Source organism: Pseudomaricurvus sp. ABR4_320 (assembly GCF_056159445.1).
In genome coordinates this window covers 1-57,671 of record NZ_JBSWVF010000019.1, presented here as the reverse complement: position 1 = coordinate 57,671, position 57,671 = coordinate 1, and the positions used below count along the sequence as shown (strand labels likewise).

Here is a 57,671-nt window from a genome sequence, read left to right as displayed (position 1 = left end):
CGTTTGCAGGCTGCTCTTGAAAGCATTGATGCCAATGAACGAGCGGCCTTAACGGCCGCAGCAGATCGTATTCGCCGTTACCACGAACGTCAGAAACAGGAATCCTGGCAATACCAGGAAGACGATGGAACCATTCTGGGGCAAAAAGTCACTCCGATGGATCGTGTCGGTATTTATGTCCCTGGCGGCAAGGCGTCCTACCCGTCGTCCGTTCTAATGAATGCAATTCCCGCTAAGGTCGCTGGGGTGGACGAAGTGATCATGGTGGTTCCTACGCCCGGTGGTGATGTCAACGAACTGGTTTTTGCTGCAGCAGCCATTGCCGGAGTTGATCGAGTATATACCGTCGGAGGGGCTCAGGCAGTTGCCGCTTTGGCCTTCGGTACCGAGCGGATACCCAGAGTCGATAAAATCGTAGGGCCGGGTAATATCTATGTGGCCACTGCCAAACGCATGGTGTTTGGTGCTGTCGCCATCGACATGATTGCCGGACCGTCTGAAATTTTGGTGATCTGTGATGGCAAGACAGATCCAGACTGGATCGCTATGGATCTTTTCTCTCAGGCCGAACACGATGAATTAGCTCAGTCGATTTTAATCTCCTGGGATGCGGAGTTTCTGGATGCGGTTAGCGCCAGCATCGCTCGCTTATTGCCCTCAATGAGTCGAGAGGCGATCATTCGCCAATCGCTGGGTAATCGCGGTTTGATGATCAAGGTGAATACCGAAGCAGAGGCCATCGCTGTGGCCAATCAAATTGCGCCTGAGCACCTTGAGTTATCGGTGGAAGATCCCGAGTCCTTGCTGCCAGCTATTCGTCATGCAGGGGCGATTTTTATGGGCCGCCACACACCTGAAGCGCTGGGAGATTACTGCGCCGGTCCCAATCATGTGTTGCCCACCTCCGGAACTGCGCGCTTTTCCTCGCCATTAGGCGTTTATGATTTTCAAAAGCGCAGTTCTTTAATAAATTGCTCTGCGCAATCTGCGTCTGAGTTAGGGAAAATTGCGTCAATACTGGCGCGTGGTGAATCTCTAGAAGCTCACGCACTGTCCGCAGAATTTCGAATTCTTAAATAACCCCCCAAGACGCGGCGTTGCCCATCGACGCCGTCTTTTTCTCTTTTTGTGATCAGATTTATTTTCATTAATCGCATCTGGTTATAACGCATTCTTCGTCTATTCTTAGGGATAAGGCTTGTTTCGAGCCGAGCACTTGCCCAAGGAAGGTTGTTATGTGCTTGTCACTCCCCACAGACGACTTCGACTCATTTGATGTATTTGATTTGGGCAGAGGGGCAGCGGGATTCGCCCGTACCAATAAGGATCACAACTTCAGTTAATGTCTGACAAACATGTAGATGCCAGCCAGTTACTTTCGACATAATAGCGACAGCCACGTGTTTAAAGATATTGTGGTTCCTGGCGCTCTTTACTTGCTGGTTGCTCAGCTCACTCTTCTGCTCGCCATCTATGACGGACAAATTCTTCCCGTATGGCCCGCCGCTGGCGTCGCGGTGGCTATGGTATTGCTGCGGGGGTATGTTGCCTCTGTTGGCGTATTTTTTGGGGCTTTCCTCAATGCATTAATAAATTGGCTGTCAGTTAATCAAGACGGTGATATCGCCGTTGGGGCGCTGGTCAGTATTGGACTTGCTGTTGGACCAGCGCTAGAAGCCTTGCTGGTTTCAGCGCTTTGCTGGCGATACCTGAACAGCCAGCTGCGCTTTGCGAATGAACTGTACATGTTGCGTCTGGCGTTCCTGGGCGTGCCATTGGTCTGTCTTGTGGCGGATTCCTTCAGTGCATTCGTGCAGTGGCTGTCGCAGTCAGAAATGGCAAACTTCGGGTTCACGGACTGGATCACCCTGTGGGTGGCCGATGTCGTCGGTATCATTACCGTGGCGCCGGTTATTCTGATGTTTTTACAGCGAGCAATAGACGGTGAGGCCCGACGACGTTTTTCCGTAGCCCTGCCCATGTCGCTGTTATTGCTATTGGTGTTTGTGCTGTTTCACTTTAGCCAATTGCGCGATCTTCGTGAAATGCATAAATCGTTTGATAGTAGCTCACGTATGTTTCATCAGCAATTATTGTCTTCCATTGATCAAGGCGTGCAACGGCTACAAGGTTTAAAGATCTATTTCGAAAACAGCGACAAGGTAACCGCGGAAGAATTCGAGAGCTTTAGCCACAGCATTCTTGAAAATAATGGGTATATACATCGCTTGGGGTGGATCCCAAAAATCACTTCGGACCAGCGGGAAGCCTATGAGGCAGATCCTGATACGCCAACGATTATTCGCGAGCATCGAATGGCAGAATTAGGTGTCGCAGCAAAAGATCGGCCCGTATATTTTCCATTAACTTATCTTGCACCAAACCCCTACGGAGAGGACTTATTAGGATTCGATACTGCGATGGAGAGGCCAGCAAGTTTGGCGCAGTCGATCGCAGAAAAATCGGGGACTGCCGCCACGACGACCCAGATTCCTGTATTAAATGATGAGTCATTGGTCACTTTTCTATCTGTGGTGAAAGATCAACAACTGATTGGGTTTGTCTCTGGGGTGACTCGTACCCACGATTTCATTGAGGGGATTTTTGCCAGCGAAGAAGGTCGAAACACCGACCTCTACTTGCGAGTTTGGGACATCACAGAGACGCCTGAGATTGTCTTTAGCACCGAAGATTTCACAGAAGACAGCCATATTTTACTTCAGCGACAATTTTACCGGGGCGGCCGCCACTGGCGAGTCGAATACGTCCCTACGCAGGTGTTTTTGGCTGAATTTTCTAACTGGAATACCCTGTTTATTCTGTTTGGGGGCATGTTATTCACCCTGCTGGCGGGTGGTTGGTTAATTTCTCTGTCAGAAAGGAATCAGCACATCAGTCGCGAAGTTCGCAACCGTACGTTGGAGCTCGAAAGGGAGGTTCTCGCACGCGAAGAAGTTCAAGAAGAGCTGGAAAAGCTGTCTCTCGCCGTGGAACATAGTCCAACCATGGTTTTGATCACCGATACCCAAGGAGTTATCGAATACGTAAACCCAAAATTTTCCGACGTGTCAGGCTACACACCGGAAGAGCTTAGGGGCGAAAACGCCAACCTGCTGTTTGCATCGACGAATCGTCCAACATTTTTCTCGTCATTGATCGCCCAGTTGGCCAGACATGGCGAGTGGCAGGGAGAAGTGGAAACTGCCAAAAAGAATGGTGAAAAATACTGGGCGCAGATTATGCTGGCGGGCATCTACAAAGAGGGTAGTCTCAAACACGTCGTTTCAGTCCATCAGGACATTACCGAGTATATTCTCGCCCACGAAAAAATCAGCTACCAAGCCCGTCACGATCTTTTGACAGGCCTATTAAATCGCTACGAATTCGAGCGACAGTTAAAGGCGGTTGTTGCAGAAGCGAAAAAATCTGATGACATCCACACTGTGTGTTTTTGCGATTTAGATCAGTTTAAAGTGATCAATGATACCAGTGGTCACATCGCCGGAGACGAGCTGCTTAAGCAGGTTGCAGAGATACTTCAGTCTTGCTTGCGCAAGTCCGATATTCTGGGACGATTGGGGGGCGATGAATTTGGCATTATTTTGCGCAACAGTTCACTCGAGGAGTCGGAGAAGGTCACGGCTAAAATACTTAGCGAACTGGAGGAGTTTCGATTTGCTTGGGAGGGGTTGGTTTACAGCATCGGCGCAAGTCTCGGTGTTGTTGCGGTCGATAGCCACTGCGCGGATCATACCGAAATTTTAAAAAATGCGGACTCCGCCTGCTACGCCGCTAAAGATGCTGGACGCAATCGGGCTCATGTTTACCAGCTGGATGATGAGCTGCTGGCAAAGCGCGAGGGTGAAATATCTTGGGTCAGTGAGATTAATGCAGCCCTGGCAGAAAACCGATTTGAGTTGCATGGACAGATTATTGTTCCCGTGCTTGATCCGACGTTGAAACCATCAATTGAAATTTTAGTGCGTCTGCGCCGTGATGGAAAAATGGTCATGCCCGGCGCGTTTCTTCCTGCGGCAGAACGTTATGGCGTCGCGTGTAAAATTGATATATGGGTCGTCAAATCTCTATTTGATTGGGTTGAGAAAAACCCGGAACTTGCCGCCCAGTTTGACTCTATGGCAATAAATTTAGCGGGGGCTTCGCTGGGGGATCAGCGCTTGCTGAATTTCATTTATGATGCATTGGAAACGCGTTCCATCGATTTTAGTTTAATTAAATTCGAAATTACGGAAACATCTGCGATCGCCAACTTATCGGATACACGTAATTTCATCAACACGGTTCGTGAATATGGCTGCGGCTTTTCGCTGGACGATTTCGGCAGTGGCCTGTCTTCGTTTGCCTATCTTAAAAACTTGCCTGTGGATACATTGAAAATTGACGGCATGTTTGTCAAAGACATTGTGGATGATCCCATCGACCGAGCTATGGTGAAATCCATTAACGAGATTGGTCGGGTTATGAAAAAACGAACCATCGCGGAGTTTGTTGAAAATGAGCAGGTGTTGGCAATCCTTCGCGAAATTGGTGTTGATTATGCTCAGGGATATGGACTGGGAAGGCCGACGCCACTGCATGAATTGGCGCTGGATTACGCCCCAGCACCAATACGTGAAGCTTATCTGCGTTCACTCGGCTAAACCCTTTTCTAATAGCCGTTTATACCATTCGTTCAGTTAAGATCGCTTGGTGATCCTGGCTGTTTGGTGGGATTGTTCTCGTCAAAATAATTTAAGCGCAGCACAAAATCCTGAGAATTTGGAAGATAAATCACGAGGCCACTTTTGTCTGGATCGTTAAAGCGTTCAATCTTACTGGGTTGTTCGATAGGGGAGGCGTCACTCGCAGATCCCAATACGGTAATCTCTTCAATATCTTCGTGACCTGGTAAGCTGACGCCAACGCGTAATTGCTGGGTCTCTGGGTCGGTTTCGACCGTTTCAATGCGAGCTCCTACTCTGGGATCCTCGAAACCAGGCTCCGGTTGTAAGCGACCGGATTCAACAATGCGCGACTGAATGGTTGGCGCCGGTGTCAACGGCTGTGGTTCTGGTTGCGTTAATAATTCACAGCCGGCGCCAAATACAACCAAACCGATGATGCTAAAAAGTCCTGATTTTTTCATAGTGCGTTCCCAGCGTTACTAACGCCGCCAGTATAACCTGCTTAAGAAGGGCTTTGGCAATTTATCGACAGCTTGCTATGTCCTCTTTCAACTCTCGGTTACAGTAACGAACAAAGTGGATGATGATCGCGCACGGGAAGGGCGACGATGGCTAGAATGGGTGTAATCTTTCTGCAGTTTTTGGCGTTAGGCTGTACGAGTTTTGGTGGGCCTGTCGCACATATTGGCTATTTTGAACGCCAATTTGTTTCTCGTCGTCGCTGGATAAGTGAGGAGGATTTCACGCAGTTGGTTTCTCTGTGTCAGCTACTCCCCGGTCCGGCATCAAGCCAGTTAGGCTTTGCGATAGGTTTGCGTCATGGTGGCCTGGGAGGTGCCGTAGCCGCTTTTCTTGGTTTTACTCTACCTTCGTTTCTCTTGATGTATTTACTGGCGGTTGGCGGGCTTTTGTCGTCTGAATCTACGTTGCTGACGGCGGTCATTCATCACTTGAAATTGTTAGCCGTCGCTGTGGCGATGGCAGCCTGTATCGATATGGCAAGACGTTTTTGTCGATCCCGTGGAAGCCAGATGATTGCCGTTGTAGTTGCTTCAACGCTGTTGATGACGTCGGGGCTATCGCCTTTGCTGCCCGTGGCGGTGCTCTTTATGGTTGGGTGTTTGGGATATATTCTGCGGTCCAATGAGAGCAACCGGCGGCGTATTCCGGAGCCATTTCGTATCCGTGTTTTTCCTCTCGCAGTGTTTGTCAGCTGTCTGGCGTTGGCGATTGTGTTTTCCGAAAGCAGTCACTGGGTCGGGATCGCTGCGGATTATTACGCGACAGGAAGTTTGATTTTCGGAGGTGGGCATGTTGTCGTCCCTCTGTTGCAGCCTATGGTTCAAAAAGCGGTAACGACAGACGCCTTTTTGTTCGGATATGCCGCTGCGCAAGCGGTGCCTGGTCCGATGTTTACCTTGGCTACTTTTACCGGTGCCTTGGCGCTTCCGAATGTTCCACTCTTGGGAGCTCTATTCGCGACGGTTGCGATTTTTTTGCCCGGATTTTTACTGGTCCTCGCCTTCGAAAGGGGCTGGCAACGCCTGTTGGCATCCCCTGGGTTTGAGGCGGTAACTATGGCGTTGAATGCCGGGGTTGTTGGTTTACTCGCTGCGGCGATCTATGAGCCTTTGTTTACCCACAGTGTTTTGTCTTCGGTAGATATGGGGTTGGTGGTGATAAGTCTTTTTTTGCTTCTTGCGTTTAGGCTTTCGGTTATTTGGTTGATTTTGGGATGTCTGGTGGTAAGCCTTAGAAGTCTGTGGGGATAAGAAAGAGGCGTATCGAAAGGGGGATTAATTTCTGGCTCGAACCAGAAAATAAATTCAGGTGGCAGTTTGCTGCCACCTGACATAGGGCGCCCTAATAATCGTGTTTCCATTTCAATTTGGCACCCTCAGTGCCTGTCTGGCCTCCCGTTGAACTTTCGAGGTTGAGATTCGGTGTCAACTCAATTTGTAAGACGCCTCGCCAGGGTTGAGTTGGATCAGGTGTTCTTTCAACCTCCAAATACACTCGGTCATTGATGTATTTACCGATACCGACGTTGACACCGGTTTGGCCGTCTTCAGTCTCTGCGGATTCAATGGATAGCGTATCGACGCCGAGAGCATCTCTGGCTGTGCCCATCAGATCGAGGCCGCCTCCGCCCCCTCGAAGTTGCTGTACCGCAGATGCAAGCTGGTATGCCTCTAGAGGCCCGATATCCTGCACTGACTTACCGAAGATGATATAGGAGAGTATTTCATCTTCCGGCATAGACGGATCCGAGCTGAAATTAATTTTCAGGTCACTGGTGGTCCCGGTTATTTCTGCGCGGATTTCAGCGTCTTCGTTGGTATAAATGCCAAGGATATTAAGACCAACTGCGTTGTTGGTAAAAACCACCTGGCCTTGGTCCAGTTCGAACTCTTTGTTAAAAACTTCAAAGGTTCCGCGTACGGTATTGAATTCACCATCGTAAACGGGGGCTTGGGCGGTGCCCTTAAGAAAGACCTCTCCAGCCAGTTCCGCTTCAAGGCCGCGCCCGCGGAGGAACGCCTGATTATTGGCGAAGATCTTCATATCGAGATTAATGTTCGGCCCCGACGCTTTACCTCCATCTTCGGATTCTTCGTCACCTCCGGATTTGGTTTCGGTGATTTTGATCTCCGGCACCGACGAGACCATGTTCGATTCAATGCTGGCAGTCAACGGTGCGATATCAATATCTCCCGCAACGGTCATATCATTGAAGTCGCCTTTGACGGTTACCGAGGCGGTCACTTCGCTATCGATTTCCTGGCGACGGATAAGGCTGGCGCTGTCGGTGGTCAGCTTTATGTCGATTGCCCCCGGACTGCCCACAGGGAGAGGGAGGTCTACCTTACCGCCGAGGTTAATTTTGCCGCCAGTGTCATCTTCGGCAGCACACTGGTCAATACTCAGCGACTGTTGGCGAGCATTAATTTCACAATTGATCTCAGGCAAAACTGTCCCCAACGAATAGTTTTCGTAGGTGACATTTTGCGCTTTGATCTGGCCATTTATCTGAGGATTATTGACATCCCCCGTCAGTGTCATATCAGTCACCAAGCTGCCGGTTATAATGTTCGAGCCTAAGTCTGTGAGAAGTGCCAGGGATTCCAGTCCAAATTCACCATTGAGGTTTGCCTGTAAAGGTATTGCGCTATCCGCTGGCTGGGGTTCGCCACTGAGAAAATGATCCAAGTAGGGTTTCGTGGGGACTTTGATATTGATTTTCTCTGGCGCTTCACTGGCAAGTTTGAGGGTTGATGCCAGGGTTAAGTCGCTGTCGCTGGTAGCGATATCCAAATGCCAGTTGGCAGGAACTTCCCGGTTTTCATTTTCCGGGTCATAGCCTTTCACGCGAGTTTTGTAGTCTATCTGTCCATTTAACCGCGGATCCTGCGGGGTACCGGTGGTATTGATATCTGCGTTAAATTGTCCTTCAGGCATGTGGTACCCGAGTGCAGATAAGAGCTTGGTGGGCAGGGCGTCCACCAGTAAGCGCAGGTCGAAGGCGTCGGGGGTGTATTTGCCATTTGCCGTGACAACTCGTTCGTCACCACTGTCCAGCGTTAGCTGGCTTAACTGCAGGTTCCAGTCTGCAAACGTGGCATCGAGATTGACATCGAAGGGAATCGCTTGGAACTCCCCAACGACATTGGCATCGCCATCTACATTCGGCAATGTCAGGTCGCCATCCACCGCGAGATTTGAGTTCAGCTTGCCGCTGAGCCCGTCTGGAAGTTGTACATCGGCCAATTGTGCGAGGGTAAAAGGCAGTTCTGCAACTGTGACGTCGAACTGTCCGTTTAGTGTGTTGGGATTGAGCTTGCCTTTAACCGCTGCATAGCCATCACTGATATCCAGTCGCACATTGCCGACGTCAATGGTGTCTCCTTTACGGTTAGCTTGCGCTTGCAGCGTAAAGGGTTCATCCCGGTAGCTACCATTGCCATTAATGCTTAGCTCACCATCTGGGTCGGTCAAGGTGCCAGAGAGCTTGCCAACGATGGATTCCACTTTGGCGGAGAGTTCTTCTGGGATGGGAATTCCCATTTGGCGAAGTGGATCCGTGCTGAGGTTGGTCAGTGAAATATCGATGCCTTTGGTCGTACCTTGAGTGCTGAGAGAGCCTTGTGCTTTGAGGTGGGCATCGGCCAAATGGGCATCCAGCTGCGAAATGTTGACCTGTTCCAAGGTGCCATCGCCCTGAAAGTTAAGGTTGATGGGGATCTCCTGATAGGCGGTTTCGGCAGAGATTTGGCCTTTAAACTGAGGCGCGGAGAGGGTGCCGTCGAGATGCAGATCAGCATCCACATCGCCGGATTGGATCGCATCCGTCCACATTTTAACGATATCAAGTGGGAATTGGTTGATATCGACATCGACGTTCAACGTTTCGCCTTCCAAATAGCCTTGAATCGTATGTGTGCTGTCGTCGATATCCAGTGTGAGCGGCTGCAGTACCACTTTCTGACTGGCGGGTTGCCATAAAAGGTCGCCAGCACCATGAATATTGCGATCGAGCACCGGGAGATTCAGGTCATTAATCGTCGCGTTCAATTGATCGGGCGTCGTGGCAAGATCCAAATCAAAGTTTGCATCGATTTGCCGGGTCGAAGGCAGTTGCAGTAATTGCCCAATCATACCGCCGGCGGCTTCGGTGAGCTTGCCGTTTAGGTTGAACTGCTTGAAGTCTTCTGAACGCAAATGTACCGCTAGATTCAGGGGTTCGGCGTTGGTGCGTTCTGTCGTGAGCGCCATATAGAGCGGGTAGCCATCCAGCCAGGTGAGTTCGCCGTCGATCTGAAGTTCTTGTGTTTCACTGAGTGGACCTTCTGGAGCGAGCTGGTAGAGCTCCAGCTGCGAGACGTGCAGGCGTTCGAGTTTCACATTGACTGGTGACAATTCTTGCAAATGAGCGAGATCCGGCAATTGCATCGGCTCTTTGGGTTCCGGTTGCTCAGGTTCTTCACCCGGTGGTGGGGTGGTCGCCCGAATGCTCTCAGCTTCCAGATTATTGATGATGACGTTACGCTTTAATAGCGCTTGAGGTTGCCAGTCCAGCTGAAAGTCTCGGACTTCCAGCCAAGTCTTGCCTTTGGTTGTAATGGCAAGGTAGTTGGCTTGCCAGTGTCCAAGCTTGGGAAGAGTCAGTCCCTGAGCTTCAATATTGAGCTCCGGTGAGCGATTGGCAAGCGTTACTGCATGGTTGACCAACCAGTTTCTACCGGGGGCGCTACCAACGATGGCACAGGCGCTAACCGCCAGTAGCAGCACCAGAATAAATATGACCAACAGTACCCATAAAAAGATTTTCAACGGGCGCGGCAGTCGTTTCTTTGGGGTTTTCTTATCTTCGCTCATGATTAATACGCCTGCCCTATACTGATATACACTTCAAAGTCGTTGTCGACATCCTCTCGTTTATCCAGAGGGAATCCCACGTCGAAACGAATCGGGGCAAAACCGGTATAAAACCGAATTCCGAAGCCCGTGCTCCAGAGCAGATCTTCATCAAATCCTGGCAATTCACTCTCGTAGGCATAGCCACCATCAATGAACCAGACGCCTCCCCAGCTTTCTCCCCAATGAAGTCGCGTCTCAAAGGAAACTTCGGTTAATGACAATCCGCCATCAGGGTCATCCCCGGTCAGCGGACCAAGGGTCTGATAGGGGTAACCACGCACAGAGCCGCCACCGCCGCTATAGAATCGAATGTTGGCGGGTACGTCCTCAACCGTGGCCCCAGTGATGCTGCCGAGAGCGGCTCGAACGGCAAAAGTCGGGCTCCACAGCATGTTCTTGGCGGTCAAATAAGAGGTCGCAGAAAATGCGGATTTGAGAAAATGGCGGCTGGTGTCTTTTGCATCCCAGTAAGGGCGAACGCTGACGCTGGTGGAGAAGCCGCGACGCGGGTCCAGTGGATCGTTGCGGCGGTCATAATCCAGCGTGACCGGCAGTGAGAGCAGCAGATATTGATCTTCGTCCAAGCTCGGTTTTTCGACAACATCGGAGAAGGTGATTTCAGTGCCCACGGCGCCGCGCAGATAACGGCCCATCTTGCGGGCGAGCATCACACCTGCGGTTGCTGAGTCTGAATCATAGGCGTCGGTGTCTTCACTGATGCCTTCTGCATACAAGTTTAGAGCCTGGTCTTCCCGGTGAAAATGAGGGAAGGTGAGACTGGTCGAGAGGGATTGAATCCGATCGGCCAACATGGCATCGACAGACAAAGTTTCCCCTTCTCCCCACAAATTGCGGTTTTCCCAGCCGGCTGAGACACCGAATCCTTCATCGCTTTGAAAGCCCGTACCGGCGGTGATGGTGCGATGTTTGCGCTCAATGATGCGCAGTCGAATTGGCACGACGCCATTGTCTGGCTGCCCGACATCGGCGCCAACACTGGCTACAAGGTTGGTTTGAACCAACGCCAGTCGCGAGGCATCAATGGCGGCACGCCGGAAGCACTCTCCCTCTTTAAAGGTCAGCCGCTCGCGCAGATAGTCCTCGTTGATGGTGGTATAGCCTGTCATCTCAATCGGCCCAAAAACAACCGAGGGGCTGGGTTTGACGGTATAGCTGATGTTCGCGGTCTGTGTTTCGTGATTCAGTGTGACTTGATAGTCGGTCTGAACGTTGTAGAGGCAGAAATTGTTCTCTACGGCAGAATTGATCGCCTTGCGATTGTCGAGAACATCGGCGGCCACCAAATTCGCGCCTGACTTTAACGTCAGGGTTCCCTCTGGCAGTTTTATCGGGTCAGGTAGGTTGGTGCTGATCTTGCTGATGTGATACATCGCCCCAGGGACAATGCGATATATGATTTTTTCTTCGCGGACATCGGTCTTTACCGAGTTGGTGTAGTAACCGAGCGATTTGAGAATGGTTTTCAGCGTCTGACGCTCATTAAAGGCCAGTTTGGACACACTTTTGAAGTCTTCGTCGGTATAGCCGCTGCGCTGTTCGTCCAGCTTGGCCCTCAGAGTTTTTTTCAAGGTATCGTCACCCTCGAGGTCAATGTCGTAAGGCACTGACTTGTCGAATGGGTTGAGCGATAAGGCGTGAACCGTGAGAGGCGTTAAGAGAACGCATATAAGAGGAAGGCAGTAGCGGCAAAATTTCATGGATGCAGGTGATTTCTCGTTGGTGTTCTTCGAGTTTGGTCGCTTATCGGCAGGATGCGTATGCCGTAGACCCAAGTGATGGAAATGTTTTGTCGGTATTTGGTAAATGGACCTTCTGGGTTAACGGAGGTTTCCTTTATTGCGGGGCGAAAGCCTTGTTTGGAGGTCACTAGAACCCACATAGGCGTAGGAGGTGTGGCTTTATTCCGTCTGTCATCAACCGCAGTGTCTATCATAGGGTTTGTCAGCTACTCTTTACGTAGTGAGTCAGCGATGTGTTTGAAAAAAATTGTATCGTGCGGATACGTGGGCGACGGCGTTCTATCGACGGCTAGTGTAACTCCGAATGAATAACCGGTTTTTTTAGATGCCACGCTTGACTGTATTGGCAAGTTGCGTGCCACAGATAATTGTCTGATTTAATGTGCCAAGAGGCCTCTGGCGAGGTTATTTTTACTCCAGTCTGTTAGGGGGTCTGTAAGCCTTACAGTGGTTGTTACGCATTTGCATTATAACGCTGAACCGAGTGTTGCCTCTAAGGAGCTTTTCCATGAGTGATCGGGAAGTTGTCGTGCTGAGCGGAGTCAGAACCGCAATCGGCAGTTTTGGCGGTAGTTTGAAAGACGTGCCTCCAAGCGAATTGGCAGCCTTGGTGGTTGCAGAGTCGGTGAGAAAAGCCGGGATTGCTCCCGACGTTATCGATCACGTTATCATAGGTAATGTGGCTCACTCGGACCGCCGCGATTTGTACATCAGTCGCTACGCTGCAATGCATGCCGGTATCCCAGAAACAACGCCAGCCTTCACGGTAAATCGACTTTGCGGATCTGGCCTGCAGGCGCTGATAAACGGTGCTCAGATGTTGCTGCTGGGCGATGCGAAAGCGGTTGTGGCCGGGGGAGCTGAGAGCATGAGCCGCGTTCCCTACTGGTTACCGAAAGCGCGATGGGGCGCACGCATGGGAAATGCGGAGATGGTCGACGCGATGACAAGCACGTTGACCTGCCCAATTAATGATGTCCATATGGGCGTGACGGCAGAAAACATTGCCGCCAAGTGGCAGATCTCTCGAGAGGAGCAAGATGCGTTTGCGGCCCGATCCCATAATTGCGCTGAGCGGGCGATTACCAACGGTTATTTCTCTGGCCAAATTCTCCCTGTTGAAGTGAAAACCCGCAAAGGCAGTTTCATCTTTGACCGGGACGAACACGTCAGGCTGGGGGCTACTCCTGAAGATATGGCCAGTTTGCGTCCGGCCTTTAAGCAAGACGGGACTGTGACGGCGGCCAATGCATCGGGCATTAACGATGCGGCGGCTGCTATGGTGCTGATGTGTCGTGATGAAGCGCAACGGCTTGGTCTTACGCCAACAATAAAGGTGCGAGGCTATGCATTTTCTGGTGTTGATCCCGCATACATGGGGATCGGGCCAGTTCCTGCAGTAAGGTCATTGTTAGATAAAGCGGGCGTCGCTGTTTCTGATATCGATATCTGGGAAGTCAACGAAGCCTTTGCCGCACAGGCCATGGCGGTGATCAGAGAGTTGAATCTGCCTTTAGAAAAAGTGAATCCAAACGGCAGTGGTATTTCTTTGGGGCACCCTGTCGGCGCGACCGGTGCGGTGATCTCGGTAAAAGCCATTCACGAATTAGAGAGGATAAAAGGGAAATACGCTGTCGCAACTCTTTGTATCGGTGGTGGTCAAGGTTTGGCAATACTGTTCGAGCGGGTATAGCAAAAATACGTATTGAAAAGGCGGGAAAAAGATCGGTTTCAGGGAAGTAAACGTTTACATAACTCTGTCGACAACATTCGATCAATCATTGCCGCTGACTAAAAACGCCGGGAAGCCCAGGTCACTTTTTTAAGGCAAAAGCAACTTCTCTCGGGAAAATTGAAGACAAAACTTAGACCCGAGGGGATACACCCAACGTCACAGTGCTGTCAAAACGTTTGGCAAAACAGAGTGAGTGACGCCGTGAAATTCGCGGAGTCATGAGTCACATGTCGCCAACGCCGAAGCTCCTGCAGAGAAATTCCGCAGACAAACTGACGCTGTAAACTTTTATTAGAATTGTTACTGGACAGCCCTCAGACATCGATGGCTGTCACAGCGAGAGGTCGACGCCTCTCTTTGGGCCGATCAGACGGGAACGACGTTCTCTGCCTGGGGACCTTTTTTACCATCTACCACATTGAAAGACACTTTTTGCCCTTCAGCGAGGGTTCTAAAACCGGAACCTTGAATCGCGCTGAAGTGAACAAAAACGTCTGGACCAGACTCTTGCTCGATAAAACCAAATCCTTTGGACTCATTGAACCACTTCACTTGTCCGGTGTGTGTTGTTGCCATAACTAATTACTCGATTGGTAAAACTTGGAACCCGTGGGGCGGGGTAGAAAAAGAAAATGCGGCGTGGGGCATGAAAAACAGGTAAGGTAATGCCGATTGGCAATCTGACGGGTCAATCATAGATGCGTGTTGCGATGTCTTCTTCGGAATCGAAGCTAGGTGAGCAGTGACCATAACCATAGATGGAAAAGATGCGCAGCGCGCCCGTACCGATATTTCTTAACATCGATCCTAACAGCAGTTTTCGAGGTTGCAAAGGGATTATTTTGCCGTGGGAGACACTTCTGTCGCGTGAATTCACGTCCGCAAAAAAAACAGAATTTTCCCTGCATACAAATCTTTGTCGATAATCGTAGGAGTCTTTAAATGAATGAGCCGGAAGCTGACATGGACCGGTCTTCAGTGATCATGATCGGAATGCCTGGGTCAGGTAAAAGCACCATTGGTGTCCTACTGGCGAAAGCCCTGGCAAAGAACTTTGTCGATGTGGATCTGATCATTCAGCAGCAACAACACAAAACTCTGCAGGAGATTATCGATTCTGTTGGCCACGTCGGTTTTTTGGCCTGTGAAGAGCAGGCGCTGTTAAGTCAGCCTTATGTCGATATGGTCGTGGCGACAGGCGGCAGCGCTGTTTACAGTGCCGCAGGCATGGAACACCTGAAGCGTTATGGACGAGCGGTGTTCTTGGATGTTTCGCTTGATGTGCTTCGTCAACGCTTGGCGAATTTTGATACACGGGGAATATACCGCCGCGCTGGCCAATCGATCGAATCCGTTTTTCAGGAACGGCAAGATTTGTATCGGCGCTATGCGGATTTGACGATCGCGTGTGATACGTTGAATCAGGAGGATACGCTCAGCCGCATTCTGGAGGTGATATAGAAGGCGGCCGACTGGAGCAGTTGACGTTTACAGCGGCAGGCTGGTCGTATATTTGACCTGCTTGAGAGCGAAGGTGGAAACGACTGATGCGACATTGGGTAAGTGCACTAATGTTTCTTTCAGCAACTTCTCATAGTGGTCAACGCTGTTGACAATGACCCGCAGTAAATAGTCTTTTTCTCCCGTAGTAGAGTAGCACTCAACGACCTCACGTATGTCTTGTATTGCAGATTCAAAAGCGCTCAATGAGCTTTCATCATGACTCTTAATGGTCAGGTAGGCGTGCACCGAAACCCGCATTTCCAATAATTGGGGGTTGAGAAGTGTGACTTTACCCAGTATAAAGCCGTCGGCTTCCAAGCGCTTGATACGCCGCCAGCAGGGAGTATGTGAAAGCCCGACGAGTTCGCCCAGTTCATTCATGGAATAGTCTGCGTTCTCCTGCAGAGCTTTTAGTATTTTAATGTCGAATTCATCCAATTGATTGATTCCTGACATGCTTAAGTCTCACTGGCCCGAAAGCGTTATGATCAATAGGTTATAAAATCAGTATAGATTTCAATTCCAGACCCGCAATATTGTGATTAATTTTCTTTATCAACCCCTCCAACGACAGATTCCGCCCACTGGGCTCGGGAGAACAACATCATGTTAGAACGCTTAAATACGATTCCTGTGGATCCGATACTGGGTCTGAGCCAGGCGTACCGGGCGGATACGAATCCTCAAAAAGTCGATTTGGGCGTCGGGGTGTATAAAAATGAAGCGGGTGAAACACCGATTCTCGACAGTGTGGCGAAGGCTTCCAGGCGGGTTCTGGCGCAGGAGACCACCAAGGCCTATCAGAGTCCAGCTGGCAATCCCTTGTTTAATGAGGGTATACAGAAGCTGATTTTGGGAAATTTGGCGGCCTCTGATTCCATTTGCACTTTGCAAACGCCAGGTGGCTGTGGCGCTCTGCGGGTTGCTGCGGATCTGATCATCCGTTGTAACCCAAGTGCTCGAATCTGGGTGAGCAATCCCACATGGGCGAATCATATCCCGTTGCTGGGAAATGCCGGTCTGACCATTGCGGAGTACCCCTATTACAGTGCGGCTCATCGCGGATTGGATTTTGACGGGATGATGTCGACGTTGGAGCAGGTACCTGCCGGGGATCTTGTGTTACTGCACGGCTGCTGTCATAACCCCAGTGGTACGGACTTGTCGTTGGAGAATTGGCAGGCGATTGCGCAATTGGCCGAGAAGAACGGGTTCATCCCCTTTGTTGATATTGCCTATCAGGGCTTGGGCGATGGGCTTGAAGACGATGCGATTGGCGTTCGATATCTGGCCGAGAATCTGCCGGAGGTGATCATTGCCAGTTCCTGCTCAAAGAATTTCGGACTGTATCGTGAGCGCACTGGAGCGGTAACCTTAGTGAGCAGCAGTGCCCAAATCGCTCAAACAGCGTTTGGCCAATTGCAGAATGTTGCTCGGGGAACGTATTCCATGCCGCCTGCGCACGGCGGTTCTCTGGTGGCTGAAATCCTGGGTGACGCTGAGCTGCGAGCATCTTGGGAGGGTGAAGTCGGTGAAATGCGTGAACGTATCTGGGCTTTACGAGCTGCTTTGGCTGAGAAGCTGGCGCCAACAGCAGACTTTAGTTTTGTCACTCGGCAGAAAGGCATGTTTTCGTTTCTGGGGTTGACCCCAGAACAGGTTCAACGGCTGCGCGATGAGTTCAGTGTTTATATGGTGTCATCAAGCCGAGTCAACATTGCGGGGTTAAATGCAGGCAATATTGATTATGCGGCGTCAGCAATCGCCGCGGTTTTGTAGATCTCTATTTTTAGTGAGTATACGGGTGCGGACAGAGATGAACTTCATGTCCGCACCAATCTTGCCAGCCAAATAAGGCTTAGTCGAGATTCATGCAGTTCGCATAATAGGTGGTCGTCGCGGGCCAGTCTGAAAATACCGCCATAACCCCGACATCTTTCGCCAAGACGTCCAAGACTTTCATCATATCGCCGTCATTGTTGATCGCGTCAGCGACTGACGAGTAGTAGTAGCCGCCGCCAGTTGTCAGCGGGCCAGAACGTTCCAAAGACCAAGCGATGATTTTCAATCCGGCAGCTTTTGCAGCGAGAGCATAGGCAGAGGGCACGATTTCACCGTAGCTGTCCAAATCCAGCAGCATAAAAATGGGTGGAGCAAGAATCTGTACGCCACTGGCCGCCAGCTCATCCATGGTGGGAGTCAAGGCTTCGGGATTGCGAATATCGAAATCTGGCTCGGAATCGCGGCCATCAAGGTAAACGCCCTGGTAACCGAACATAGGTTCATTGTTGATCCAGTAGAGGACGTCTGGCAGGTAGAAGGATTGAGGGAAAACACGCTTGGGCGAAACGCCCAGCTCCTTATATTCGTTAATCAGCTGTTGCGCGTAGGCTTCCTGGGTGTAGTCGCCATCAAAAGGCATCTCAACGCTGGGGTATTTGAGTTCTGGAGTCATTTTGACGCCAAGCTCTCTGAACAGTCTGATACTGTCTTTATGGGACATCAGGGTTCCGCGTGTCGCATAGAGATCTGTGCGGTAGGCCGGGGTGGCGTCCATATACTCTTCGACGGTCGTCGCGGCAGTATTGCCTGCGTCCATTTTGCCTTCCAGAGATTTAAACTCTGCCAGTGTGATGTCACTGGTACAGCAGCTGGCACTGGCTGGAGTAATCAGGTTGCCTGCGCTGTCGTATTGAGCGGGTTGAAAGGTTTCTGAACACTTGCTGGCCAGCGGGGTGGCCAGCATATTCGTTGTCGTGTGAAGATCACACTGAGAGTGACGGCAGACTAGCTCGCGATCTTTGGTAAACGCGACGTCACATTCCAGAACGCCAGCGCCCATTTTGGCTGCCGCAACATAAGATTCTTTGGTGTGTTCTGGGAATTGCAAGGGAGCGCCGCGGTGACCAATAGACCACTCCTTCTTGTAAAACGGTCCCTTAGAACAGCTTTGCAACTTTTCTTTTAATTCTCCTTCGTCCATATCATTGACGAGAAAAAAGGGGCGAGGTCCAAGTTGTACCTTCGCTGCGTTGATCAGCTTTTGTTTAACGGGCTTTTTATTGTAGTGCTTCGAGGTATGTTCCTGGTTGCCAGCATAGGCTCCGGCGCTGGCCAGTAGCCCGGCTGTCAGCAGGATGCTGGCAAATTTGCGAAATTCCATGACTTTGTCTTGCTCCAAAAGGGTATTTGCAGAGAGGACAAATAATGAGTGGGAAACGGTGACAGGATTGCGTCACTTAGGTAACAGATATTTAAAGCTTTTGTGACAGAGGGCTGGTCTATTCGCCAATGCGATATTCGACCGCGACAATATCAAAACGTTGCTGTCCCTCGGGTGATTTCAAAAAAACTTCATCATCCAATCTTTTGCCAAGCAGCTGGCGGGCCAGTGGCGAATCCATACTGAGTTTTCCGGCTTTAACATCGAATTCATCCGGGCCGACGATCTGATAGGTCTTTTCCGGACCCGTGTCTCCCAGCAAGGTTACATAAGCGCCAAAAAAAACCTTTTCCTGGTCTTCGGGAAGACGATCGACAATGGTCAGTTCGTCCAGACGCTTCGTGAGATAGCGCACGCGTCGATCGATTTCACGGAGCCGCCGCTTACCGTAGATATAGTCGCCGTTTTCTGAACGATCACCGTTTTTTGCAGCTTCATGCACGGCGTCGGTAACGGCGGGGCGCTCAACCGTCCAGAGTTGATGCAACTCTGCTCGCAGCTTGCTGGCACCACCGGCGGTAATGTATGCCGACCCGCGTCGCTGTGGCGGTCGCCAGCGGCCCATCAGCCGCTCTCCGGCAAGTTGCGAATGGCGACAGGTTCAATCTCTTCGGGGATAGCGAATCCAAAGACCTGGCCGTAGAAGCTCCATTCGCCATCGAGACTGCGTTCAATATTCTCTGCAAATCGAAATCCGTGGCCTTCCCCTGCGAAGGGCACATAGGCAACGGGTAGGCCTTTGGCGTCTAAGGCTGAAACCATGGCCTCTGCCTGGGAGGGTGGAACGACTTTGTCTTCCTCTCCCTGGAAGAAAATAATGGGGCAACTGAGCTGGTCGGTAAAATGAATCGGAGAACGCTCCCGGTAGATCGCCTGTTTTTCAGGGTAAGGCCCAACGAGTCGATCCAGATAGCGTGATTCGAATTTGTGAGTATCCCGCGCAAGTGTTTCCAAATCACCGATACCATAGTGACTGGCACCGGCTGTGAATCGGTCGGTAAACGTGAGAGCGGCTAGCACCGTATAGCCACCTGCGCTGCCACCTTTAATTGCGATACGAGCGGGATCTGCCCAGCCTTTTGCGACGATCGCATCGACGGCGGCTTTGACGTCTTCAACATCCTTGATGCCCCAGCTGTCTTTTAGGCCGTCGCGATAGGTTCTGCCAAAGCCCGTGCTGCCACGATAATTAACATCGACGACGGCAAAGCCCCGGGATGTCCAATACTGTATCTTTAAATTAAGTGCGGAAGAGGTCGCTCCGGTGGGACCGCCGTGGCACATGACGATCAGTGGCGGTGTTTCATTTGCTTCGCCGCAAAAGTCGCTGTTGCGGGGAGGATAAAAGAAGCTGTGAACCTGTTCGTTCGCGCCGCTGGTAAAGGTAAATGGCTGGGCTTCGCTGATCACGTCTGTGGGAAGCTCTTGTGTCGAAGCACTGGCAACCGTGGTGATTTTTGGTTGATCGATGGTGGCAAGGTCAACGCCAATCAGCTGTCCTTCTTGCGTTTTCCCTGCGGCAATACAGAGTAAGTGTTGGTCTTGGGCGCGGACCTGGCCAAACTCCGAGGAAGGCAAATCGAGTTTACTGCATTGGCCGTTTACCAAATCGATGGTCAGCAGTTGCCATTCACCATTCTGGCTGGCGCTCGAGACCAACGTCGTTTCGTTGAGAAAGCCATAGGTCGACATGTTAAAGACCCACTGTGGCGTCGCGAATTCTGCGTTCATCGGGCAGATGGCTCTAACTTCGCCCTGTTGAGCGAGATAGAGATTCCACCAGCCACTGCGATCCGAGACTAGAACCAAGTCGCCGTTGGGACTCCATTGCGGTTGAAACACGCTTTCATTGTCGCCGCCGCAGACTTTCTTCGAATCGACAAGGTGGCCGTTGCTGTTGACCGAGGCTCGCCAGCAGCTGGTCGCGTCCCAGGGCATGTCCGGGTGATCCCAGGTCAGCCAACACAACTCTTGCCCGTTAGGACTAAGGCGAGGGTTGGAGAAGAAGTCGTGTCCGGAAGCGAGGATTTGAATTGCGGGTTGAGATTGATCGTTACAGGCGATGGCAACGAGGGTGTTCTTTGGCTCGCGGCCATCGGTAAAATGTTCTTCCTGTACAGCGATAAGACGCTGATGGTTTTTGTCGTAGCAAAAATCGGCGTAACGAAAAGGGCCTGGGGGTGTTATTGGTTGAGGGGCCTCTGGTTGATCGAAAGAATACTGATAAACGCGCTGATCGGCGGCTTGGACGAAGTAGACCTGCTTGTCGACGACCAGGTAACTGCCTCCTCCGTATTCGTGAGCACAGCTGCGGACGCTGCAATCTTTTGGTAACACCTCGTTGCTGTTGCCTTGATGATCACAGTACATGAGAACAGAGCGCCCCTGCTCACTCGGCCGTCCTTCAAGCCAATAGTAGCCTGCATCTGTCAGTTGAGTTTCGGCGAGGCGAACACTCTTTTGGGTCAGCAGTTGGCTTTTAATGGGGGATGGCCAGGTGCCAAAGGGGCGGGGTTGGGGCATAGGGTAGGCTCCGATGTCTCATTCTTGATTGCGGTGCATGATGTCACGATGGTAAGCAGGACGCTACCGATCAATACGAACTCCCGGCACTAAAGGTTTCGGCGTTTAGACAGGCCGTTTAGGTGAGATACCGTACCACCATGGTTTTCAATTCTTTGATCACGGCTAGGCGTCGTTGAGGGGTGGCATCGGTGTTGATCAATTCGTGTATTGTGTTTTCAACTACGAGACAGCAGAGTCGGCAGGCGGCTGAAATGTCCAGGTCGTCGCGCATCGTTGTTCGATATTGTTCCAGCACTTGCTCAACCAGACGCTTGATGTCTTTTTCAGCGGGGTTTTCCTTTTTAACATCAATGTGTCCGAGCTCGTTCATCATAATTTTATGAAGCTCGGGATTCACAAGATGGGCCAGTAAAGTTGCGTCTATGAAATTGTCGACGGCGGTTTGTAACGTCGGAGATGGCCGCCGCTGAGAAAGTCGCTCAAATTGATTGCGGATCTCTAGGATATGGTCACGTTTAATTTCCGCAATTAAAACGTCCTTCGATGGAAAATACTGATAGAGAGATCCTATGCTGACACCCGCGCGTTCTGCAATCCGATTGGTATTGAAGGCATCGACGCCATCCTTGAGTAAAACGCGAGTTGCCGCCTCCTTAATGGTCTTAACCAGAAACCGAGATCGCTGCTGAACGGGGACTTTTTTCAGCATATACCGCTGGTTTTGTCGCATTTTTCCTTCCCTCGTATGCGAGTAGTTAAATCCTCTGATGCCTTTACACTATTTTCCAGTTCTCAAGGAGGGTATCAGATGTTGACCAAATTGAAATGTGCTGAGCGGATTCCTGTCGCGCTTTGTGGCTCGTTATTCCTGTCTGTCTGCAGCTGGGCAGAGACTGAGCAAGAGTCCCATGACAAGGTGGAATTTATCATTGTGGGTCCGGGTCGTTTGCCGGAGTACCCAGGCAGTGAAGATTACGACATTGTCCCTCTCGCCGTAGCGGGATTTGATGTTGGTGGTTTGGATGTTGAGATTGAAGGGCTGACAACTCGCCTGTCCCTGTGGGGGGATGATCGCTTTCAATGGGGGGTGACCGCTGAGGTAGATCTGGGGCGCGATGACGATGTAGACAATCTGCAGGTTGCACAGATGTCGTCGATTGATACTAGCGTTAACGCGGGTGTCTTCGGTGCCGTCTCATTTTCTGACGCCCTCTGGCCAGAAGATGAACTGATGCTGCGGCTCGCAGGCTTTCAAGACACGTCTTCTGTTCACGATGGCGCTTTGGGAAGGTTGAGCGCAATCTACACCGCACCGTTAATCTTGCCATGGCGATTTGTTTTCGAATTGGAAGCGACCTATGGCAGTGAAGACTACATAGATACCTACTTTGGCGTGTCGAGTCTTGATGCCCAACGAAGTGGCTACCCGGCGTTCGAAGGTGGCGCATCTTGGCGAGATGTTTCTTTCAACATCAATACCATTCTATTTCTTAATCCTCGGTGGGGAGGGTATTTGCGACTGGGCGTCACGGAATTACTGGAAGACGCCCGGCAGAGTCCTATCGTAAAAGATGGTGAAACCACTCAGACGTTTTTAGGCGTGGGTATTTTTCATCGCTTTGGGGGTGGGCAGTGAACTGGCATATTGTCTGTTGCGGATTCTTTTTGGGGTCAACGGTGCAAGCACAGCAGGTCTTACCGTTGGAGCAGGGCGCGACATTAGGGGCGGTTAACGTTGGCGGAAGCATCCACACGATAGCCGTAGTGGCTGATAATCGTGATCACGTGAGAGGTGTAGACCTCAGTCAGTACAGTGATTTTATGGCAGGCCCCGTAGATTTTTATCAGCGATTTGGGGTGCAAAAAATCGTTGAGATGACTCGGGCGGCAGTCCAAGAACAGACATCTCGGAAAATTGAGTATCAGCAGCTTCTCAGTCCTGCGGGAGATACGACTCACCATATCGCATTGGGTTTCAACTATTCTGCCCATGCTGATGAAATTGGCGAAGAGGAACAGCCATTTCCTTTCATTAAATATGTTCAAGGAACCCGAAATACACAGCTAGAATTTGATGAGTCGGCGTTGCTAGATTATGAAGTCGAAATGTGTGCTCGGCCATTGCACGTGATCGATTCTGACAACGTTGAGAATTCAGCGTTTGGCTATTTTCTGTGCGGCGATTTTACGGACAGGGCGCTGTTGATGCGTAACTTAAATCTCGATGATATGGCCAGTGGTCAGGGGTTTTCTTTGGCCAAGAGTCATCAGGGCTATTTTCCGGTTGGCCCCTACATGATCATTCCGCTAGCCGGGGAGTCTTTTGTTGACGACATTGGCATTTCATTAACACTGAATGGTCGTCAAAGGCAGAGTGCCAAAGTAGAGCAGCGAATATGGAACACTCACACCAGTGTTGAGCAGATTCTCCAGGCTGATCAAACGGAGAGGCCTACCTATAGCCCTTATTCCCAACGTTGGTTGCCAGAGGAAGTTTTGACGCCTAGCCATACCCTATTAACCGGCACACCCGACGGAGTCTTAATGCAGCCACCTGGACTTTGGCACAAGGTGCGATTTGGAATGTCTTATTTTTTGAGTGGCGGAATATTTCGCTCTGACAGCGATATACGAAGTTATGTTATCGAGCGGTATATTGAATCCTGTAAGCGCCACCAGGTCTTCCTGCAGCCAGGAGATCAAGTGACCCTATCCGGTGACTGGTTGGGGGAAATTCAGCTGGTGGTCCGTTAGCAACTCATACCATTGGTAGGGGGCGCCGCTTGGGATTCCTCTGCCCGTCAAGTACTATGGCGGCTATGAAAACCTTGTCTCCAGATGATTTTCTGCACAATTTGCAGGCCTGTCTCAATCGCTATCCCCAGATTTCCCGCTGGATTGTCGCGTTGAGCGGTGGCATGGATTCTCTGTTACTGTTGGAAGGGATGGCGCGTCTGGAGCAGTCCAAGCCGATTATCGCGCTTCACGTCAATCATCAACTGTCGGTGAATGCCCCGCATTGGGAAAAGCACTGTCAGCGCGTATGTTCCTCCCTTAAAATTCCTATTGCGGTAGAAACGGTGGATGTGGCCGCGCAGGGAAGAGGACTGGAAGAAGCCGCTCGCGCCGCGAGACATCGCGTGTTTCACGCGCACGTTCAGGCCGGTGACGGGCTGCTGTTGGCTCACCATCGTGATGATCAGGCGGAAACCATGCTGCTCCGATTAATGCGAGGGACTGGCCCTCGTGGCTTGGCGGCAATGACCGAGTCTCGTCCTCTCGGCGCAGGTGTTTTGGTGCGTCCGCTGTTGCCGTATCGGCGCGACATTTTGAAAGCCGTCGCAGACGCCTGGCAGCTGCATTGGGTTGAGGATGAAAGCAATGCCGATACCCAGTTTGATCGCAATTATTTACGTCATCACATTATGCCTTTGCTGGAAGCTCGCTGGCCGAATTTTACGGCGCAATGGCAGCAGACAGCCGATCATTGCTACGACAGCGCTTCGTTGGAACAAGATGTTGCGAACTCAGACCTGTGTGCTGCGGACGAGCGACAGGAGAAGATTGGCTTTAGCGTAGATCTCGATCATCTCGCTGAATTGACGTCCTTTCGCCGGGGAAACTTGCTGAGGCGCTGGGCTTTGGAAAGGTATTCTTGTGAATTACCAATGAGGATATTGGCGCAAATAGAACGTCAGTGCATCCTTGGCAAGAATTACGGTGAGACAGCGGTAGATTGGAACAGCGTATCGATTCGCCCTTACCAAAAACGCTTGTATTTGTTACCACAGCTCTGTGAAAACGCCCTTGGTTCTGTTCATTGGGATGGCAATTCGCCGTTAGAGTGGGGCGATTGGATCCTGAGCCTAGAGAATAGTTCTGTGACAGGATTTACCTGGCCTGCTGACGGTGTGCTCGTACGCCCGCGGTACCCGGGTGAACGCAGTCACCCGGAGGGGCGACAGCACTCTCAAACCCTGAAAAAATTATTACAGGATGCTGGTGTCGAGCCTTGGCTGCGAACACGATTACCGATGTTGGAATCTGACGACCGACTCATTGCGGTTGCCGATCTCTGGGTGGAGGCTGGCGTTGTAAACCCAGCGGCTGACCTCTACCGTTTGCAGGTAGATTGGAAACATCGTCATTGAGCGGTGTTGTGGTCTTATCTTTTAGAAACAACTGAACTCTTGGCGCCGAAACTCGGTCAAGAAAGACACTCTCTTTATTAAAGGAAATGTATTGTGACCATTCAGACGCAAACCGTTGATTACGATTGCAACGGATTAACCTGCAAAGGCTACATGGCGTGGGATGATGCCATTTCAGGCTCTCGACCGGCGGTGGCGATCTGCCACACATGGACTGGCCTGAGCGACTTTGAGAAAAATAAAGCGCAACAGTTCGCAGAGTTGGGATATGTGGGCTTTGCACTGGATATCTTTGGTGAAGGTAAACTCGGTTCTACCAAAGAGGAGAAGCAGGGATTGATCGGTCCTCTGGTTGCGGATCGGGCGGCGCTGCTCGAACGCTTGTTGGCCGGCTTGAAAGCAATGGCTGCGCAGGCTCAAATAGACGTAGAGAAAATGGCCGTTGCCGGTTACTGTTTTGGTGGGCTGTGTGCGCTCGATGTCGCTCGGGCGGCAGCGCCTGTCGCCGGTGCAATTTCCTATCACGGATTGCTTCACGCTCCGGGAGATTTGCCCAGTAAACCCATTACTTCATCCGTTCTGGTATTACACGGTTACGATGATCCCATGGCGACGCCCGATAGCTTGCAGGCTTTTCAGCAGGAAATGACCGAAGCTGGAGCGGATTGGCAGGTTCATGCGTACGGTAAAACCGTGCATTCCTTTACGAATCCACAAGCCAATGATCCGGACTTTGGTACGGTGTACAGTGCGAAGGCCGACAGGCGCTCTTGGGCTGTAACAGTGGATTTTTTACAGGAAATTTTTGAGTAGATGCGGGTGCTGAGAATGACGATTTGTGACGCCTAGAGAACGATAGGCTCAAACATATCTACCTTCTCGGTATTCTCTTGCTGTGTTCGAAGCCTCGTGATCTGTTGACGCTGTCTCAATCAATTGGGATGGCGTAATAGATGACCGAGTTGTCACTGTTTGGTTGATAGTCCTTTCCGTAGGTGACCAAATCTGCAGCGTAGGTATGCCGATAGTCAGAATTCATCAGCCAGCTTGAATAGATAAAATTAATGGTATTTTTCAATTCTGTTGGTGGCCCGTAGTGGGTGAAGCGTGCGTATTGAGTCGTCGGTAATTTAAGGCTTTCCATCCCGTCAGGTATTACTTCATTTTCTGGAGTTTCGCACCCCGCGGTGTATTGTAAAAGTTCACTGTCGGCGGATGTTTGTTCTATCACGCCATAGGCAGCGCCAGGACAGCGATTTCTTATGTCCCCCATGCGGGGCGTAAATCTCGCCCAGAGTTCGGGCAGTTTACTGCCCATGTTATTTTTCTCGGACTCCTCCCCGTAGTAAGTCGTGCGCATACCTATGATGGTCATGGCCTGCTGTACGTAGATCAATGGCTCCGCGGAAACCTTTTCAACCAAGTGGCGAATATAGTGTTGGTCGATGATCAGTCGCTTGAAAAAAGGATTGGCTAAACGAATTTTTCGAGCAGCATTGGGTGGTAGCCCAAAAACACGTTTGAACGCTCGGCTGAAGCTTTCTTGGGAGTCGAACCCCGCGTCCAACGCGATATCAATGATCCTGGCGTCTGTCGCTGTCAACTGTTCTAAGGCAATAGATAGCCGCCTTGAGCGGATATAGGTTTTTACGGTTTCATTGGTTAACCCTTTAAATATGCGTTGGAAGTGCCATAGGCTTAACCCGGATTCATGGGCGATTCTGGGTAGATCCAAATCGGTATTGAGGTTGGCTTCTATATAGTTGATACCTTGTTGCACGGCATCCAGGTAATCTAATTTTGCTTTCGAACTTGCCATTCTGCGAACTCGCTTAGTTTGTACGCCAGAGCGTATCAGTCGATAAAAATTGGGTAATTTGGTGCTGTGCTGTTGAGAGAATCTCCTCGGCGTTGGCCGTTGACTGATTCAATCCGTAGGCGGCAATGGAATGACTGGGAATGCCCATAAACGAAAAACACTGTTCGAGAAGCGGGGTGGCGTAATTCAAGGGACTAAACTGTGGTTGGTTGAAGTCACTGCCAGAAGAAGTTGCAATCAATACGGCTTTATTCTGACAGAGGCCAACATAGTGGCCTGCTTGATTGATCGTAAACGTTCGATCTTTTTGGATAATCACATCTAGCCAGGCTTTCACCGTCGCAGGAAGGCTGAAATTATACATCGGGAAGGCCATCACAATGCGATCTGCGGCCAGAAATTGGTCAAGAAATTGATCGGCCTGGGAAACGGCAAGGTTTTCGATGTCGTTGAGAGGAACGCCTTGAAAATTTCGTTTCAGCAGAGCATTGAGAATCACCGGTGAAAGGTAGGGTGGGGGTGTTTGGCAAAGATCGACATGCGTAATCGGCTGCGCATTTTTTGAAAAATGCTCGAGCGCAGTCAGAAGTAAACGAGAGGTGTTGGAATTCAGTCTAGGGGTGTAACTGACGACAAGGACATTGTTCATAATTTAAGCTCCATTTGATCGTTGGAGCTATGCTAATGAGGTCCTGCTGTCTGGTTTTGATATTTTGTGCAAAGTGAGCTGGAAATCGGAGACTGACCGGCTTAACAAGCCCTAGGGGTCGAGATTCAGCGTCTGCAAATAATGCTGCCGATAGGCGGCCGCAGCTTTAGAAACACTGCCTTCTGTGCCATTTTCTAACCAGCGCCGAATACGACCGGCATCACCAAGGGGTGAGCGTTTGCCCAGCGAATTTAGCAGTACTACGCCGAGCTTGTGGTCCGCGACGTCTGCCACCATAAGCAGGCATCGACCACTCTCAGTGAGATATCCGGTTTTTGAAAGCGAAACGTCCCAGCGGGAGCTGTGGATTAGCGGATTTGTGTTGCCATATCCAAGCCGATAGCGAGGTTTGCGAAATTCAACGGTAAATTGCGGGGTTGTTGAATACTCTCGTATCAATTCGTAGTCGTTGGCGGCGATCAGCATCCGTGCGAGGTCGCCCGCCGTGGACGTATTGAGAACGGACAGGCCAGTAGGGTCGGTGAAGTAGCTGGTGTTCATGCCCAGAGAGATGGCTTTGACACTCATCGCGGCAATAAAGGCCTCGTAGCCGTCTGGGTGGTGTAGGGCTAAATTATAGGCTGCGAGATTTTCCGAAGACATCAAGGCAATTCGCAGCAGGTCCCGTCGTTTTGCTGTAGAGCCCAGGCGGATGCGCGAATAGGCGTTTTTATCGTTTTCATTCTGCCAGTCTTTTACCTCCAGCCGCTCGTCAAGATCTGCCCCGGAATCCAGCACCACCATGGCCGTCATTAGCTTGGTAATTGAGGCAACGGGCATCTCCACATCGTCGTATTTTGAGATCAGCGTTTCTTTCTGTTCAAGATCGACCACGACAGCACTGACAGAAGCGAGATTGACGTCGCCAGCCGCTGTGGCAAGTTGATGGAATGGCGAAAGACCGAATAACAAGAACAACAATATACGGATACGGAAAAAACGAGAAACCATAGTAAAAAGGATGTCTACATGCATAAAACGGGTGTGTGACGGACAACATTCGTCTCGCTGCGGCCAAAACTGGCCACCCGTTTTCTTTGGATTGTCTGAGGTTATTGTAGCAGCCCGGCATTATAAGATTTAGGCATCAAACAACAAGGTATCAACTGAGATCGAAAGTCACAATATCCCTAGCCAATTTTAAGAAAACGGATTGAATTGACGCCTGGAGTTGCACTCTGGGAGTGGATTACGGCTAAGATAAAAGGAAGAAAAATAATAAGGAGAAACTGTTATGCAATCCATAACTGTTGATGAATTCATGAATCCGTCCCCTTTCGCGATTAATCACGCGATGAATATCCAGGATGTTATTTCCGCGCTTCTTAAAGAGGGGACATCTGGAGCGCCGGTTATTGACGACAAAAAACAAGTCATTGGTTTTGTTTCAGAGCAGGACTGTCTCAAAGAAATGCTCAATGAGGCCTTTTTTTGTCAAGACCCGATCTCGGTAACCGATGTCATGCACAAAGAGGTTTTATCTGTAACACCGGAGACCGGCATTATCGAATTAGCTCAAACCTTGCTCAGTGCTCGCCCTAAAATCTACCCAGTTATTGATCATGGCAAATTGGTTGGGTCTATTACTCGCTCTCTGATTCTTAAAGCGTTGGTCGCTAACACTCGGGAAAGGCATACTCGCTGGTAGGAACTCGCAGAGTCGGGAGGGGGAAAGCCAAGCGCGCCGGTGTTACGGGATGCCGTGGCAAAAACTCAGGCTGGCGGGCGTGGGCTCAAATGGGCGTTGGGGATGCAGTATCTACGATCCAGCATCCCCATTCCAGCGAGGGTTACTCGACCATGCAGAATGCATTCAATTTGTTGCCATCCAGATCCCGGAAGTAGGCGGCGTAGAATCCCTTGGTGCTGTCTCCCGGCCGAAAGCCGGGCTCACCTTCGTCGGTTCCCCCCAATTCCAGGGCTTTCGCATACAGCGTATCCACTTGCTCAGGTGACTCCAAATAGAGCGCGACCATGACGCCATTACCGACGGTGGCAGGCTCTTTGTTAAAGGGTACTGAGACCGCGACCGATGGAGCATCCGGGCTAGGTGCCCAAGCAACGTAGTAGTTTTCCTCCTCCATAAAGCGTCCAATCCCCAGAGTACCGAATAAGGCATCGTAGTAGGCGGTGGCACGCGGTAAGTCATTCGTGCCAAGGGTGACATATCCGATCATTGTATTCTCCTTTTGCAACTGTCTTAAGTCGGGTGAAGTAACTCTAACAGAGGTCTGCTGACAGCGTGGTGTCAGCAGGTTTTTATAGGGTACACTTTTTTTGAGTTATTAGACGCAGGGAGAGCCAGGTGCGCAGAGCTGATCGCTTAATGAACATTGTCCAATTTCTTCGACGGCGACATAGGGCCGTTACCGCCAGCTGTATCGCGGAAGCGTTTGGGATTTGTACGCGTACTGTATATCGGGATCTGCGCGATCTGATGGACTCAGGTGTGCCCATTTCCGGTGAAGCCGGAGTCGGCTATGTGCTCGACAAAAATTATTTTATGCCACCGGTGACCTTTGACTACGACGAATTGGAAGCCATCGTTCTAGGCATCAATATGGTAAGCCAATGGACGGACGATTGCTTTGCTGCCAAAGCGAAAAACGCCCTCGAAAAGATACAGGCCGTACTGCCAAGTGGGACTCTTGGTCATCTGGATCAGCTGGCGACCTATTCGGTTCCCAATTGTGCGAGAGTGCCTTGGGACGTTAGTTTTTCTGATTTGCGGGCAGCGATTCGCGCACGATACAGAATACACATTCACTATACCGACAATTCAGGACAGACCTCCTTCAGGTCCGTCAGGCCCTTAGCGTTGTTTTTATTTAGCCCGGTCTGGTTATTGACGGGCTGGTGTGAATTGCGTGAGGGATTTCGGAATTTCCGATTGGATCGGATACAAGCGCTGGAAATCAGTAAAACGGTTTTTGAACCTGAGTCCGGTAAAGACCTACAGGCGTACTTGTTAAACGAGGGCATCTGCTGAACCTATCCAGGTTGAGGGGGCGTGCTTTAATAAAGATTTCCTATTATTCGTGTGAAGGAAAGTGCAGCGTTTTTTGAAAAATTTTCAAAAAAGTAGCTTTACTCTTATTCGTGGTATTGATAGGGAACGCTAAGAGAACTTGACTCTCTAACCCGTTATTGATGCTGAATAGGTAGAGGTAATCCATGCTCATCAAGAAGAAGAAAGTTCGATCCCATCGCGAAGATCGTTGGCTGGCCTTAGTGTTGGCAACAGCCGCAGGTGTGCTGAATGCGATGGCTCTTGGAGCATTCGGTTTTTTGCCGTCGCACATGAGTGGTAACACCTCTCAGATATCATCGGAGGTCGCTACCACCGATGCCTATGGTTTAGCCTTTCTGGCCTCGCTGATCGGCGCCTTTGTGATCGGTGGGATGTTAGCCCGTTGCGCTGTCATCGTCGGTCTTAAGCACAACGTCAGAACAATATTCTGTCAGATACTTTTGTTGGAAGGGGTAGCATTAACGGCTGTCTCTGCATTTGAACTATTGTTTTACTCGAAAAGTTACAATGCGGAAATTTTAGTGATGCTCGGTTTTTTGATGGGGGTTCATAATTCCACGTCGACGCAGATATCAAATGGCCGTGTGAGATCGACTCATGTGACGGGAACGCTGACCGATGCTGGCATCGCTCTCGGCTCACTACTGTTTACACTGTTCGCGCGCGACGGTAGGGACGAAAGGTGTTTGGTTCGAGATACTCTGAACACACATCTGACGACGTTGTTCTCTTTTGTAACTGGGTGTATTGCGGGGTTACTGCTGTTTAAATGGTATGGTTTCCACGCCATGTTGGCATTAGGAGTATTTTTGATGCTTGTTGCAGTCGCTGAAATTTTTGGAACAGTCCGTACTGCCAGCAAGCTAATGGTTGCTCGCAAGACGTAGACGTTGGCAAATGGATGCGTGGAGTTTATCTTTTTTTAAGCTTAGGATATCAACCTTCATTTGGTCGCAGACTGGCCAAGAGATCCGGATTAACGTCTGTCGGCATGGCGTTTAGGATGGCGTTAAACCTCTGCTCTATGGGCGCGCGCCATTCTCCGTGGGTAATGATGTAGAGTTCGTTATTAAGGATGGCGTCTTTAACCATTTCTCCGACAGTTTCCGGCTCCATCCATAGATCCGACACGGGTCTGTTTTCCAACTGTGCTTCCGACTGGGTAAAACCTTGAGTGGACTTGTATTTGTTCGGACGGTTGCGCCCGGATTGGTGGATGTTTGATTTTATCGGGCCGGGACAAAGTACACTGACACCAATATTGTCGGCGTCTAGCCCTATGCGAATGCTCTCTGACAAGGCAATTACCGCAGACTTGGTCGTGGCGTAGACAACGTATTCTGATGGCATGGGGGTCAGGCCGGCCAATGAAGCCGTGTTGACGATATGTCCGCCATTGCCGTGTTTTAACAGTTTGGGTAGAAAGATTTGCACGCCGTTGATAACGCCGTTCAGGTTTACGCCCAGGCCAAAATCCCAATCCGAAAATGAGGCCTCTTTTAACGGGCCGCTGACATCGACTCCGGCATTGTTGATAAGAATGTCGATATGACCGAAGTGTTCTTCTGCGGAGTCTGCTGCTTTCTGAAAAGAGTCTCTATCGCTGACATCCAGAGGCAGCGTGTAGACTTGGTCGGCCAGATCATTTTCTACAAACCAACGTGCGGCATTTTGACGATGATCGTCGCGTAGATCGGCTAGGATTACCCGTGATCCATTCTGAACCAGTATTTTGGCGATCCCGAGTCCAATACCGCTGGCACCACCGGTGATAAAAGCCACCTTGTTGTCCAGAGATTCCATAGTATTGTCCTTATTATGTCATCAGCCAGTTCCGTCAAAAGATCCTGGCTGTTATTTTTTACCATTGCTCGAATCCGTTTCTATCATGTCATACCGATAGTTTTCGGCAAGGGTCTTCAGTGCAGTCATACGTGGCTGTCCCTGACGTCGAATGACAATGTAGTGTTGGCAGAGTTCTGCAAAGGGAATGGTGCGACTGTCCGCGCTCACTGTTTCGAGAAGATCTGCCAGCACATTGACGGGGTGTTCTTCCGCGTTCAGATCCTGCAGCATTTCTGCGACCTGTACCGAGCGATTGGCAATCATGCGGGGATCTTCATCAAAATGTTGTCGTGCCTGGCGCAACAGATCTTTGCTCTGTGTTAACTGCTCGACGGCTGGGGTTTCGGTTCCAGGCCAGGATGCTAACCAGTGCGCTGGGTCTTCTCTCATCAATGGAGATAGCCAGGTTGGCCTAGCGCCGAAACCAGTCTCGCTAATGTATTGGGTATCGGTTAATTCTGACTCGAGTGAAGGTGGGGTGGGAGGCTCATAGAACAGTGCCAGCGCCAGAATACTGGCAATGAAGATCAGCGCAAAGGCTGGCAGCCAGCGATGCCAGCCGCGATATTTTGGGGTTGCCTTATTGAGATCGATCATGTCGGATCGCAAACCCGTTAGTGTTGGCTGACGGTCATCTCCTGAAGACTTTCCAAGCCGGTGCGAAAGAAGTGGCTTAATGCCTCGCGGCCAGCATCGTCATTCATTTCATCTGAGGGATAATTACTAGTATCTGCTCGGTAAAACATACCTTTCCAGATAACTTCACTCCCGCCATTGGCAGGGCGTACAGTAAGTGTTGCGCTGTAGAAGCTTGCCGGCAACGCAGAGGTGTTTTCGTGTAATACCCGATAGCTATACAGCTTAGGCTCATCTTTGTGGCGATCCAGCCTTTCGACAATGTTGCCGCCGGCCAAAGCAACTTCACGAGTCGCGCCCGTCGTATTACCCCCATCGCCATCGCTGGCGCTTACCAGGGGATGCCATTCGGCGAGCTTATGAAAATCTCCAATCATCGACCACACGGTTTCGGGATCAGCCGACAGCATAATGTGTTCTTCGAGTCTTTGCGGCGAGGGGCCGTGGGCTGATGCTGGTGTGACGATAAACAGAGTAAGCACCAATGTAATCAGACCGGACAGTGCGGAGGTAGGCAGAATGGTCTTGAAATGACAGGTGGTTTGCATGGTTTTCTCCTGACTAGGTATAACGACGTTGTTTGTGGTTGTCCCAAAATGAAACGAGGTAAGCGCCGCAGAGACAGAGCAGCGCCAGCAAAGCCAGTAGCCAGCGGGCGTCGATCAGAACCGTCAATGGCCGGGGGGTTAGCGCCGGCGTTAGCAGGTCGGTGAATTCAAATAGCTCACGGAAGTGGGCGTATTGCAGTCCCATCAATTCTGCACGCTCAGTCAAATAACGGGTGCGAACCGATGAAAGATGTTCGTTACCCTGACTCATGCCACCTCCCCAGGGGGCGTTGCGTGGATGCCAGCCAGGACGATTGCTGGCATCTGTTGGCGGTACGCCCAAGCGAGATTCGTGGGGGACATCCGAGGCATCCAGAAAACCGATTTCCCGACCGTCTCGATCGTATTCGGGTATCGGCGCAGGGGTGATGCCGCCGACTCCGACTAAAAGCCCATGAACGTCTCCGGCCTTACCTTTAAATCGAGGTGGACCGCTACGTGGAGGCGGGGGAGCTTCCTGTCCATCTGTCAAAAAGACGAGGTCTGCATCGACCGCCTGCGCCAATTCAAAAGCGCTGTTGAGGCCGTAGGCTATGCCACTATCTCCCTGCCAGGCCATTCGCCAGTTCACCGCGTCGACTGCTGCCATAATCGGTGCGTGGTTGCTACAGATTTCCAAGGGTTCGAACAATAGAAATGCCTGGCGGCTGGTAAAAATAGCCAAGCCCAATTGTGATTCACAAGGACTGGCAATTAGCCATTGGCGAATTCCACGCTTTATGGCATCAAGACGAGAGATTGCCTGGTTGCTGTCGGTGTAGTCGCGCACGTTCATACTGCGTGTTACGTCGATCACTAACAGCGCGCGATAGCGGCTACTTTGACGTTCCAGTTGAGGTTTAGTAAACGTTGCCAAAAGGCAAATGAGAGCTACCGCCAGCAGCCAGGTGCCAGGAGCTTTGGTCGTGTCTGACAAAGGGACGAAGCTCACGGAAGGCCTCCGGGGCGGCCGGGAAGGTCGGTCCAAAGCTCTTCGGGGGATTCCGGCTTCTCATCTGTGGCAGCCTGTGGGCGATTGGGAAAATCCCGAACCAGCTGCAGGGCGACATCCAGGTTGTGCTTATAATTCCAGTCATCGGGATTGATGCGTAGAGCTCTCCGGAGCTCATCTTTTGCAAGATCAACCAGGGGGACAGCATCGGTAAAGCGGTTCTGATCGGCAAGCAAATAAGCCGAGCGAAGACGGGCATTGGCCAAATCATAAAGTAAATCGCTGCGCTCCCGCGACTCGGGAGCCCTGCGACTGAGCGCATCCAAAATAGGGTAGGACGCGTCAAAATCTTCGCGTTGGACCAAAGCGTAACCTCGGGCGAAAAGCAGTTCAGGTTCGGCTGAGAGATCGACAGCGACGTCGTAACCAGCTTTAAGGTCGTCAATTATCCGGTTGGTTTTTGTAACCTGCCAAAGCAAAAGCATCTGGTAGACAAGGGCGGCGATACAGATAATAAACAGGCCTGGCAGCAGCCTGTCATAAACGCTGCCGAGATACCCAGAGAACGATGGGCGACGTTTTGCTGATCCGCTCACGGGGCGACTCCAGTGAGGTTGGTTTCCATCAGTTTGGCCAATAGCAGCAGACTAACGGCAATGCTTGCCAGAGAATAAAACTGGGTACTTAAATCCTGCCGGGGTGTTGTCTCCAGATAGGGGAAAGGATCCGATTCCAAGCGTGCAATTTCAGAAATGGCTTGCTCGATAGCGTCCGGACTTTCCGCTTCGAAAGCGCGATAGGGAACGCCGAGACTTTTGAAGAACAGGTCCAGATGACGTTCGGGCATGGCCTGCGGTGTATCACGTTGATTGGATGAAGGTTCGTCATAAATGCTGCGACTGTTGGCCGCTCTTAAAAAGAGCCAATAAAGATGTGTGCCATCGCGGGTAAATGCCTGTCGCAACCGATCTTGAACTTTAGGGTCGACCACGGCAGCCCCGTCAGAAACTAACAAAATGGCTCGCGATCCCGGCGCTGCGCCATCCGGAAACATGGTTTGAGCGAGAGCCAGACCGAGACCGACGTTGGTTCTTGTCAAGCCCGGACGGTCCATGGCATCGATGGCGGCCATGACGGCATCGCGGTGCGATGTCAGGGGGCAGATCAGCATTGGTGCGGTGGAAAATCCAGCGACGCCAAAGCGGTCATGTTCTCGGTAAGTGACAAATTCACGTAATAGTCGCGACGCTGCCGCTGCCATTGATGGTTCACCGACACTGGGTCGACGTCCGGCGAAATCGGTATTCATGCTGTCGCTGCGATCGATCAGCAGCACGATATTGCTACCCGTGCCGAGGCGTTCAACGGTTTGACCGATGCGATAGGGGCTGGCCAGTGCCAGCACAAGGGCGGTGTAGGCGAGGATCGCGGTGATGATCAATCCCAGGTTTAACGTTTTAGACAAGGTGTCGTCCGGAACAGCTTGCAACGAAGGATAAGCGTTAATGCGCAGTGTGCTGCCGATCAGGGGGATCAGCATAAGTATCAATGCAGGAAGTACCCAGGGATGGTCAAAGGCGATACTCTTCAGCATTCTCGCCTCTCCAATTCGGCTAGTTTTTTTGCCAATGTGGTTAGGGCTTTTGTATCAAGAGTCGCACATGTGCGGGATTCAGAAGAAAAATAGAACTCCCGAGAAGTTTTGTAGAAGGTATGTATCTCTTCTTGAAGACGGCAGTAAATGGGGTGGTGTTCAAAAAAATCGGGCAAGTCATCAGCAAACAGGCGCTTGCCCACTGTTGTGTCGAAAGCACGGTGCATGACTTTTAAAGGTGGAGTTGCCGAATGGCTGCCAGACGCTGCCCGCTTCAAGTCGTGTTTTAACGTTGCTGCGGCAGAGGCAAAGGGGCGCGACGGTCGAAGCCGAAACGGCCAGAGTGTTCGGTGGTGCGCCAGCAGTAGAAATAGCAACAATGATGCGAATAGGAGGGTGAAAATTCGTCGTTGTAATTTTTGGGTTTCTATCTGGTTTGGCTCGCGGTCATTACGCAGAGTGCCCTGCTGACCTGTGACCCCGGTCTCCAGTCCTCTCAGAGACGAAACAATAAAAGGCCAAGCGGGAAGCGTTTGTTCTCGTAGGTGCTCTATATCTTGGTCGGTTTCAAATCCTAATTTAAATGCTGGAATTTCCAGCCGTGTGGCTGTTAGGGCGGAGTAAAAAACTTGGTATTCCAAGTCAATGATGTAACGCCGGTACTGGCCGTAGCTCTGGCTGGATATTTGAACGTCACGCAAATCCAACCAGTAGGTGAGCGCCTGAGGTGTCGGCAAGCTGGCTGGCGACAGGCGTGTATGTTGGTCCGTATCAGCGATGATACGATGGTGAATCACATCACCAATAAAAAAACCAAAAGGTTGCGGCGTTTGTCGCTGTAAGGTAAGCGCGTTGACACTGACAGGCATCCACAGAATGGTTGCTGTCAGAAGAATATAAACTCGCAGCCGATGCACGGTTGTCACCGACCTAGGAGGCTTTCGCTCAACCCTTCCGGTGTCCATCGGTCGGTGAGCTTTATGCTATTTCGACCGTAGCGGGCAAACAGACCTGCTAGCGTCTGCTGTTGCTCTGCTTCAGCCCGCTGCCACTTTTCATGCAGTTTAGGACGCATGACCAGCAGCCTCTGTCGCTGACTTTCCATGTCTCTGACGCGAAGTAGTCCCCAGCGAGCAAGTTGACGGGTTTCTTCCGCATCTTGAAGATGCAGGGGGATTACCTCATGCCTTGCCAGTGTAATCAGCGTTGCTTCCAGCAGCTCAGTGGGAAGATGAAAGTCAGACAGAAAAAAAATCAGTGAGCGACGCGAGGGCATCTGCTGCGCAGCCAGAGGCAATGCGTTGGCGCCGCCGGAAGGCTTGCTGGCCGCCGCGAATAGGCTCGCAATGCTAATTTCGACGCCGCGTCGACGAGAGGGCTTTAAAGAAACATTTTCACACAGATGATCATTGCAGCCGATCACGCCAAAAGCGTCGCCTATCCGTCGCGCAAATCTCGCGAGGCCCTGGCACACGGCCGCAGTTCGTCGCAATTTATTGCCATTACCCTGGTCATAAGCCATGGATCCTGATAGATCAATTAACGCGATAACATTTATCGTTGTGCGCTGTTCGAACCGGCGCACATAAATCTGCTGCCAGGGATCCCGAATTGTTTGTCTGAGATCGATTCGACGGGCATCGGGTTGACGCCAGAATTCGACCGTATCGCGGAAGGCACCCAAACCTCCACCGGAGACTCCTCGATGGGATCCGATCATGGCGGAATCAACGCGCCAGGGTAAGCGATAGGGGATTTCGGGCGTGAATGCCAATTGCTGTTGCTGAGCATTCTGCATGGCGACCGAGGTGTTCATGGCGCAGCGACCTGCTTGAATGCCATTGAGATAAGCTCGTCGACAATCTGCTGTTGGCGTAGTTCGTACATCGGGTTTAGGAAGATTCGGTGTGCCATAACGGCTGAGAAAACATCGCGAATGTCCTCGGGAACCAACATGTTGCGACCTTCCAACCAGGCACGTACCCGTGCCGCGCGAATCAGAAAAGCCATGCCGCGGGGACTCGCGCCGCCCGCAACCAGTTGTTCCACTGCAATGTCGGCCAGTTGAATGTTGTGTGATTGTGGCCAGCGAACACAGCGCCACAGTGTTGCGACATAGTCCTGAATGGCCTCTGACGCGTGTACCTGGGATTGAATGGATGCAGCGACCAGATTAAGTTGTGTGTAGTCGAGCAATCCCGGTTCGACGCTGTCGACGAGTGCGTCCGCGTCATAAAAACGAGGATCGAAAATCAATGCTTTACGAATGGCATCATCTGTCGGTAAGCCGATAGGAATTTCCATAAAAAACCGATCGCGAGCCGCGGCAGGCAATTCGAAGGTTTCTTCGCGCTCAACTTGGTTGCGATCGGCGAAAACTTGTAGGTGTGGAAACTTGTACAGTTGATTAAAAGCATTCAGAGATTTTTCTGCCATTAATCGGAGTAACAGAGCATGGACTTGGGGGCGGGCGCGGTTGATTTCGTTAAAAAAGAAAATCGACAGGGCGTCGCCTGCACGAAGAACAGGGCCCGGTTCAACTCGCGGACGTCCGCTGTCATCCAGATAGGTGTGGTAGGTGAGGTCTCCGGGCATCAAATCGACGGTGCCTTCAATGCGCTCGTAAGCGCCTCCAATCGCGCGACCGGCCGCACGCAGAAGCGTGGTTTTACCGACGCCAACATCTCCTTCGAGAAGCACATGCCCTCGAGCGAAAATAGCGATCGTTAAGAGACGTATGGCATGAGCTTGTCCGAGAATCACTTGTTCACAGGCTTGCTCAAACAACAGGGCGCGATGGCGCCAGTCGGCGAGAAAATTCTCAATGTCACTGCCAGTTGCCATACATTCCATCGTAGCAAGGAGAGGGCGCCGTTTATTTGCAGTGGCTTCCCTCGGTTTCTTATTAGAGGTTTTATTCAGATGGCCTCTTGGAGACCATCTGTCTTTCCAGGTGGTCTTATTTCGGGATGCGTTTCACGTCGTAAATAAATTCTCCCGTCTTTTTAAAATGAGCAACACGCATCGCGTTGCGTTTTTCCATCTCAGAAATGGATTCGCTCTGGCGATTCAGCTCTTTGGGGTCGTGTTGAGGGTCGTATTCAGAGCCGGCAATTTTTTCTGGGTAGCCGGGTTTAGGTTCCCAGCAGTTGCCGGGTTCTTTGCAGTTGGTGCCGTCATAGGCGAGTACAGAGTGAGACAGGGCCAAGCTTAATGTTGCACTGGTGCAGAGTAAACTAAAGGTGCGAGTTGATGTTTTCATAATTCATCCTCCGTTGTGAAACGAATTTTTAAGACCTTCTCGGTATCATTCGTTGTAGGGCGTAAAAGCCTGCCGTTCTTCTTCCTCCAGCCAGGTGGCGGTATCGGGTTCACCGGTATAGAGGTGTCTTACCCAAGCCATTACGAGCAGCATTTCATCGAGGCTAAGGGCTCGATACATCGGGCCCATTTGGCCTCTTGCGCCGCCATAGATGGTTTCAAACAAACCGACATCGGTTGTGTTTTTTCGGTAGGTCCAATAATCGTCGTTTAAGCCGGGCCCAATCTTGCCTTCCGCTGTGTGACCATGACAGCCGGAGCACATAGTCAGATAGAGTTCCTCGCCTTTGGGAAGGGCTTCCTGATCTTCGTTGTAGAGATTTTCACCGGAATTTAGAAATTGCGTGACGGCTTCGGTATCTCTGCCTTCTTCTTTGGCAAGGTTTAAATCCAGCGGCATACCCGTTTCGGTGTGCCGAAATTGAAGCATCGGCGACAGCGCCATAACCGCAGTGGCGGAAAAAAGGCTTGTACCGATCAGCAAGTATTTGAGATAGGACATAACTGACAACTCTCACGACGTGTATTTATGTATTGGAGAAAACAGCGCGATCTTTAGCCTGCGATCTCAAGTAACGGAATGCCTTCCTTTTCAAGAATATCGGTAATTTTTGGCTCGATATTCTGGAGCGCTCTGTTGACGTCCGATAACAGATCCTGATCCTCCTTACGCACGCCGACAGATTGGCTAAAGTGGTGAGGGACTTCTTTGCCGTCAGCACGATGTTGGTCATTGGAGATAATCGACATTTTCAAAGGAATTGGTGATGCTTCGACATATCTCGCCACTTCGGGGGCAAATGCAACGGCCAAATCGGCATTCCCTTGAGCGACTTCGCTGACCAGTCTTGCGGGGGGGATTTGAGTGTATTGATTGCGGCGAGATTTAAAGTTAACCAATGAATAGAGGTAGGCGGCATTGTCCTCGTACTTGCTCATACCAATCTGACGCAACATGACTTCTGCGGGCGAGCCGAAACTCATGGCGAAGCGGGAGTAATTTTCGATGCTAGGATCAGTCCAGGAATTGCCCTCAAAATGTTGGTCTTCTTTGGAAATAAACACATAGCCAGTCCGGTAATAGGGTTCGCTGGTGAGCATGCGCTCATCCCCAGTATCGACGCCCATGACCAAATCGCATTTGCCTTTGTTTAAATAATCCCTGACCAAGTAAATCGCCGGACGCTCGGTCCAGACAAATTCCAGATTGCGGTTCATTTCGTTGGCTAATACCTGAGCCAAACGATTTTCAAATCCGGTGCCGTCTTGCATAGAGTAGGGCGCTTGTTGCGTCGAAGCGCAGACGCGCAGTGAATCCGCGGCAAGGTGTTGCGCGTGGCTTGCAGAACCTAAACCGCTTGCGACGAATAACGCGGAGCAAGAGAACAGAAAGCGTTTCGTTTTTTTAGAGGTTTTTATAGAGTGCTCTGTGGCAAAGAGGTTTTTCAGCAGCCGGTGTATTCTTTTTTTGCGTTTCATTGGCTTATGACCTTTTATGCTGTTTTATTATTGATCTCTTCGAGGATGATTGCGGGCTAACGCCCGCGATCACATCGATTACTTAGATACTTGCGCGTATTCGCCACGCATTAGATCTTTGGTGTATGGGCTTTCCCCATCCAGAGAAAAGACCATCAAGCCACCGCCCATTTGGGTGTAGTTGGCGAGTTTTTTGAACGCACCTACGGCACCGAGTCCAGCGGTGGGATCTTCCAGGTCAAACACCAGCCCTACTCCCGGCCAGCCGCCGACGCCATAGTTGATGGCGACATATTGAGTACCATCATGCTCGAAGGTCATCGGGTGGCCGATCACGCCGGACGGCAGTTTGAATTTCCACAAGAGCTTGCCGTTATCGGCATCACGCGCTTTGATAAATCCATCGAGCGTACCGTAGAAGACCAGTCCGCTGGCCGTTGCCATGGTGCCCCCCCAAACAGCAAAGCGCTCCATAACTTCCCACTTATATTCGCCGGTAATGGCGTTGTAGGCTTTAACCTGGCCGAGGCCTTCATAGTTTTGGCGATCGCCTTTAGGTCCGGGATACATATTTAAGGTCGCGCCGACAAAGAATTGGCCAGCCCGGTAGGGCAGCATAAAGGGTTCCCAATCCATACAGATGTGGTTGATGCCCATAAAAAAGAGTTCACGATCTGGATCGTAGGAGTCGTGGCCTTGGTTGTGATAACCCATGGCGGAGGGGCAGATATCTGTCGCGTTGTGATCCATTCGCGTACCGTATTCTGGATCCCGGACGGGTAAGCCAGACTCTAAGTCGACCTCTGTTACCCAATTCACGGTATCGTCCAGTTTGTTGGCCGAAACCAAATCGCCGCTGACTCTATCCAGGGTATAGACAATACCGTTGCGATCGGGGTGGGTTAACAATTTGCGTTTTTTGCCGTCTTTATCTTCCTGTTCCGACAGCATCATGACGTTAACGCCCGCGTAGTCCCATTCGTCATGGGGTGTTTTTTGATAGCCGAAGCGCGCCTTGCCGGTGTTAACGTCGCGTCCGAAAATGGTCATGGTCCACTTGTTATCTCCCGGGCGCATGGTTTCATTCCATGGGGCCGGATTGCCTGTGCCGAAGTAAATGAGTTCTTCATCGGGATCATAGGCGTACCAACCCCAGTTGGTGCCACCGCCAATTTTCCAGGCGTCTCCTTCCCAAGTTCTGGTTCCTAAACCTTGCTGACCGTAGTGTGGGTTTTTGATGTTGAAGCCTTTATCGATCAACATTTCTTCATCCGAACCTGTGGCGTAGGCTCGCCAGCGTTGCTCTCCGGTTTTGACATCGTAAGCGGTGACATAGCCTCTCACCCCCAGTTCTGCACCAGATGAGCCGACCAGCACCATGTCTTTAACTACAAAGGGCGCGATGGTCAGAGTGGATCCAACCATGATGTCAGAGTTTTCCATCATCCAGACGGTTTTACCGGTTTCGGCATCGAGAGCAACAATGTGCCCGTCCAGTTGCGTTCTGAATAGCAAGGCTCCTCGGTCATCGTCGCCGGGCCAGTAGGCCAGGCCTCGATTCACCACGTCGCAACAGGCAACGGCGCGTGCTGTAGCATCTTGCTGGGGTTTGTTTTGCCAAAGAATTTTGTTGGGATCATCGAGGTCGAGAGCGAAGGTGGTATTCGGAAAGGGGGAATGGATAAACATCTTTCCATCTACAACCAGTGGCGTTCCTTCATGTCCGTGAAGAACACCGGTAGAAAAGGACCAGGCAGGCTTCAGGTTTTTTACGTTCCTTTTATTAACCTGTTTGTTGGTGCTGTAATTATTGGCACTGTAGTTTTTACCTGGCAGGGCCCAATTTTCTTCACTTTTCGAAATCTCCACCAGTTTTTCGTTGGCAAAGGTAACCGGAGCTGCAAGCAGGGCAGTGGATGCGGCTATGGCTAAGCACATAGCGGTTCTTTTAAATGGTTTAGTCATGTATGGCATTCTCCCTATATGGATTTGTGATTGCAGAGCTAACCATCAGACGACCGTAAAAGCCCTCTTGCGGGTCACTCGATACAACGTTTTTGATTTTCCAAGGGGGGTAGACCGACCTTGCCTTATTTACGCTTTACAAAAGCATTAATAAGGCAATTCACCCTCGTTATAAAACCTATAATTATCGTTTTTGTTCATAACGACAGTCTGCTGTTTTCAAAAGCTAAAAATGCTCTAAACGTATTTTTAAATAGAGCTTTTTTATCTATAGAAAATCGACATTTTGAGACTGCACATCATCCTTATAACTTTTATTAGTATGTACTTTTGATACATATAGAATGCCGTTCGACATGGAATGCAATGCCGCCTAACGCAACCAGATAATCACTGTTTTGGTGTCTATCTGTTATCTATGTATCAATCCTTATTTGTACTTATCATTATTCAGTTTGAGGAGTGCAAGTTGATATTTCGAAATGTTTATCGTGTTTATTTTTTTATTTTGTTTTTAGCTAGTGACGATCATAGTATGCGCAGTTTGACGATATCAATGGGGTGATGAAAAGACGGGAAAAGTTCCCGGTTAGTCTGAGAATTTTTCTTCGATACAGATCGTTATTTATCGGTAGAAATACAGGGAAATTCAAAGCCAGTGATGATGAGATTTGTTGTTGAGTGGCGATGAATATAGGGATCTTTTCCCGGGTTCTGGCAGATGTCTTTTTCTTTTTTGATATCTCTCAGAAGGAGTGCCAGTCATTTTTTGTTTTAACGAATTGTATTTCTGAAAGCTCCAGGAATTTAATAATTGAAACGGGAGAGGGTAATGTTTAGCAAAATATGCCTAAAGATAGGTTCTGGCGTTTGGCTGTTGGTATTTAGCTCGCTCTGTTCTCTTCCATTAGATGTTGCGGCTAATTCAAAACAAGAGGCCGAGGCGTTTGTGGTTCTCGATGGCATTGCAGCGGCGAAATGTGATGCGCGGGACGGAGTAATGTATGTTGTTTACAGCAGCGCAACTGAGCAGGTCATTGAAGTCCACCTGGATCGCTATTTTCAAGGGATGCGGCAGCCTGGCAGGTCGATAGTTCAGCTAGAGCCTCATTCGAATCCCAAGCCGTTGGGCTGCTCTAAAGTACTTATGGATGGCGCTGACCAATTCTGGAAAATCGTTGCTGCTCGATTTGTGGGCGATGAAAACGACAATTAACGGTCTGAACGGACAGTGCAGGAACCTCTTCTAAGGGGGGAATCTGAGTCGTCAGCCTGTCTTTGACCTTGATTCAGGGGCTGATCCAGTGGTTGCGTACTGGGAATGGCAGCCTGATGTACTAGATTTACTCTGAAAGGTAAGTGAGTTGCTGTCGCTAAGGCGAAGATTGAGAGGGCGCCACGATTCCGGTAGACTGGCGTCCCATCTTCAGGGCCGCTGCCACCGATCTTTAATGAGCTGTATTTATTAACAGATCCGTGCCGTCTCGCACCCAATCCAGTCAGTTTCAATAAGGTTTTTCATGACGCGTTACATCTTTGTCACCGGTGGTGTGGTTTCTTCTTTGGGTAAGGGCATCGCTTCCGCGTCGCTCGGGGCGATACTTAAGACTCGCGGTCTGAAAGTGACGATCCTCAAGCTGGATCCCTACATTAATGTGGATCCCGGCACCATGAGCCCCTTTCAGCACGGGGAGGTCTTCGTTACGGAGGATGGCGCGGAAACCGACCTGGATTTAGGCCACTATGAGCGCTTCGTTGGCGCTAAGATGAGCCGCCGCAATAACTTTACAACCGGCCGTGTCTACGAAACGGTACTGCGCAAAGAGCGTCGTGGTGACTACTTGGGGGGGACGGTTCAGGTCATTCCCCACATCACCGACGAGATTAAGCGACGTGTTCTGGAAGGTGGGCGTGATGCGGATATCGCCTTGGTTGAAATTGGTGGCACCGTCGGTGATATCGAGTCGCAGCCATTTCTAGAGGCCGCGCGGCAGTTAAAGATTGAGCTGGGACGGGATCGCGCTCAGTGGATTCACCTGACACTGGTACCCTATATCGCCACAGCAGGTGAGACCAAAACCAAGCCCACCCAGCATTCTGTTAAAGAGCTGCGTTCTATTGGTGTGCAGCCGGAAATTCTACTGTGTCGCTCCGAGCGGGTGATCGACGACGACTCCCGCCGCAAGATTGCGCTGTTTACCAACGTTGATGAGCGCGCCGTTGTGCCATTGCCTGACGCCCGTACCATCTATTCTATTCCGCAGCTATTGAAAGACTATCAGCTCGACCAGATTGTGCTGGATAACTTCCGTCTTGAGGCGCCAGAAGCAGATCTTTCTGAGTGGTCTGCGGTGGTTGAAGGGAAGCTGAATCCAACCCACGAAGTGACCGTGGCGATGGTCGGCAAATACATGGATTTGCTGGATGCCTACAAATCCTTGAATGAGGCTCTCGGACACGCAGGTATCCACGCCCGTACCCGTCTCAACATGAAATACATTAATGCCGAGGACCTGGAAACCCAGGGTACTGCCATGCTGGAAGACGCCAATGCGATTCTTGTGCCTGGTGGTTTTGGTGAGCGGGGCATGGACGGCAAATTGATGGCCGTGCGTTATGCCCGTGAAAATGGCATACCTTATCTTGGTATTTGTCTGGGCATGCAGTCGGTCGTCATTGAGTTTGCGCGTAATGTGCTTGGACTTGCTGAAGCGAACAGTACTGAATTTGACCGCTCCACCAAGCATCCCGTTATCGGCTTGATCACTGAGTGGGTGACGTCGGAAGGTGAGGTTGAGCGTCGCGACGAAAAATCCGATCTGGGTGGTACTATGCGCCTTGGCGGCCAGGAGTGTCGCTTGGTTGCGGGTACGAAGGCGCGGGACATCTACCAGGAAGATGTCATTGTCGAACGTCATCGTCACCGCTACGAGGTGAACAACAATTACGTGGATCAGTTGCAGCAGGCCGGATTGAAGGTGGGTGGCTGGTCGGCGGACGATAATCTGGTTGAAATGGTGGAGCTGCCTGACCATCCCTGGTTTGTCGCCTGTCAATTTCACCCCGAGTTTACGTCCAATCCAATCACCGGTCATAAGCTCTTCAGCAGCTTTATTCTGGCGGCGTTGAAAAATCGCGAAGGTCGTTTTCCCCATCAGTTGACTGAACTTGTCGCGGAGCAAAGCCACTAAGTCACGGCTCCGTCATTTCGGCGTTAGGGTTTCCAAAGGGGGCCTGGCGCCTTCGGCGATGCCTGCTGACGTCAACCAAATTTCTGAAATTGCCGCGGCTGGGTTTAAGTCGCGGATGCTCTTATTACAGCCAATAACATCGCAGGAGCTATCCTCGTGCAGCACAAAACGATTCATATTGATTCTCTGACCGTCGCCAATGATCGGCCCTTTACGCTCTTTGGTGGCATGAACGTCCTTGAGTCGGAATCCATGGCATTGCAGGTCGCCGAACACTACACATCGGTTACCGAAAAGCTGGGTATTCCCTATGTTTTTAAGGCCTCTTTCGACAAGGCCAACCGTTCTTCCATCCACTCCTATCGTGGGCCTGGTATGGATGAGGGGTTACGCATTATGGAGAAGATCAAACAGCAGTTCGGGTGCCCCGTCATTACGGATGTTCACGAAATTGAACAATGTGCGCCAGTGGCTCAGGTTTGTGACGTCATCCAGCTGCCGGCATTTCTGGCTCGGCAGACGGATCTGGTTGAAGCCATGGCGAAAACCGGTGCCGTAATCAACATTAAGAAGCCGCAATTCATCAGTCCGCCACAGATGAAAAACATTGTCGAAAAGTTTGCCGAGTGCGGCAATGAGCAGGTAATGTTGTGTGAACGGGGCAGCTGCTTTGGCTACGACAACCTGGTTGTCGATATGCTGGGCTTTCGCACCATGAAAGAAGCGAGCAATGGCGCGCCGGTCATTTTTGACGTGACTCATGCGTTACAATGTCGCGACCCTATGGGAGCTGCCTCTGGCGGACGTCGTCATCAAGTTGCAGAGCTGGCCCGGGCGGGAATGGCAACTGGGTTGGCCGGTCTCTTTCTGGAAGCTCACCCCAATCCCGATGCGGCGGCTTGCGATGGTCCAAGTGCTTTACCGCTATCGAAGCTGGAACCTTTTTTGGCTGAGGTGCAGGCGGTGGACCGGGTGATCAAGCAGCTTCCGCCATTAGAAATACGCTAAGTGGCTTCTGATTGCGAATGGTCGTAAATCAGGAGCTCCCAAATCGCTCTACATTAATCAGTTACACTAGGAGAAAACACTGAATGAGCAAGATTGTTGATGTGAAGGCCTTTGAGGTACTGGACTCCCGAGGCAATCCGACGGTGAATGCGGATGTCATTCTTGAATCCGGTGCGATTGGTTCGGCGTGTGCGCCTTCTGGAGCGTCCACTGGTTCCCGTGAAGCGCTTGAATTGCGCGATGGTGACAAGAGTCGCTACCTCGGCAAAGGTGTTCTCAAAGCGGTTGAAAATATCAACACCACGATTCGGGAATTGCTCGTCGGTATGGATGCCAGCGACCAGCGTGCCCTGGACGAGGCGATGATCAAGGCTGATGGCACTGAGAATAAAGCCAACTTGGGCGCCAATGCCATTTTGGCTGTCTCTCTGGCTGCTGCCAAGGCTGTCGCTAGCGACAAGAATATTCCACTGTATCAGCACATTGCGGACGTCAATGGAACCTCTGGTCAGTATTCCATGCCTGTTCCAATGATGAACATTCTCAACGGCGGTGAGCATGCTGACAATAATGTTGATATCCAGGAGTTCATGGTTCAGCCTGTCGGTGCTAAGTCTTTTGCAGAAGCTCTGCAAGTTGGAGCTGAAATCTTTCATCAGCTGAAAAAGGTCCTCAGCGGTAAAGGCTTGAACACGGCTGTCGGTGATGAGGGTGGTTTCGCGCCCAACCTGTCTTCCAATGCAGAAGCTCTGGCGGTTATTAAAGAAGCGGTCGAAGCTGCGGGTTACACCTTGGGTGATGACGTCACTCTGGCGTTGGATTGTGCGTCTTCAGAATTTTATAAAGACGGCAAGTACGATCTCTCCGGCGAAGGTAAGGTCTATACTTCTGAAGGCTTCACGGATTTCCTGGCTGAGCTGTGCGATCAGTATCCGATCATTTCCATTGAAGACGGTCAGGATGAGTCCGACTGGGATGGCTGGAAATATCAGACCGATAAGTTGGGTGCTAAAGTCCAGTTGGTGGGCGATGACCTGTTTGTTACTAATACCAAGATTCTCAAGCAGGGCATTGAAAAAGGTGTCGGTAATTCGATTCTGATCAAATTCAACCAGATCGGATCTTTATCGGAAACCCTGGACGCGATCAAAATGGCGAAAGACGCAGGCTATACTGCGGTGATTTCCCATCGCTCCGGTGAGACTGAAGACACGACCATTGCCGATTTGGCGGTCGCTACTGCCGCTGGCCAGATTAAGACCGGTTCTCTGTGTCGTTCCGACCGTGTTGCCAAATATAACCGCCTGCTGCGCATTGAAGCCGAGTTGGGTACTTCTACGGCACCTTATCGTGGCAGGGCTGAATTCAAGTCCTAAGGGGCCAAGCGAGATCAGACTGACGGAATCAACCCAGTGAAATGGCTTTTATGTACAATGCTTTCGGTGCTGGCACTCTTGCAGTATCGACTCTGGGTTGGTGATGGAAGCCTTGCCGAGGTGGTGCGCTTAACAAACGCCATTGAGGAACAAGAGGCAACCAACCGTCAGCTGCGTCGCAGCAATGAAATTCTTGCCGCCGAAGTCAGTGCCTTCAAGTCGGGTACCGGAGCGGTTGAGGAGCGAGCCAGGGAGGATCTGGGAATGATCCGCTCTGATGAAACCTTCTACCTGGTGGTTGAGCCTGAGACCAAGCCGTGAGACATCGCTCTGAGTCTAGACATCTTCTATCACGTCTTTATGCCATACGCTTTCTGCTCTGTCCCTACGAGCAGGCGTAGATCTGGATAATCCATTGTCCACAATGACTTCTGTTAATGTGCCTGTCTGGGCGGTCGTTCCCGCTGCTGGCGTGGGCGCACGCATGGGGGGAGAGCTTCCCAAACAATACCTCCCGTTAGCGGGTAAAACGATTCTGGAGAGAACTCTGGAAAGGCTGCTGCTGCTTCCCAATCTCCAAGGGTTAATGGTGGCGCTGGGTGAGACTGATGACTATTGGCAGTCATTACCCGTTTTTCAGGATCCTCGCGTAAAGAGGGTGGCTGGCGGGGCCGAGCGGAGCGCGTCCGTGCTCAATGGCTTGAAGGCGTTGGCGGCAGATGTGGATGCCGACAGTTGGATTTTAGTTCACGATGCGGTTAGGCCCTGTGTTCGTAGTGACGACATTCTGCGTTTAGTCGACGCGGTTCAACAGCATCCTGCTGGTGGTATTCTGGCGTCTCCTGTCATAGATACTCTGAAGCAGCAACGGCCCGAAGGTGACATAGATCGCACCGTCGATCGGTCTGGGCTTTGGCGTGCTCTGACGCCGCAAGTGTTTCGCTTGGGTGTGCTGGCGGATGCGTTAGAGCGTACCCAGGCGGAGCAGGTCTCTGTGACCGATGAAGCCTCTGCCGTTGAGTGGTTGGGAATGCATCCCTTAATCGTTGAGGGGCAGGGCGACAATATCAAGATTACCCACCCCGCCGACCTGCCATTGGCGGAATTTATTTTGGCGCGGCAATAGTATCCGTTGCTGGCTTCTGCTCTTACGGCTAAGTCGTACGAGCTAGCCGCTAGCTAATAAAGACGCTAGCTGATAAAGAGAGTTACATGTTTAAAATTGGTCATGGTTATGATGTCCACGCCTTCGGGCCTGGAGAAAAGATTGTCATCGGTGGCGTGATGATTCCTCACAGTCACGGTTTGGTTGCCCATTCCGATGGTGATGTTTTGTTACACGCCTTGTGCGATGCCACGCTAGGGGCTATGGCTTTGGGCGATATTGGCCGACATTTCCCCGATACAGACAGCCGGTTTTACAACGCGGACAGCCGCGCACTGTTGCGCATGGTGGTGGCGATGGCAAAAGAAAAAGGTTACGTCTTGGGTAATGCCGATATGACGATTATCGCTCAAGCGCCGCGTATGGCGACCTACATCGAACAGATGCGCAAGAACATTGCGAGTGACTTTGGCGCCGCAATTGAACAGGTCAATGTCAAAGCCACAACGACAGAGAAATTGGGCTTTACTGGACGTAAAGAAGGTATCGCTGCTCACGCGGTAGTGATCTTGCAGCAGCAATAAGTATTTGGCAGACGTTTCGAAAGCAGCGGCGGGGCAAGTGCCCCAGCTGAGTATTTTCTAGAAGTGGTAGTAGGCGCCGACGTATACACCGTCGTAATCGAGGTCGGGAATTTCATTGACGCCTCGCTGATTCTCCAATCTCAGAGTTTGTAGCCGATAGCCGAGTAGCGCATTAAACCCTTGGGTGTTTTGATATTGTATCGTTGCGCTGAAGTCCTGGCCTTTTGAGCCTCCGGAATCCAGGTGATTCATGTCCGCTTCGAACACAAAGCCAGTCAACGGAAGGTTCCAGGATCCCTTGAGAAAAAACATGGGAAGAACTTCGTTGATGGAGTGAGTTTCGTTTAGAGAGTAGAGGTTACCGTCCAGATTGCGCAGGTTGAAACCCGCGTCGAAATTCATCCAGTTGTCGCCGAGATCGTAATAGAATTTGACGTCGGTTTGTTCGATGGCGAGGCGCTGATCGGCAATCGCATCATAAGATTGGGCGCCGTAGCCACCTTGCGGTTTAAGCAAGAAATCAAATTCCTGGACTTTAAGAGCTGGACGCATGCCTTTTTGGGGCAGCGTAAACCACGCAGCCTGATTTTCCGGTACTCCCCGGTTAATCTCTGCGTTATCCAGTCTGATCCAGTTTTGCTCAGATGCATCTAGCTCAGATGACCCCTGATTGAAATCCACCCATTGGGCTTCTCCGGTTTCAAATCCTAAGGGGTCTGCCTGACATAGGGGCACCATACAGAGGGCAGTTAGCAGTGCCAGTCCTTTATTCATCAACATAATCTGCTAGCGGAATTGGTGCTTTAGTCAGTCGTTTGTATGAATGGTTAATTTAAGCACAATTTGAACTTTTTGAACAGCCTGTGAGGCAAATCACAGTAAGTGTCAAAAAAATGTGATCAGGGAACTTTACACATGTTTTTGGCGCAATTTGCACGTCATATGATTATCGTCATGGTCGACGCATCAAAAATGTTGAATTCTCTCGAAACAAACCGTGACAGCTAAAATGAAAATATATTAGATATATATAATTTAGAAGAGACTAATATTATGCTAGAGTGCACTTAAAGGTGGGTTTTTATGGATGTGTCAGAACTTGAACAGCACGCAGAAGAAGCGGCGAGTTTGTTGCGAAATCTGGCGAATCAGCACCGTTTAATGATCGTTTGTACGTTGTTGGATCGAGAAATGTCGGTTGGTGAGCTCAATCAGGCTGTGCCGTTGAGTCAGTCTGCACTCTCTCAACATTTGGCAACTCTGAGGAAATCAGGATTGGTTGTCACTCGGCGAGAAGGGCAGGCGATCTACTACCGGCTGCAGGGCGATAAAGCTCTGCGCGTAGTATCTCTGCTGAAAGAGATGTTCTGCCCAGATCCATAACGTGCCATTTTGGACGCTCCTCGTGAGGTAATTTATGGCTGTTTCAAAAATTTCCATTCGTGATTTCATTGCCCGGGTTTCCGACAAGCAGGAGGGGTTAATGGTCGATGTTCGCTCGCCAGCGGAATTTGCGACTTGCCATCTGCGTGGCGCCATCAATATCCCATTGGATCGTCTGACTCCAGACCGCATTCGGGCGGTGTTATCGGGTGCAGCCAACGATGAGAAGCACGATGTCTTTTTGATGTGTAAATCTGGGCTGAGGAGTCAGAAGGCCGCGGAAAAACTCTCCGACTTGGGTGCCGTCGCTTTCTGGGTTGTCACTGAAGGGGGGGCAGAGGATCTGCCTGAGTCATTGATTGCGCGCGGCGACCGCAAGGTGATTTCACTGGAGCGCCAGGTGCGCATCGCCGCAGGTGCGCTCGTTATTTTGGGGGTGGTGCTTGGGGTGACGGTGGCGCCGGGCTGGTTGGGTTTGCCTGCATTTGTCGGCGCAGGTCTGGTATTTGCCGGAGTCACAGATTGGTGTGGCATGGCGCTGCTGTTGGCGCGCATGCCATGGAATCAACGTTAGTCGTTGCTCTCTGGTGAGGAGGGGGCTTGCACCTCGACCACCTCTGACACCAAGCTGCCTTCGTTCAGTCGGGTGATGAGTCGCTGTCCTGCAGAAGCATTCGTTGCGCTTCTTAGGATCTGGCCTTGTTCGTCACTGGTTATGGAATAGCCCCGCGCCAGGACAGAGATCGGGTTGTTGTTGTTGAGAAGTGCTGCGGCGGTGGCCAGTCGTTGACGGCGCCTTTCGATTTGCTGGTGCATCAGGTCTGTCAGTTGTCGCTCCCGATTGGCGATTCGTTCCTGGATCTGGAGCAGATTTTTTTGAGGATTGGCCTGTTGCAGTCGGTTTATGGCACGCTCCAATCGAGTGCGGCGTGTCTGCAACTGCTTTTCCAGCCTGTGCAACAATTTCATTTCCAGGTGATCCAGGCGCTGCATTTGATTTTGCAGGCGTTGCCCGGGGTGCTGCAATCGAGCACTCAATTGCTTCTGGCGCGCACTGAGGCGAGACAGCAGATTGGCCATTTCCCGGGTCAGGCGCTGTTCAATATTGTAAAACCGTTGCTGTAATTCCTGTGCATTTGGCGTGCAGAGCTCTGCCGCAGCAGAGGGGGTCGGCGCTCTGACATCGGCGACAAAGTCCGCAATGGTGATGTCTGTCTCGTGGCCAACGGCGCTAATAATGGGCAGTTTGCTGTCAAAAATAGCGCGCGCAACCGACTCTTCATTAAACGGCCACAAGTCCTCAAGAGAGCCGCCTCCGCGCCCGACAATTAACAGGTCGCACGCATCGTGCCGATTGGCCGTTGCAATGGCGTTCACAATTTGTGCGGCTGCTTCGTTCCCCTGTACGGCGACCGGAAAAACCAGAATGTTTGCGCTGGGAAAGCGCCGCTGGGTTACCTGAAGAATATCGTGGAGGGCGGCTCCGCTAGGGGAGGTGACAACGCCAATCCGTGTCGCCATGGCTGGTAATGGCTGCTTGTGCTCTTCGGAAAACAATCCTTCCTGCTGCAGTTTGGCTTTTAACGCTTCGTAGGCCTGCTGAAGTTTGCCCATGCCAGCTTCCTGGATGTGCTCCACGATCAGCTGATAATCACCGCGACCTTCGTAGAGGCTGACTCTTGCTCTGAGCAAATAGGATTGACCATTCTGCGGTGTAGTGCGAATACGCTGATTGCGATTGCGGAACATGGCACAGCGCACCTGAGCATCAGCGTCTTTTAATGTGAAATACCAGTGGCCAGAGCTAGGGCGGGTAAAGTTGGATATTTCTCCCTCCACCCACAACAATGAGAGGTGAGTTTCCAGCAGTTGCCGGGCGGTGCGGTTTAACTGGCTGACGCTGAGTATGGTTTTTTCTGCTAACACGTTCGACTGTCTGCTGGGGAAAATAGAATCTAAGGTTTGGGATGAGGACGGCGGGTCATTGTGAGTGGCCACTGAGCCCTAAAAATGCTGTCTGAGAGCCACAAGCGTTATGGGTTTCTCAAATTGTCATCTTCTGGTCTATAATAGCGGGTTAACTTACTGGCTTTTCGGGGAAATTGCACCATTAACATTGGGCGGTGTGATTCCTCCAGGCCTCTGCTAAGGGTTTGATCTCCATGCTGCGTATAGCTCAAGAAGCATTGACTTTTGATGATGTGTTGTTGGTGCCTGGGTACTCCGAGGTTACCGCGAAAGACGTTTCGTTGAAAACCCAGCTTACCCGAAATATTTCTTTAAATATCCCGCTGCTGTCTGCAGCCATGGATACGGTGACGGAAGCGCGTCTTGCCATCGCCATCGCCCAGGAGGGCGGAATCGGCATCATCCATAAAAGCATGTCGATTCAACAGCAGGCAGCGGAAGTTCGTGCGGTCAAGAAATTCGAAGCCGGTGTCGTCAAAGACCCCATCACGATCGAAGCGGATGCCAATATCCGTGATCTCGTCGCGCTGACCAAAAAACATGATATTTCCGGTGTGCCGGTTATGGATCGTGGCGACCTCGTCGGTATTGTTACCGGTCGAGATGTTCGCTTTGAAACCAATATGGATGCTCCAGTCTCGAGCATCATGACGCCTAAGTCCAAGTTGATTACCGTCAAAGAAGGTGCCAGCCCTGACGAAGTCAGAGAGCTGTTGCACCGCCACCGAATTGAAAAAGTATTGGTGGTCAATGACGAGTTTCAACTGCGAGGATTGGTGACCGTTAAAGACATCAGCAAGGCTGAGCGTTATCCAAGTGCTTGTAAAGATCCTGAAGGTCGTCTCCGCGTCGGTGCATCGGTTGGCACCAGCCCAGATACCGATGATCGTGTCGCCGCGCTGGCCGCCGAGGGCGTGGATGTCCTGGTCGTCGATACGGCTCATGGCCACTCACGTAACGTGATCGAGCGAGTGCGTCGAATCAAGTCCATGTATCCGGATATCCAAGTCATCGGCGGCAATATTGCCACTGCGGCGGCCGGTAAAGCGTTGGTTGAGGCCGGTGCTGACGGCGTCAAAGTGGGTATTGGCCCTGGCTCTATCTGTACGACGCGAATCGTTAGCGGTGTCGGTGTCCCACAAATTACCGCGATTGCTGAAGTGGTTGCCGCCCTGCAAGGTTCTGGGGTGCCGGTGATTGCCGACGGTGGTATTCGCTTTTCCGGAGATATTGCTAAGGCACTGGTCGCAGGTGCTCATTGTGTCATGATGGGTTCCATGTTCGCCGGGACCGAAGAGGCGCCTGGTGAGGTCGAGCTGTATCAGGGGCGTACCTACAAAGCTTATCGTGGCATGGGGTCTCTCGGTGCCATGTCTCAGACGCAGGGTTCTTCAGATAGGTATTTCCAAGACGCCAGTCAGGGGTCTGAAAAGTTGGTGCCTGAAGGTATTGAAGGGCGCGTCCCCTATAAAGGGCCGCTCGCGGCTATCGTGCATCAGATGATGGGCGGTGTGCGCTCGGCAATGGGATATACCGGTTGTGCCGATATCGATTCTATGCGGACACGCCCGCAGTTTGTTCGGGTGACCTCGGCTGGTATGGGGGAATCCCATGTCCACGATGTCCAGATCACCAAAGAAGCGCCCAACTATCCGGTGGGTCGCGGCTGAGATTGACAGCGGGAAGGGCAAGCCTTCCCGTTTTTCGTTTTACGATCAGATTTTCCCTTTTTCAGTTTTCTCAAGAGATTGTCTCCAATGACACAGGATATCCATTCCCAACGCATTCTTATCCTCGACTTCGGTTCCCAGTACACGCAGCTGATTGCCCGCCGAGTACGGGAAGTTGGGGTGTTCTCAGAAATTCGCGCGTTCGACATGAGCGACGACGAAATCCGGGAGTACAACCCGAAGGGCATTATTCTCGCGGGTGGGCCGGAGTCGGTTACCGAATTAAATTCCCCGCGGGCTCCGCAAGTGGTTTTCGAGCTGGGTGTCCCGGTATTGGGAATATGTTACGGCATGCAAACCATGGCAGAACAGCTGGGCGGTGCCGTGCAGGGTTCAAACGTGCGTGAATTTGGTTATGCACAAGTGCAAGTCACCAGTGACTGCGAGTTGCTTAAAGACATTCGCGACCATGTTAATCACGACGGAGAGTCTCTGCTCGATGTGTGGATGAGTCACGGTGATAAAGTCAGTGAGATGCCCGCCGGTTTTGAGTTGTTGGCATCGACAGAATCCTGCCCCATTGCTGGTATGTGCTGCCCAGAGCGAAACCTTTACGGCGTACAGTTCCACCCAGAAGTGACTCATACGTTGCAAGGCATGCGCATTTTTGAACGTTTCGTTCTGGAAATGTGTGGCTGTGAAGTTCTGTGGACACCTGCGAATATCGCCGAAGATGCCATTGTGCGTATGCGTGACCTGGTGGGGAACGACAAGGTGCTGTTAGGACTGTCTGGCGGTGTTGATTCTTCCGTCGTTGCGGCACTGCTGCACAAAGCCATTGGTGATCAGCTGACCTGTGTGTTCGTTGACAACGGCCTGCTTCGCAAGGATGAAGGTGATCAGGTGATGGACATGTTCGCCAAGAACATGGGGGTAAAAGTCATTCGCAGCGATTCCGAAGACTTGTTTCTGTCGAAGTTGACCGGTGTAAACGATCCTGAAGTCAAACGCAAAATCATTGGCAACACTTTTATTGATGTATTTGATGCCGAAGCGGCGAAGCTGAAAGACGTTCGTTGGTTAGCCCAAGGTACCATTTATCCCGACGTTATCGAATCTGCCGCCGCTAAAACGGGCAAAGCCCATGTGATCAAATCTCACCACAATGTTGGCGGTTTGCCGGAGGACATGGCTTTTGAATTGGTGGAGCCATTGCGAGAGCTTTTTAAAGATGAAGTGCGCAAAATTGGTCTCGAACTGGGGTTACCCTACGACATGGTCTATCGACACCCGTTCCCTGGACCGGGGCTCGGCGTTCGAATTTTGGGTGAAGTGAAAAAAGAGTACGCCGATATCCTGCGAGAAGCGGACGCCATCTTTCTGGAAGAATTATTCAATGCCGATTGGTATCACAAAACCAGTCAGGCCTTTGCCGTATTCGTCCCGGTCAAATCGGTTGGTGTTGTCGGCGATGCCCGTCGTTACGAGTGGGTCATCGCTTTGCGGGCCGTTGAAACCGTTGATTTCATGACGGCACGCTGGGCACACCTGCCTTATGAGCTGTTGGAAAAAGTGTCCAATAGAATCATCAATGAAATCTCTGGCGTGTCTCGTGTGACCTATGATGTTTCCAGTAAGCCGCCTGCGACGATTGAGTGGGAGTGATCGAATAAAACGATTGCTCAGTCTGTAGGTGTTTTATTGAGCCCAGCCTGTCGCTGGGCTTTTTTGTTTTTGTAGGACTTATTTACCATTCCGACCTCCTTCAGCCAGTAAGATTTATTAATCTCCTGTTCATCTTATTTTCAATGCGTATTCAGAAAAAAAGTAGAAACTGAATCCATCAACACATGAGGAGATATGAGATGAAGAAATCGTTACTTGCAGGGATTGCCATGACCGTCATTTCTTTGAATGCATTTGCTGATGCGATTACAGAGCAACAGATTCTTGATGCACAAGATCAATGGGCGCAGGGCATTGTGGATATCAGCAATGCGAAAATCAGTGGCGAAGACTATCGCATCGTTGCGAGAGAAGTGCTGGAAAACCTTTACGGCTATGAAGAGGGGGCTGTTCTTTTCAAGCCAACCAAAGCAAAAGAAAACCAGTTCCGTGAAACGTCCGAGCAGGCGGAATCCTATTTTGTTGCGGGACAGTTTAAAGAAGATAAGGGGTTTGCCATCAATCCCTGGACCAAAGTTCGCTTTGAAAACCACGGTATTATCATTGAAGATGATATTGCGTTAGCGATGGGAAATTATTACTTCACGGATCTGGAAGGTGAAGAAGCCAAAGTTGAATATACCTTTGGTTACAAGTTAGATGACGACGATAACGTTAAAATCGTGCTTCACCACTCGTCAGTTCCGTACAATCCATAATCTACTCTCGGAAAAGTGGCTACGATATGTTGCCGCTTTTTCCATGAGATTCTACAAATACCT

53 protein-coding genes (1 of these 53 running past the window's edge) are annotated in these 57,671 nt (G+C 51.0%); 25 read left to right on the top strand and 28 right to left on the bottom strand.

Features of this window, described 5'->3' with window-relative positions:
* Window positions 1-1,080: the 3' portion of a histidinol dehydrogenase gene (gene hisD / locus ACXAFR_RS23680; protein WP_475181739.1), read on the top strand. It extends 231 nt beyond the left edge of the window; only the last 1,080 of its 1,311 coding nucleotides appear in the window; its start codon lies off the left edge, out of view; its stop codon occupies window positions 1,078-1,080.
* Window positions 1,081-1,400: 320 nt separating this feature from the next.
* A complete protein-coding gene (locus tag ACXAFR_RS23675) occupies window positions 1,401-4,661 on the top strand; it encodes a bifunctional diguanylate cyclase/phosphodiesterase (RefSeq protein ID WP_475181737.1) in 3,261 nt (1,086 codons plus the stop codon).
* 32 nt (window positions 4,662-4,693) lie between these two features.
* Here ACXAFR_RS23675 and ACXAFR_RS23670 read toward each other — a convergent pair whose 3' ends face one another.
* Window positions 4,694-5,146 (bottom strand): hypothetical protein, encoded by a 453-nt coding sequence (locus tag ACXAFR_RS23670; protein WP_475181735.1) that lies wholly within the window; start codon window positions 5,144-5,146, stop codon window positions 4,694-4,696.
* A 147-nt stretch (window positions 5,147-5,293) separates the two neighbouring features.
* Between ACXAFR_RS23670 and chrA the strand changes: the two genes are divergently transcribed.
* The gene (gene chrA, locus ACXAFR_RS23665) at window positions 5,294-6,457 is read left to right on the top strand and encodes a chromate efflux transporter (protein WP_475181733.1); all 1,164 of its coding nucleotides are present in this window, start codon (window positions 5,294-5,296) and stop codon (window positions 6,455-6,457) included.
* A gap of 91 nt (window positions 6,458-6,548) precedes the next feature.
* On the opposite strand, the gene ACXAFR_RS23660 is transcribed toward chrA, so the two are convergent.
* Together ACXAFR_RS23660 and ACXAFR_RS23655 are read right to left on the bottom strand one after the other, a co-directional pair.
* Window positions 6,549-10,061 carry a translocation/assembly module TamB domain-containing protein gene (locus ACXAFR_RS23660; RefSeq protein WP_475181731.1) on the bottom strand — a complete coding sequence of 1,171 codons (3,513 nt, stop codon included), beginning with the start codon at window positions 10,059-10,061 and terminating at the stop codon, window positions 6,549-6,551.
* A 2-nt stretch (window positions 10,062-10,063) separates the two neighbouring features.
* On the bottom strand, window positions 10,064-11,728 hold the full coding sequence (locus tag ACXAFR_RS23655; protein WP_475181728.1) for an autotransporter assembly complex protein TamA: 1,665 nt from the start codon (window positions 11,726-11,728) through the stop codon (window positions 10,064-10,066).
* 643 nt (window positions 11,729-12,371) lie between these two features.
* Here ACXAFR_RS23655 and bktB point away from each other — a divergent pair.
* Window positions 12,372-13,556 (top strand): beta-ketothiolase BktB, encoded by a 1,185-nt coding sequence (gene bktB / locus ACXAFR_RS23650; RefSeq protein WP_475181726.1) that lies wholly within the window; start codon window positions 12,372-12,374, stop codon window positions 13,554-13,556.
* 408 nt (window positions 13,557-13,964) lie between these two features.
* Here bktB and ACXAFR_RS23645 read toward each other — a convergent pair whose 3' ends face one another.
* A complete protein-coding gene (locus tag ACXAFR_RS23645) occupies window positions 13,965-14,174 on the bottom strand; it encodes a cold-shock protein (RefSeq protein WP_475181724.1) in 210 nt (69 codons plus the stop codon).
* Between the two features lie 366 nt (window positions 14,175-14,540).
* Between ACXAFR_RS23645 and ACXAFR_RS23640 the strand changes: the two genes are divergently transcribed.
* The gene (locus ACXAFR_RS23640; protein WP_475181721.1) at window positions 14,541-15,059 is read left to right on the top strand and encodes a shikimate kinase; all 519 of its coding nucleotides are present in this window, start codon (window positions 14,541-14,543) and stop codon (window positions 15,057-15,059) included.
* A gap of 27 nt (window positions 15,060-15,086) precedes the next feature.
* Here ACXAFR_RS23640 and ACXAFR_RS23635 read toward each other — a convergent pair whose 3' ends face one another.
* Window positions 15,087-15,557 (bottom strand): Lrp/AsnC family transcriptional regulator, encoded by a 471-nt coding sequence (locus ACXAFR_RS23635; RefSeq protein WP_475181720.1) that lies wholly within the window; start codon window positions 15,555-15,557, stop codon window positions 15,087-15,089.
* Window positions 15,558-15,707: 150 nt separating this feature from the next.
* On the opposite strand from ACXAFR_RS23635, the gene ACXAFR_RS23630 reads away from it, so the two are divergent.
* Window positions 15,708-16,880, top strand: a complete 1,173-nt coding sequence (locus ACXAFR_RS23630) for an amino acid aminotransferase (RefSeq protein WP_475181717.1) — start codon at window positions 15,708-15,710, stop codon at window positions 16,878-16,880.
* A gap of 79 nt (window positions 16,881-16,959) precedes the next feature.
* Here the strand turns inward: ACXAFR_RS23630 and ACXAFR_RS23625 are convergent, their stop codons facing one another.
* The 4 genes from ACXAFR_RS23625 to ACXAFR_RS23610 form a co-directional block, all read right to left on the bottom strand.
* Entirely contained in the window at window positions 16,960-18,264 is a 1,305-nt protein-coding gene (locus ACXAFR_RS23625) for a glycerophosphodiester phosphodiesterase family protein (protein WP_475181715.1), read from the bottom strand.
* Window positions 18,265-18,382: 118 nt separating this feature from the next.
* The gene (greB, locus tag ACXAFR_RS23620) at window positions 18,383-18,889 is read right to left on the bottom strand and encodes a transcription elongation factor GreB (RefSeq protein ID WP_475181714.1); all 507 of its coding nucleotides are present in this window, start codon (window positions 18,887-18,889) and stop codon (window positions 18,383-18,385) included.
* Window positions 18,889-20,847, bottom strand: coding sequence for a S9 family peptidase (locus ACXAFR_RS23615; RefSeq protein ID WP_475181712.1), 1,959 nt, complete (start codon window positions 20,845-20,847; stop codon window positions 18,889-18,891). Before ACXAFR_RS23615 ends, greB begins: the two co-directional genes overlap by 1 nt.
* 118 nt (window positions 20,848-20,965) lie before the next feature.
* Complete coding sequence (locus tag ACXAFR_RS23610) at window positions 20,966-21,580, bottom strand: TetR/AcrR family transcriptional regulator (RefSeq protein WP_475181710.1); 615 nt, start codon at window positions 21,578-21,580, stop codon at window positions 20,966-20,968.
* A 78-nt stretch (window positions 21,581-21,658) separates the two neighbouring features.
* On the opposite strand from ACXAFR_RS23610, the gene ACXAFR_RS23605 reads away from it, so the two are divergent.
* The 4 genes from ACXAFR_RS23605 (at window position 21,659) to ACXAFR_RS23590 (ending at window position 25,814) form a co-directional block, all read left to right on the top strand.
* On the top strand, window positions 21,659-22,486 hold the full coding sequence (locus ACXAFR_RS23605; protein ID WP_475181708.1) for a MipA/OmpV family protein: 828 nt from the start codon (window positions 21,659-21,661) through the stop codon (window positions 22,484-22,486).
* 41 nt (window positions 22,487-22,527) lie between these two features.
* Window positions 22,528-23,604, top strand: a complete 1,077-nt coding sequence (locus tag ACXAFR_RS23600) for a fumarylacetoacetate hydrolase family protein (protein ID WP_475181706.1) — start codon at window positions 22,528-22,530, stop codon at window positions 23,602-23,604.
* 29 nt (window positions 23,605-23,633) lie between these two features.
* The gene (tilS, locus tag ACXAFR_RS23595) at window positions 23,634-25,001 is read left to right on the top strand and encodes a tRNA lysidine(34) synthetase TilS (RefSeq protein ID WP_475181703.1); all 1,368 of its coding nucleotides are present in this window, start codon (window positions 23,634-23,636) and stop codon (window positions 24,999-25,001) included.
* A gap of 93 nt (window positions 25,002-25,094) precedes the next feature.
* Window positions 25,095-25,814: a dienelactone hydrolase family protein gene (locus ACXAFR_RS23590; protein ID WP_475181702.1), complete on the top strand. Its 720-nt coding sequence runs from the start codon at window positions 25,095-25,097 to the stop codon at window positions 25,812-25,814.
* 115 nt (window positions 25,815-25,929) lie between these two features.
* Here the strand turns inward: ACXAFR_RS23590 and ACXAFR_RS23585 are convergent, their stop codons facing one another.
* The 3 genes from ACXAFR_RS23585 to pbpG all read right to left on the bottom strand — a co-directional run bounded on the left by ACXAFR_RS23585 (window position 25,930) and on the right by pbpG (window position 28,480).
* A complete protein-coding gene (locus ACXAFR_RS23585; protein WP_475181699.1) occupies window positions 25,930-26,820 on the bottom strand; it encodes a GyrI-like domain-containing protein in 891 nt (296 codons plus the stop codon).
* Between the two features lie 13 nt (window positions 26,821-26,833).
* A complete protein-coding gene (locus ACXAFR_RS23580; RefSeq protein WP_475181697.1) occupies window positions 26,834-27,469 on the bottom strand; it encodes an FMN-dependent NADH-azoreductase in 636 nt (211 codons plus the stop codon).
* 111 nt (window positions 27,470-27,580) lie between these two features.
* Window positions 27,581-28,480 carry a D-alanyl-D-alanine endopeptidase gene (gene pbpG / locus ACXAFR_RS23575; RefSeq protein WP_475181695.1) on the bottom strand — a complete coding sequence of 300 codons (900 nt, stop codon included), beginning with the start codon at window positions 28,478-28,480 and terminating at the stop codon, window positions 27,581-27,583.
* A gap of 283 nt (window positions 28,481-28,763) precedes the next feature.
* Here pbpG and ACXAFR_RS23570 point away from each other — a divergent pair, with 283 nt between their 5' ends.
* Window positions 28,764-29,177, top strand: a complete 414-nt coding sequence (locus tag ACXAFR_RS23570) for a CBS domain-containing protein (protein ID WP_475181692.1) — start codon at window positions 28,764-28,766, stop codon at window positions 29,175-29,177.
* A 142-nt stretch (window positions 29,178-29,319) separates the two neighbouring features.
* On the opposite strand, the gene ACXAFR_RS23565 is transcribed toward ACXAFR_RS23570, so the two are convergent.
* Entirely contained in the window at window positions 29,320-29,706 is a 387-nt protein-coding gene (locus ACXAFR_RS23565) for a VOC family protein (RefSeq protein WP_475181689.1), read from the bottom strand.
* 128 nt (window positions 29,707-29,834) lie between these two features.
* On the opposite strand from ACXAFR_RS23565, the gene ACXAFR_RS23560 reads away from it, so the two are divergent.
* Both ACXAFR_RS23560 and ACXAFR_RS23555 read left to right on the top strand, forming a co-directional pair.
* Window positions 29,835-30,518, top strand: coding sequence for a helix-turn-helix transcriptional regulator (locus ACXAFR_RS23560; RefSeq protein ID WP_475181684.1), 684 nt, complete (start codon window positions 29,835-29,837; stop codon window positions 30,516-30,518).
* A 185-nt stretch (window positions 30,519-30,703) separates the two neighbouring features.
* Window positions 30,704-31,447, top strand: coding sequence for a YoaK family protein (locus ACXAFR_RS23555; RefSeq protein WP_475181681.1), 744 nt, complete (start codon window positions 30,704-30,706; stop codon window positions 31,445-31,447).
* A 49-nt stretch (window positions 31,448-31,496) separates the two neighbouring features.
* Here the strand turns inward: ACXAFR_RS23555 and ACXAFR_RS23550 are convergent, their stop codons facing one another.
* The 13 genes from ACXAFR_RS23550 to ACXAFR_RS23490 all read right to left on the bottom strand — a co-directional run bounded on the left by ACXAFR_RS23550 (window position 31,497) and on the right by ACXAFR_RS23490 (window position 42,939).
* Complete coding sequence (locus ACXAFR_RS23550) at window positions 31,497-32,363, bottom strand: SDR family NAD(P)-dependent oxidoreductase (RefSeq protein ID WP_475181679.1); 867 nt, start codon at window positions 32,361-32,363, stop codon at window positions 31,497-31,499.
* A 51-nt stretch (window positions 32,364-32,414) separates the two neighbouring features.
* Window positions 32,415-33,002, bottom strand: coding sequence for a hypothetical protein (locus tag ACXAFR_RS23545; protein ID WP_475181677.1), 588 nt, complete (start codon window positions 33,000-33,002; stop codon window positions 32,415-32,417).
* Between the two features lie 17 nt (window positions 33,003-33,019).
* Window positions 33,020-33,589, bottom strand: a complete 570-nt coding sequence (locus ACXAFR_RS23540) for an SRPBCC family protein (RefSeq protein WP_475181675.1) — start codon at window positions 33,587-33,589, stop codon at window positions 33,020-33,022.
* 13 nt (window positions 33,590-33,602) lie between these two features.
* Window positions 33,603-34,580, bottom strand: coding sequence for a VWA domain-containing protein (locus ACXAFR_RS23535; RefSeq protein WP_475181674.1), 978 nt, complete (start codon window positions 34,578-34,580; stop codon window positions 33,603-33,605).
* Window positions 34,577-35,176 (bottom strand): hypothetical protein, encoded by a 600-nt coding sequence (locus ACXAFR_RS23530; protein ID WP_475181672.1) that lies wholly within the window; start codon window positions 35,174-35,176, stop codon window positions 34,577-34,579. Before ACXAFR_RS23530 ends, ACXAFR_RS23535 begins: the two co-directional genes overlap by 4 nt.
* On the bottom strand, window positions 35,173-36,174 hold the full coding sequence (locus tag ACXAFR_RS23525) for a vWA domain-containing protein (protein ID WP_475181670.1): 1,002 nt from the start codon (window positions 36,172-36,174) through the stop codon (window positions 35,173-35,175). Before ACXAFR_RS23525 ends, ACXAFR_RS23530 begins: the two co-directional genes overlap by 4 nt.
* Complete coding sequence (locus ACXAFR_RS23520) at window positions 36,168-37,091, bottom strand: hypothetical protein (RefSeq protein WP_475181669.1); 924 nt, start codon at window positions 37,089-37,091, stop codon at window positions 36,168-36,170. Before ACXAFR_RS23520 ends, ACXAFR_RS23525 begins: the two co-directional genes overlap by 7 nt.
* A gap of 5 nt (window positions 37,092-37,096) precedes the next feature.
* Entirely contained in the window at window positions 37,097-37,990 is an 894-nt protein-coding gene (locus ACXAFR_RS23515) for a DUF58 domain-containing protein (RefSeq protein ID WP_475181667.1), read from the bottom strand.
* Window positions 37,987-39,018, bottom strand: a complete 1,032-nt coding sequence (locus tag ACXAFR_RS23510; RefSeq protein ID WP_475181664.1) for an AAA family ATPase — start codon at window positions 39,016-39,018, stop codon at window positions 37,987-37,989. The genes ACXAFR_RS23515 and ACXAFR_RS23510 overlap by 4 nt, the downstream gene beginning before the upstream one ends.
* A gap of 115 nt (window positions 39,019-39,133) precedes the next feature.
* On the bottom strand, window positions 39,134-39,436 hold the full coding sequence (locus ACXAFR_RS23505; RefSeq protein WP_475181662.1) for a methanol dehydrogenase [cytochrome c] subunit: 303 nt from the start codon (window positions 39,434-39,436) through the stop codon (window positions 39,134-39,136).
* A 45-nt stretch (window positions 39,437-39,481) separates the two neighbouring features.
* Entirely contained in the window at window positions 39,482-39,997 is a 516-nt protein-coding gene (gene moxG / locus ACXAFR_RS23500) for a cytochrome c(L), periplasmic (protein ID WP_475181659.1), read from the bottom strand.
* A 53-nt stretch (window positions 39,998-40,050) separates the two neighbouring features.
* Window positions 40,051-40,974, bottom strand: a complete 924-nt coding sequence (moxJ, locus tag ACXAFR_RS23495; RefSeq protein WP_475181657.1) for a methanol oxidation system protein MoxJ — start codon at window positions 40,972-40,974, stop codon at window positions 40,051-40,053.
* 78 nt (window positions 40,975-41,052) lie between these two features.
* A complete protein-coding gene (locus tag ACXAFR_RS23490) occupies window positions 41,053-42,939 on the bottom strand; it encodes a methanol/ethanol family PQQ-dependent dehydrogenase (protein WP_475181655.1) in 1,887 nt (628 codons plus the stop codon).
* Between the two features lie 832 nt (window positions 42,940-43,771).
* On the opposite strand from ACXAFR_RS23490, the gene ACXAFR_RS23485 reads away from it, so the two are divergent.
* The 7 genes from ACXAFR_RS23485 to ispF all read left to right on the top strand — a co-directional run bounded on the left by ACXAFR_RS23485 (window position 43,772) and on the right by ispF (window position 50,203).
* Window positions 43,772-44,155 (top strand): hypothetical protein, encoded by a 384-nt coding sequence (locus tag ACXAFR_RS23485; RefSeq protein WP_475181654.1) that lies wholly within the window; start codon window positions 43,772-43,774, stop codon window positions 44,153-44,155.
* 304 nt (window positions 44,156-44,459) lie between these two features.
* Window positions 44,460-46,130 carry a CTP synthase gene (locus tag ACXAFR_RS23480; protein ID WP_475181652.1) on the top strand — a complete coding sequence of 557 codons (1,671 nt, stop codon included), beginning with the start codon at window positions 44,460-44,462 and terminating at the stop codon, window positions 46,128-46,130.
* Between the two features lie 156 nt (window positions 46,131-46,286).
* On the top strand, window positions 46,287-47,138 hold the full coding sequence (gene kdsA / locus ACXAFR_RS23475; protein WP_475181649.1) for a 3-deoxy-8-phosphooctulonate synthase: 852 nt from the start codon (window positions 46,287-46,289) through the stop codon (window positions 47,136-47,138).
* An 83-nt stretch (window positions 47,139-47,221) separates the two neighbouring features.
* Window positions 47,222-48,514: a phosphopyruvate hydratase gene (gene eno, locus ACXAFR_RS23470; protein ID WP_475181648.1), complete on the top strand. Its 1,293-nt coding sequence runs from the start codon at window positions 47,222-47,224 to the stop codon at window positions 48,512-48,514.
* A 36-nt stretch (window positions 48,515-48,550) separates the two neighbouring features.
* Window positions 48,551-48,835, top strand: a complete 285-nt coding sequence (ftsB, locus tag ACXAFR_RS23465) for a cell division protein FtsB (RefSeq protein WP_475181647.1) — start codon at window positions 48,551-48,553, stop codon at window positions 48,833-48,835.
* Between the two features lie 103 nt (window positions 48,836-48,938).
* On the top strand, window positions 48,939-49,640 hold the full coding sequence (gene ispD, locus ACXAFR_RS23460; protein WP_475181795.1) for a 2-C-methyl-D-erythritol 4-phosphate cytidylyltransferase: 702 nt from the start codon (window positions 48,939-48,941) through the stop codon (window positions 49,638-49,640).
* 86 nt (window positions 49,641-49,726) lie between these two features.
* Window positions 49,727-50,203 (top strand): 2-C-methyl-D-erythritol 2,4-cyclodiphosphate synthase, encoded by a 477-nt coding sequence (ispF, locus tag ACXAFR_RS23455; protein WP_475181644.1) that lies wholly within the window; start codon window positions 49,727-49,729, stop codon window positions 50,201-50,203.
* 57 nt (window positions 50,204-50,260) lie between these two features.
* Here ispF and ACXAFR_RS23450 read toward each other — a convergent pair whose 3' ends face one another.
* Complete coding sequence (locus tag ACXAFR_RS23450) at window positions 50,261-50,977, bottom strand: porin family protein (protein ID WP_475181643.1); 717 nt, start codon at window positions 50,975-50,977, stop codon at window positions 50,261-50,263.
* A 309-nt stretch (window positions 50,978-51,286) separates the two neighbouring features.
* On the opposite strand from ACXAFR_RS23450, the gene ACXAFR_RS23445 reads away from it, so the two are divergent.
* On the top strand, window positions 51,287-51,586 hold the full coding sequence (locus ACXAFR_RS23445) for a metalloregulator ArsR/SmtB family transcription factor (RefSeq protein ID WP_475181640.1): 300 nt from the start codon (window positions 51,287-51,289) through the stop codon (window positions 51,584-51,586).
* Between the two features lie 34 nt (window positions 51,587-51,620).
* Window positions 51,621-52,160 carry a rhodanese-like domain-containing protein gene (locus ACXAFR_RS23440; protein ID WP_475181637.1) on the top strand — a complete coding sequence of 180 codons (540 nt, stop codon included), beginning with the start codon at window positions 51,621-51,623 and terminating at the stop codon, window positions 52,158-52,160.
* Here ACXAFR_RS23440 and xseA read toward each other — a convergent pair.
* On the bottom strand, window positions 52,157-53,512 hold the full coding sequence (gene xseA, locus ACXAFR_RS23435; RefSeq protein WP_475181635.1) for an exodeoxyribonuclease VII large subunit: 1,356 nt from the start codon (window positions 53,510-53,512) through the stop codon (window positions 52,157-52,159). The genes ACXAFR_RS23440 and xseA overlap by 4 nt on opposite strands.
* A gap of 236 nt (window positions 53,513-53,748) precedes the next feature.
* Between xseA and guaB the strand changes: the two genes are divergently transcribed.
* The 3 genes from guaB to ACXAFR_RS23420 all read left to right on the top strand — a co-directional run bounded on the left by guaB (window position 53,749) and on the right by ACXAFR_RS23420 (window position 57,608).
* Window positions 53,749-55,224, top strand: a complete 1,476-nt coding sequence (guaB, locus tag ACXAFR_RS23430) for an IMP dehydrogenase (RefSeq protein WP_475181632.1) — start codon at window positions 53,749-53,751, stop codon at window positions 55,222-55,224.
* A gap of 87 nt (window positions 55,225-55,311) precedes the next feature.
* On the top strand, window positions 55,312-56,889 hold the full coding sequence (guaA, locus tag ACXAFR_RS23425; protein ID WP_475181630.1) for a glutamine-hydrolyzing GMP synthase: 1,578 nt from the start codon (window positions 55,312-55,314) through the stop codon (window positions 56,887-56,889).
* A 200-nt stretch (window positions 56,890-57,089) separates the two neighbouring features.
* Window positions 57,090-57,608, top strand: coding sequence for a hypothetical protein (locus tag ACXAFR_RS23420; RefSeq protein WP_475181629.1), 519 nt, complete (start codon window positions 57,090-57,092; stop codon window positions 57,606-57,608).
* Window positions 57,609-57,671 lie beyond the last annotated feature (63 nt).

Excerpts from the sequence above, each read along its gene's own strand:
- ACXAFR_RS23445 (WP_475181640.1), top strand. The coding sequence starts at position 51,287 with ATGGATGTGTCAGAACTTGAACAGCACGCAGAAGAAGCGGCGAGTTTG.
- ACXAFR_RS23585 (WP_475181699.1), bottom strand. The coding sequence starts at position 26,820 with ATGGCAAGTTCGAAAGCAAAATTAGATTACCTGGATGCCGTGCAACAA.
- ACXAFR_RS23550 (WP_475181679.1), bottom strand. The coding sequence starts at position 32,363 with ATGGAATCTCTGGACAACAAGGTGGCTTTTATCACCGGTGGTGCCAGC.
- ACXAFR_RS23480 (WP_475181652.1), top strand. The coding sequence starts at position 44,460 with ATGACGCGTTACATCTTTGTCACCGGTGGTGTGGTTTCTTCTTTGGGT.
- chrA (WP_475181733.1), top strand. The coding sequence starts at position 5,294 with ATGGCTAGAATGGGTGTAATCTTTCTGCAGTTTTTGGCGTTAGGCTGT.
- ACXAFR_RS23510 (WP_475181664.1), bottom strand. The coding sequence starts at position 39,018 with ATGGCAACTGGCAGTGACATTGAGAATTTTCTCGCCGACTGGCGCCAT.
- ACXAFR_RS23670 (WP_475181735.1), bottom strand. The coding sequence starts at position 5,146 with ATGAAAAAATCAGGACTTTTTAGCATCATCGGTTTGGTTGTATTTGGC.
- ispD (WP_475181795.1), top strand. The coding sequence starts at position 48,939 with ATGACTTCTGTTAATGTGCCTGTCTGGGCGGTCGTTCCCGCTGCTGGC.
- ACXAFR_RS23565 (WP_475181689.1), bottom strand. The coding sequence starts at position 29,706 with ATGATCGGATATGTCACCCTTGGCACGAATGACTTACCGCGTGCCACC.
- ACXAFR_RS23545 (WP_475181677.1), bottom strand. The coding sequence starts at position 33,002 with ATGATCGATCTCAATAAGGCAACCCCAAAATATCGCGGCTGGCATCGC.
- ACXAFR_RS23570 (WP_475181692.1), top strand. The coding sequence starts at position 28,764 with ATGCAATCCATAACTGTTGATGAATTCATGAATCCGTCCCCTTTCGCG.
- pbpG (WP_475181695.1), bottom strand. The coding sequence starts at position 28,480 with ATGGTTTCTCGTTTTTTCCGTATCCGTATATTGTTGTTCTTGTTATTC.
- bktB (WP_475181726.1), top strand. The coding sequence starts at position 12,372 with ATGAGTGATCGGGAAGTTGTCGTGCTGAGCGGAGTCAGAACCGCAATC.
- moxJ (WP_475181657.1), bottom strand. The coding sequence starts at position 40,974 with ATGAAACGCAAAAAAAGAATACACCGGCTGCTGAAAAACCTCTTTGCC.
- ACXAFR_RS23640 (WP_475181721.1), top strand. The coding sequence starts at position 14,541 with ATGAATGAGCCGGAAGCTGACATGGACCGGTCTTCAGTGATCATGATC.
- guaA (WP_475181630.1), top strand. The coding sequence starts at position 55,312 with ATGACACAGGATATCCATTCCCAACGCATTCTTATCCTCGACTTCGGT.
- ACXAFR_RS23540 (WP_475181675.1), bottom strand. The coding sequence starts at position 33,589 with ATGCAAACCACCTGTCATTTCAAGACCATTCTGCCTACCTCCGCACTG.
- ACXAFR_RS23440 (WP_475181637.1), top strand. The coding sequence starts at position 51,621 with ATGGCTGTTTCAAAAATTTCCATTCGTGATTTCATTGCCCGGGTTTCC.
- guaB (WP_475181632.1), top strand. The coding sequence starts at position 53,749 with ATGCTGCGTATAGCTCAAGAAGCATTGACTTTTGATGATGTGTTGTTG.
- ACXAFR_RS23580 (WP_475181697.1), bottom strand. The coding sequence starts at position 27,469 with ATGAACAATGTCCTTGTCGTCAGTTACACCCCTAGACTGAATTCCAAC.
- ACXAFR_RS23525 (WP_475181670.1), bottom strand. The coding sequence starts at position 36,174 with ATGCTGAAGAGTATCGCCTTTGACCATCCCTGGGTACTTCCTGCATTG.
- greB (WP_475181714.1), bottom strand. The coding sequence starts at position 18,889 with ATGGGCCGCTGGCGACCGCCACAGCGACGCGGGTCGGCATACATTACC.
- ACXAFR_RS23645 (WP_475181724.1), bottom strand. The coding sequence starts at position 14,174 with ATGGCAACAACACACACCGGACAAGTGAAGTGGTTCAATGAGTCCAAA.
- ACXAFR_RS23605 (WP_475181708.1), top strand. The coding sequence starts at position 21,659 with ATGTTGACCAAATTGAAATGTGCTGAGCGGATTCCTGTCGCGCTTTGT.
- eno (WP_475181648.1), top strand. The coding sequence starts at position 47,222 with ATGAGCAAGATTGTTGATGTGAAGGCCTTTGAGGTACTGGACTCCCGA.
- ACXAFR_RS23450 (WP_475181643.1), bottom strand. The coding sequence starts at position 50,977 with ATGAATAAAGGACTGGCACTGCTAACTGCCCTCTGTATGGTGCCCCTA.
- ACXAFR_RS23515 (WP_475181667.1), bottom strand. The coding sequence starts at position 37,990 with ATGAACACCTCGGTCGCCATGCAGAATGCTCAGCAACAGCAATTGGCA.
- ACXAFR_RS23660 (WP_475181731.1), bottom strand. The coding sequence starts at position 10,061 with ATGAGCGAAGATAAGAAAACCCCAAAGAAACGACTGCCGCGCCCGTTG.
- ACXAFR_RS23615 (WP_475181712.1), bottom strand. The coding sequence starts at position 20,847 with ATGCCCCAACCCCGCCCCTTTGGCACCTGGCCATCCCCCATTAAAAGC.
- ACXAFR_RS23635 (WP_475181720.1), bottom strand. The coding sequence starts at position 15,557 with ATGTCAGGAATCAATCAATTGGATGAATTCGACATTAAAATACTAAAA.
- ACXAFR_RS23625 (WP_475181715.1), bottom strand. The coding sequence starts at position 18,264 with ATGGAATTTCGCAAATTTGCCAGCATCCTGCTGACAGCCGGGCTACTG.
- ACXAFR_RS23505 (WP_475181662.1), bottom strand. The coding sequence starts at position 39,436 with ATGAAAACATCAACTCGCACCTTTAGTTTACTCTGCACCAGTGCAACA.
- moxG (WP_475181659.1), bottom strand. The coding sequence starts at position 39,997 with ATGTCCTATCTCAAATACTTGCTGATCGGTACAAGCCTTTTTTCCGCC.
- ACXAFR_RS23630 (WP_475181717.1), top strand. The coding sequence starts at position 15,708 with ATGTTAGAACGCTTAAATACGATTCCTGTGGATCCGATACTGGGTCTG.
- ACXAFR_RS23490 (WP_475181655.1), bottom strand. The coding sequence starts at position 42,939 with ATGACTAAACCATTTAAAAGAACCGCTATGTGCTTAGCCATAGCCGCA.
- ispF (WP_475181644.1), top strand. The coding sequence starts at position 49,727 with ATGTTTAAAATTGGTCATGGTTATGATGTCCACGCCTTCGGGCCTGGA.
- ACXAFR_RS23485 (WP_475181654.1), top strand. The coding sequence starts at position 43,772 with ATGTTTAGCAAAATATGCCTAAAGATAGGTTCTGGCGTTTGGCTGTTG.
- ACXAFR_RS23420 (WP_475181629.1), top strand. The coding sequence starts at position 57,090 with ATGAAGAAATCGTTACTTGCAGGGATTGCCATGACCGTCATTTCTTTG.
- ACXAFR_RS23610 (WP_475181710.1), bottom strand. The coding sequence starts at position 21,580 with ATGCGACAAAACCAGCGGTATATGCTGAAAAAAGTCCCCGTTCAGCAG.
- ACXAFR_RS23555 (WP_475181681.1), top strand. The coding sequence starts at position 30,704 with ATGCTCATCAAGAAGAAGAAAGTTCGATCCCATCGCGAAGATCGTTGG.